The organism is Streptomyces sp. NPDC056128 (assembly GCF_042263835.1).
Classification (GTDB): Bacteria; Actinomycetota; Actinomycetes; order Streptomycetales; family Streptomycetaceae; genus Streptomyces.
Window position 1 is genome coordinate 57,056 of the sequence record NZ_JBHJVQ010000021.1, and the last position, 56,038, is coordinate 113,093.

At 69.3% G+C, this 56,038-nt stretch carries 50 protein-coding genes and 3 pseudogenes (2 of these 53 cut by a window edge); 25 read left to right on the forward strand and 28 right to left on the reverse strand.

Annotation, left to right across the window (positions count from 1 at the left end; all coding sequences use genetic code 11):
* Positions 1–193 (forward strand): annotated as a pseudogene (locus tag ACFC1X_RS29095) (transposase) (its annotated part extends 122 nt beyond the left edge of the window); the annotation flags it as partial.
* An 11-nt stretch (positions 194–204) separates the two neighbouring features.
* Here ACFC1X_RS29095 and ACFC1X_RS29100 read toward each other — a convergent pair.
* Positions 205–1,104 carry an aminoglycoside phosphotransferase family protein gene (locus ACFC1X_RS29100; protein WP_376358903.1) on the reverse strand — a complete coding sequence of 300 codons (900 nt, stop codon included), beginning with the start codon at positions 1,102–1,104 and terminating at the stop codon, positions 205–207.
* 141 nt (positions 1,105–1,245) lie between these two features.
* The gene (locus tag ACFC1X_RS29105) at positions 1,246–2,088 is read right to left on the reverse strand and encodes a MerR family transcriptional regulator (protein WP_376358906.1); all 843 of its coding nucleotides are present in this window, start codon (positions 2,086–2,088) and stop codon (positions 1,246–1,248) included.
* Between the two features lie 465 nt (positions 2,089–2,553).
* Between ACFC1X_RS29105 and ACFC1X_RS29110 the strand changes: the two genes are divergently transcribed.
* Entirely contained in the window at positions 2,554–2,922 is a 369-nt protein-coding gene (locus tag ACFC1X_RS29110) for a hypothetical protein (protein ID WP_376358909.1), read from the forward strand.
* An 88-nt stretch (positions 2,923–3,010) separates the two neighbouring features.
* Here ACFC1X_RS29110 and ACFC1X_RS29115 read toward each other — a convergent pair whose 3' ends face one another.
* The gene (locus ACFC1X_RS29115; RefSeq protein ID WP_376358912.1) at positions 3,011–3,577 is read right to left on the reverse strand and encodes a TetR/AcrR family transcriptional regulator; all 567 of its coding nucleotides are present in this window, start codon (positions 3,575–3,577) and stop codon (positions 3,011–3,013) included.
* Between the two features lie 100 nt (positions 3,578–3,677).
* Here ACFC1X_RS29115 and ACFC1X_RS29120 point away from each other — a divergent pair, with 100 nt between their 5' ends.
* The 6 genes from ACFC1X_RS29120 (at position 3,678) to ACFC1X_RS29145 (ending at position 11,633) form a co-directional block, all read left to right on the forward strand.
* The gene (locus ACFC1X_RS29120; protein WP_376358915.1) at positions 3,678–5,417 is read left to right on the forward strand and encodes a CocE/NonD family hydrolase; all 1,740 of its coding nucleotides are present in this window, start codon (positions 3,678–3,680) and stop codon (positions 5,415–5,417) included.
* On the forward strand, positions 5,414–6,361 hold the full coding sequence (locus tag ACFC1X_RS29125; RefSeq protein ID WP_376358918.1) for an ABC transporter permease: 948 nt from the start codon (positions 5,414–5,416) through the stop codon (positions 6,359–6,361). Before ACFC1X_RS29120 ends, ACFC1X_RS29125 begins: the two co-directional genes overlap by 4 nt.
* Positions 6,361–7,218 carry an ABC transporter permease gene (locus ACFC1X_RS29130; RefSeq protein ID WP_376358921.1) on the forward strand — a complete coding sequence of 286 codons (858 nt, stop codon included), beginning with the start codon at positions 6,361–6,363 and terminating at the stop codon, positions 7,216–7,218. The genes ACFC1X_RS29125 and ACFC1X_RS29130 overlap by 1 nt, the downstream gene beginning before the upstream one ends.
* Entirely contained in the window at positions 7,215–8,210 is a 996-nt protein-coding gene (locus tag ACFC1X_RS29135) for an ABC transporter ATP-binding protein (protein ID WP_376358924.1), read from the forward strand. Before ACFC1X_RS29130 ends, ACFC1X_RS29135 begins: the two co-directional genes overlap by 4 nt.
* Positions 8,203–8,991, forward strand: a complete 789-nt coding sequence (locus ACFC1X_RS29140; protein ID WP_376358927.1) for an ABC transporter ATP-binding protein — start codon at positions 8,203–8,205, stop codon at positions 8,989–8,991. Before ACFC1X_RS29135 ends, ACFC1X_RS29140 begins: the two co-directional genes overlap by 8 nt.
* 158 nt (positions 8,992–9,149) lie before the next feature.
* A complete protein-coding gene (locus ACFC1X_RS29145; RefSeq protein ID WP_376358930.1) occupies positions 9,150–11,633 on the forward strand; it encodes a SpoIIE family protein phosphatase in 2,484 nt (827 codons plus the stop codon).
* A 12-nt stretch (positions 11,634–11,645) separates the two neighbouring features.
* On the opposite strand, the gene ACFC1X_RS29150 is transcribed toward ACFC1X_RS29145, so the two are convergent.
* From ACFC1X_RS29150 to ACFC1X_RS29165, 4 genes are all read right to left on the reverse strand, one after another.
* The gene (locus tag ACFC1X_RS29150) at positions 11,646–13,244 is read right to left on the reverse strand and encodes a cation acetate symporter (RefSeq protein ID WP_376358932.1); all 1,599 of its coding nucleotides are present in this window, start codon (positions 13,242–13,244) and stop codon (positions 11,646–11,648) included.
* Positions 13,241–13,591: a hypothetical protein gene (locus ACFC1X_RS29155; protein ID WP_376358934.1), complete on the reverse strand. Its 351-nt coding sequence runs from the start codon at positions 13,589–13,591 to the stop codon at positions 13,241–13,243. The genes ACFC1X_RS29150 and ACFC1X_RS29155 overlap by 4 nt, the downstream gene beginning before the upstream one ends.
* A gap of 106 nt (positions 13,592–13,697) precedes the next feature.
* Positions 13,698–15,146, reverse strand: a complete 1,449-nt coding sequence (locus tag ACFC1X_RS29160; RefSeq protein WP_376358936.1) for an amidase — start codon at positions 15,144–15,146, stop codon at positions 13,698–13,700.
* Between the two features lie 29 nt (positions 15,147–15,175).
* Positions 15,176–16,822 carry an ABC transporter substrate-binding protein gene (locus tag ACFC1X_RS29165; RefSeq protein ID WP_376358938.1) on the reverse strand — a complete coding sequence of 549 codons (1,647 nt, stop codon included), beginning with the start codon at positions 16,820–16,822 and terminating at the stop codon, positions 15,176–15,178.
* 288 nt (positions 16,823–17,110) lie between these two features.
* Between ACFC1X_RS29165 and ACFC1X_RS29170 the strand changes: the two genes are divergently transcribed.
* Positions 17,111–17,572 carry a DUF3237 domain-containing protein gene (locus ACFC1X_RS29170; protein WP_376358941.1) on the forward strand — a complete coding sequence of 154 codons (462 nt, stop codon included), beginning with the start codon at positions 17,111–17,113 and terminating at the stop codon, positions 17,570–17,572.
* 59 nt (positions 17,573–17,631) lie between these two features.
* Here ACFC1X_RS29170 and ACFC1X_RS29175 read toward each other — a convergent pair whose 3' ends face one another.
* Positions 17,632–18,045 (reverse strand): MarR family winged helix-turn-helix transcriptional regulator, encoded by a 414-nt coding sequence (locus ACFC1X_RS29175; protein ID WP_376358944.1) that lies wholly within the window; start codon positions 18,043–18,045, stop codon positions 17,632–17,634.
* Between the two features lie 210 nt (positions 18,046–18,255).
* Between ACFC1X_RS29175 and ACFC1X_RS29180 the strand changes: the two genes are divergently transcribed.
* The 4 genes from ACFC1X_RS29180 to ACFC1X_RS29195 all read left to right on the forward strand — a co-directional run bounded on the left by ACFC1X_RS29180 (position 18,256) and on the right by ACFC1X_RS29195 (position 22,138).
* Positions 18,256–19,167: an SDR family oxidoreductase gene (locus ACFC1X_RS29180; protein WP_376358947.1), complete on the forward strand. Its 912-nt coding sequence runs from the start codon at positions 18,256–18,258 to the stop codon at positions 19,165–19,167.
* Position 19,168: 1 nt separating this feature from the next.
* A complete protein-coding gene (locus ACFC1X_RS29185; RefSeq protein ID WP_376358950.1) occupies positions 19,169–20,056 on the forward strand; it encodes an amidohydrolase family protein in 888 nt (295 codons plus the stop codon).
* Between the two features lie 10 nt (positions 20,057–20,066).
* Positions 20,067–21,611 carry a long-chain fatty acid--CoA ligase gene (locus ACFC1X_RS29190; RefSeq protein ID WP_376358953.1) on the forward strand — a complete coding sequence of 515 codons (1,545 nt, stop codon included), beginning with the start codon at positions 20,067–20,069 and terminating at the stop codon, positions 21,609–21,611.
* Positions 21,612–21,679: 68 nt separating this feature from the next.
* Entirely contained in the window at positions 21,680–22,138 is a 459-nt protein-coding gene (locus ACFC1X_RS29195) for a MaoC family dehydratase (RefSeq protein WP_376358956.1), read from the forward strand.
* Positions 22,139–22,174: 36 nt separating this feature from the next.
* Here the strand turns inward: ACFC1X_RS29195 and ACFC1X_RS29200 are convergent, their stop codons facing one another.
* Positions 22,175–22,405: an NPP1 family protein gene (locus ACFC1X_RS29200; protein WP_376359044.1), complete on the reverse strand. Its 231-nt coding sequence runs from the start codon at positions 22,403–22,405 to the stop codon at positions 22,175–22,177.
* A gap of 450 nt (positions 22,406–22,855) precedes the next feature.
* Positions 22,856–23,053, reverse strand: coding sequence for a hypothetical protein (locus ACFC1X_RS29205; protein WP_376358958.1), 198 nt, complete (start codon positions 23,051–23,053; stop codon positions 22,856–22,858).
* 36 nt (positions 23,054–23,089) lie between these two features.
* On the opposite strand from ACFC1X_RS29205, the gene ACFC1X_RS29210 reads away from it, so the two are divergent.
* The 3 genes from ACFC1X_RS29210 (at position 23,090) to ACFC1X_RS29220 (ending at position 24,324) form a co-directional block, all read left to right on the forward strand.
* Entirely contained in the window at positions 23,090–23,563 is a 474-nt protein-coding gene (locus tag ACFC1X_RS29210; RefSeq protein WP_376358961.1) for a WD40 repeat domain-containing protein, read from the forward strand.
* A gap of 18 nt (positions 23,564–23,581) precedes the next feature.
* Positions 23,582–23,968 carry a hypothetical protein gene (locus ACFC1X_RS29215; RefSeq protein WP_376358964.1) on the forward strand — a complete coding sequence of 129 codons (387 nt, stop codon included), beginning with the start codon at positions 23,582–23,584 and terminating at the stop codon, positions 23,966–23,968.
* 116 nt (positions 23,969–24,084) lie between these two features.
* Positions 24,085–24,324 (forward strand): hypothetical protein, encoded by a 240-nt coding sequence (locus ACFC1X_RS29220; RefSeq protein WP_376359047.1) that lies wholly within the window; start codon positions 24,085–24,087, stop codon positions 24,322–24,324.
* Positions 24,325–24,387: 63 nt separating this feature from the next.
* Here the strand turns inward: ACFC1X_RS29220 and ACFC1X_RS29225 are convergent, their stop codons facing one another.
* The gene (locus ACFC1X_RS29225; protein ID WP_376359050.1) at positions 24,388–25,293 is read right to left on the reverse strand and encodes a LysR family transcriptional regulator; all 906 of its coding nucleotides are present in this window, start codon (positions 25,291–25,293) and stop codon (positions 24,388–24,390) included.
* 136 nt (positions 25,294–25,429) lie between these two features.
* Here ACFC1X_RS29225 and ACFC1X_RS29230 point away from each other — a divergent pair, with 136 nt between their 5' ends.
* Together ACFC1X_RS29230 and ACFC1X_RS29235 are read left to right on the forward strand one after the other, a co-directional pair.
* Positions 25,430–26,248 carry an inositol monophosphatase family protein gene (locus ACFC1X_RS29230; protein WP_376358967.1) on the forward strand — a complete coding sequence of 273 codons (819 nt, stop codon included), beginning with the start codon at positions 25,430–25,432 and terminating at the stop codon, positions 26,246–26,248.
* A gap of 41 nt (positions 26,249–26,289) precedes the next feature.
* Positions 26,290–26,886 carry an NADPH-dependent F420 reductase gene (locus ACFC1X_RS29235; protein ID WP_376358969.1) on the forward strand — a complete coding sequence of 199 codons (597 nt, stop codon included), beginning with the start codon at positions 26,290–26,292 and terminating at the stop codon, positions 26,884–26,886.
* 195 nt (positions 26,887–27,081) lie between these two features.
* On the opposite strand, the gene ACFC1X_RS29240 is transcribed toward ACFC1X_RS29235, so the two are convergent.
* From ACFC1X_RS29240 to ACFC1X_RS29260, 5 genes are all read right to left on the reverse strand, one after another.
* Positions 27,082–29,481: a ricin-type beta-trefoil lectin domain protein gene (locus ACFC1X_RS29240; RefSeq protein ID WP_376358972.1), complete on the reverse strand. Its 2,400-nt coding sequence runs from the start codon at positions 29,479–29,481 to the stop codon at positions 27,082–27,084.
* A gap of 180 nt (positions 29,482–29,661) precedes the next feature.
* Positions 29,662–31,413 carry a ThuA domain-containing protein gene (locus ACFC1X_RS29245; protein WP_376358974.1) on the reverse strand — a complete coding sequence of 584 codons (1,752 nt, stop codon included), beginning with the start codon at positions 31,411–31,413 and terminating at the stop codon, positions 29,662–29,664.
* A gap of 684 nt (positions 31,414–32,097) precedes the next feature.
* On the reverse strand, positions 32,098–33,717 hold the full coding sequence (locus tag ACFC1X_RS29250) for a caspase family protein (RefSeq protein ID WP_376358977.1): 1,620 nt from the start codon (positions 33,715–33,717) through the stop codon (positions 32,098–32,100).
* Positions 33,718–34,232: 515 nt separating this feature from the next.
* Complete coding sequence (locus ACFC1X_RS29255; RefSeq protein ID WP_376358979.1) at positions 34,233–35,582, reverse strand: flavin monoamine oxidase family protein; 1,350 nt, start codon at positions 35,580–35,582, stop codon at positions 34,233–34,235.
* Between the two features lie 73 nt (positions 35,583–35,655).
* Positions 35,656–37,092, reverse strand: coding sequence for an aldehyde dehydrogenase family protein (locus ACFC1X_RS29260; RefSeq protein WP_376358982.1), 1,437 nt, complete (start codon positions 37,090–37,092; stop codon positions 35,656–35,658).
* A 97-nt stretch (positions 37,093–37,189) separates the two neighbouring features.
* On the opposite strand from ACFC1X_RS29260, the gene ACFC1X_RS29265 reads away from it, so the two are divergent.
* Positions 37,190–37,837, forward strand: a complete 648-nt coding sequence (locus ACFC1X_RS29265; protein ID WP_376358984.1) for a TetR/AcrR family transcriptional regulator — start codon at positions 37,190–37,192, stop codon at positions 37,835–37,837.
* A 107-nt stretch (positions 37,838–37,944) separates the two neighbouring features.
* Here the strand turns inward: ACFC1X_RS29265 and ACFC1X_RS29270 are convergent, their stop codons facing one another.
* Complete coding sequence (locus ACFC1X_RS29270) at positions 37,945–42,240, reverse strand: S8 family serine peptidase (RefSeq protein ID WP_376358986.1); 4,296 nt, start codon at positions 42,238–42,240, stop codon at positions 37,945–37,947.
* Between the two features lie 93 nt (positions 42,241–42,333).
* Here ACFC1X_RS29270 and ACFC1X_RS29275 point away from each other — a divergent pair, with 93 nt between their 5' ends.
* Complete coding sequence (locus tag ACFC1X_RS29275; RefSeq protein ID WP_376358989.1) at positions 42,334–43,287, forward strand: helix-turn-helix domain-containing protein; 954 nt, start codon at positions 42,334–42,336, stop codon at positions 43,285–43,287.
* Positions 43,288–43,321: 34 nt separating this feature from the next.
* Here ACFC1X_RS29275 and ACFC1X_RS29280 read toward each other — a convergent pair whose 3' ends face one another.
* Positions 43,322–44,098: a MerR family transcriptional regulator gene (locus ACFC1X_RS29280; RefSeq protein ID WP_376358992.1), complete on the reverse strand. Its 777-nt coding sequence runs from the start codon at positions 44,096–44,098 to the stop codon at positions 43,322–43,324.
* 220 nt (positions 44,099–44,318) lie between these two features.
* Between ACFC1X_RS29280 and ACFC1X_RS29285 the strand changes: the two genes are divergently transcribed.
* The gene (locus ACFC1X_RS29285) at positions 44,319–45,545 is read left to right on the forward strand and encodes a serine hydrolase domain-containing protein (RefSeq protein ID WP_376358995.1); all 1,227 of its coding nucleotides are present in this window, start codon (positions 44,319–44,321) and stop codon (positions 45,543–45,545) included.
* An 88-nt stretch (positions 45,546–45,633) separates the two neighbouring features.
* Here ACFC1X_RS29285 and ACFC1X_RS29290 read toward each other — a convergent pair whose 3' ends face one another.
* Positions 45,634–46,149 carry a cupin domain-containing protein gene (locus tag ACFC1X_RS29290; protein WP_376358998.1) on the reverse strand — a complete coding sequence of 172 codons (516 nt, stop codon included), beginning with the start codon at positions 46,147–46,149 and terminating at the stop codon, positions 45,634–45,636.
* Between the two features lie 55 nt (positions 46,150–46,204).
* Entirely contained in the window at positions 46,205–46,987 is a 783-nt protein-coding gene (locus ACFC1X_RS29295; RefSeq protein ID WP_376359000.1) for an alpha/beta fold hydrolase, read from the reverse strand.
* A gap of 118 nt (positions 46,988–47,105) precedes the next feature.
* Between ACFC1X_RS29295 and ACFC1X_RS29300 the strand changes: the two genes are divergently transcribed.
* From ACFC1X_RS29300 to ACFC1X_RS29310, 3 genes and pseudogenes are all read left to right on the forward strand, one after another.
* Positions 47,106–47,606 (forward strand): MarR family winged helix-turn-helix transcriptional regulator, encoded by a 501-nt coding sequence (locus ACFC1X_RS29300; protein ID WP_376359003.1) that lies wholly within the window; start codon positions 47,106–47,108, stop codon positions 47,604–47,606.
* Positions 47,607–47,869: 263 nt separating this feature from the next.
* Positions 47,870–48,109 (forward strand): annotated as a pseudogene (locus ACFC1X_RS29305) (ANTAR domain-containing protein); the annotation flags it as partial.
* Positions 48,110–48,333: 224 nt separating this feature from the next.
* Positions 48,334–48,969: a chloramphenicol phosphotransferase CPT family protein gene (locus ACFC1X_RS29310; protein ID WP_376359006.1), complete on the forward strand. Its 636-nt coding sequence runs from the start codon at positions 48,334–48,336 to the stop codon at positions 48,967–48,969.
* 651 nt (positions 48,970–49,620) lie between these two features.
* On the opposite strand, the gene ACFC1X_RS29315 is transcribed toward ACFC1X_RS29310, so the two are convergent.
* The gene (locus tag ACFC1X_RS29315; protein WP_376359009.1) at positions 49,621–50,067 is read right to left on the reverse strand and encodes a hypothetical protein; all 447 of its coding nucleotides are present in this window, start codon (positions 50,065–50,067) and stop codon (positions 49,621–49,623) included.
* A 735-nt stretch (positions 50,068–50,802) separates the two neighbouring features.
* Between ACFC1X_RS29315 and ACFC1X_RS29320 the strand changes: the two genes are divergently transcribed.
* Positions 50,803–50,991: a hypothetical protein gene (locus ACFC1X_RS29320; RefSeq protein WP_376359011.1), complete on the forward strand. Its 189-nt coding sequence runs from the start codon at positions 50,803–50,805 to the stop codon at positions 50,989–50,991.
* Between the two features lie 94 nt (positions 50,992–51,085).
* On the opposite strand, the gene ACFC1X_RS29325 is transcribed toward ACFC1X_RS29320, so the two are convergent.
* The 7 genes and pseudogenes from ACFC1X_RS29325 to fdhD form a co-directional block, all read right to left on the reverse strand.
* On the reverse strand, positions 51,086–51,370 hold the full coding sequence (locus ACFC1X_RS29325) for an MGMT family protein (RefSeq protein WP_376359012.1): 285 nt from the start codon (positions 51,368–51,370) through the stop codon (positions 51,086–51,088).
* Positions 51,367–51,905: pseudogene (locus ACFC1X_RS29330) on the reverse strand (DUF488 family protein). The gene ACFC1X_RS29325 and the pseudogene ACFC1X_RS29330 overlap by 4 nt, the downstream one beginning before the upstream one ends.
* Positions 51,906–51,911: 6 nt before the next feature.
* Complete coding sequence (locus tag ACFC1X_RS29335) at positions 51,912–52,121, reverse strand: DUF2945 domain-containing protein (RefSeq protein WP_376359015.1); 210 nt, start codon at positions 52,119–52,121, stop codon at positions 51,912–51,914.
* Between the two features lie 113 nt (positions 52,122–52,234).
* Entirely contained in the window at positions 52,235–53,161 is a 927-nt protein-coding gene (locus ACFC1X_RS29340; RefSeq protein ID WP_376359018.1) for a LysR family transcriptional regulator, read from the reverse strand.
* A 42-nt stretch (positions 53,162–53,203) separates the two neighbouring features.
* The gene (locus ACFC1X_RS29345) at positions 53,204–54,964 is read right to left on the reverse strand and encodes an FUSC family protein (RefSeq protein ID WP_376359020.1); all 1,761 of its coding nucleotides are present in this window, start codon (positions 54,962–54,964) and stop codon (positions 53,204–53,206) included.
* 130 nt (positions 54,965–55,094) lie between these two features.
* Positions 55,095–55,754: a hypothetical protein gene (locus ACFC1X_RS29350; RefSeq protein ID WP_376359023.1), complete on the reverse strand. Its 660-nt coding sequence runs from the start codon at positions 55,752–55,754 to the stop codon at positions 55,095–55,097.
* Positions 55,755–55,835: 81 nt separating this feature from the next.
* Positions 55,836–56,038, reverse strand: the 3' end of a protein-coding gene (gene fdhD / locus ACFC1X_RS29355; RefSeq protein ID WP_376359026.1) for a formate dehydrogenase accessory sulfurtransferase FdhD. It continues 643 nt past the right edge of the window; only the last 203 of its 846 coding nucleotides appear in the window; its start codon lies off the right edge, out of view; its stop codon occupies positions 55,836–55,838.

A 56,038-nucleotide genomic window follows, 5' to 3' on the forward strand; every position in this document is an offset into this window, starting at 1 on the left:
CTCGCTGTTCGCCGATCGCGGCTGCGACCACGACATCTACCGCGACCAGGTGCGCGATCGAGGCTTCGTGCCCGCGATCGCCCCCCGCGGCACGCGACACGGCACCGGCCTGGGTACCTGCCGCTGGGTGATCGAGCGGAGCTTCGCGAAACTTGCTTGCTGTCTGATCGCCCACCGGCAGCTCCGTTCATTGCGTTGCCGTTGTCAGCCGATGAGGGCTTGGGTGATCTGCCGGGTCGTCTGCGCGGCGATCCGGGGGTTGACGGCGGCGTAGTGGGTGTAGGCGTTCAGGCCGGTGGCCAGGGCCCAGCCGCGGCCCCGCATCCAGGTGGCGTCGTCCACGCCGAGCGCGTCGCGGAAGGCGGCTCGGCTGTTTGCCGACATCAAGGTGAAGGCGATCATCAGGTCGCAGGCCGGGTCGCCGATGCCGAGCCCGCCGAAGTCGATCACGGCGCTGAGGCGGCCGTCGGAGGCCAGCAGGTTGCCGGTGTGGAAGTCGCCGTGAAACCACACCGGAGAGCGGTCCCACCCGGGCGCGCTCAGCGCCGCGTTCCACAGTTCCGTCATCGCTGTTGTGTCGAACACGCCGTAGACCTTGGCGATGGCGACCCGCGTCGCGCGGTCCCGGTCGGACAACGGGCGGCCGGTGAGGTCTTCCCTGGTGCTTCCGGCGGGGATGCCCTCGGGTGCGAACCCCTGCAGGGCGGCCAGGAACTGGGCCAGTTCAACCGCGGCTCTGGAGGAGTCGCCCAGTGCTTCGACGGTCGCCACCTCGCCGTCCAGCCAGCGGGACACCGCCCACGGCCACGGATAGCCGAAGTCGGGGTCGCCCACTCCCACGGGTACCGGGATGGCCAGGGGAAGGTGCGGGGCGAGTTGAGGCAGCCACTGGAATTCCTTCCTGGCCTGCCCGATGGCTCCGGGGTGGCGGGGCAGCCGGACGGACAGCTCCTCACCCAACCGGTAGATCACGTGATCGGATCCAGCGGGGTTGAGCAGCTTCAGGGCCAGCCCTGCCCACTGCGGGAACTGAGTGTCGACCAGGTGCCTGACCAGTGCCTCATCGATCTGAGGGCGGCTGTCCGCAGTTCTCTCAGCTGCCAAGAGCAACTCCCGTGGCCGGCCCGCTCCGTGCGACGGGCAATCGCAGCCATCACAGTGGTTCACGGCAGGGCCTGTCGACCGATTTTGCGACGCACGGCAACCGCGTCGCACGGCAATCGCGTCGCACGGCCACACCAGCGATCAGCTGCCTGTGGAGAGGTCCCCGCCGAGGAGCTCCACCGTGAGTTCCATGCACCGCGTCCGGGCCGCGGAGAAGCCGTAGGGCATCTTGGTCACCGCTTCGAAGGCACTCATCTGTACGTCCTCCTCGCCGCTCGCCTCGACGTCGTAGATCTCGAAGAGCTTCTCCTCGTCCACGTCCAGTCCGGCCGCTTCAATGGCCTGGAGCAGGGCCTTGTGGTGGGCGCAGTGCTGGGCGGCGAGTTCCTCGACCCGCGGGTCGAGGGGGTCGACGGTGTCATCGAGGGCGGCGTCGGCCGCGTCGAGGCGGTCTGCCTCGGCCCGTAGGCCGGGATGGGTCGCCAGGGTGATGAACACGCTGGCCTGAATTGCGGCTCCCAGCGGCCCGAAGATCCGTTCCGTGACCAGCAGGGCGTCCAGGTCGGAGGGGCGCAGTGAGCCGGAAGGCAGGTGGCTGAGCCGGTCCGTGACCAGCGGGGAGAGCAAGCCCAGTGGGCTGCCCACGACCCGCAGGCGCTGAACTGCCGCGCGCTGACGCTTGATGGCGGCCTCCTGGGCGGCCAGGGTCTCCTCCAGCCGGCCCAGGACGTCCTCAACGTCCCGGGCTTCGTCGAAGGCGGCTCGCATGTCGTCCAGGCTGATGCCGGCCTCGGACATCTTGCGGATCCACAGCAGGCGGATCATGTCGTCGTAGCCGTAGCGGCGGCGCCCGTCTCCGCCTCGCTCGGGCTCCGGCAGCAGACCGATCTGGTGGTAGTGACGAATGGCGCGCGGGGTGGTTCCGGCGAAGGCGGCGGCATCGCCGATCTTGACCTCGCGGGGAGGCGTGGCGGAGGGGTACATCGCAGACAGGGCCTTTCGTGCTGTGGTGCCCTCGACGACACCACATGCCGCTACGGCATGTGCAACTACACACCACCCGGATCCCTGACGGGCTATGGGGCGGTGCCTGGCCATTGGTGTCTCGTCCCAGGGCAGGCCCGGAATGGGTGGGGAGATCCGTCGAGCAGGTCTGAAGGCACCCCGAGCAAGGGTTGGGGATTTTCGAGGAGCCGCATCAGCTTTCTGCGTGACCGTCCGATGCGGCCACGGCCAGGCAGGACCTCAGGCAAGCGTTGCCAGACGCGGGCCTGGTTCCAGTCCCGCAGCTGTGGTGCGCCTTCGGGCTGCCTGCCGCCCTGAGGCTGGCGTTCAGTTGACACTAGGCGCGTTTTACTGGTGAAGAGGCGGTATGGCGAACGTGCGCTATTCGTGGCAGGAGTTCGGCGGACTCGGAACTGTGAGCGGAGCCGCGGCGTCCGACTCGTTGTGAAGGAAGAGATCAGAGGCCTCGCCGGTTTCCTTGTAGCCGGTCTGGGCGCCGCAACGACGCTGCTGGCCTGGGCGCCGATGGCGCGGGTCAGCATAGAGGGCGGGTTTTCCGGAATCCACCGGAACCTCAGTGTGCTCTACATTGACTTGCCGCTCATCACAGCAGGGGGCGCTCTGGTGCCGCTCACCTTCTGGATGCTCACGTTGCGCCGGTTCCATCGGCCATGGCTCGCGGCGATGGTCGCCACTGCTGCGGCTGCCCTGGGAATCTGGGGTCTGACCAGTTGGTGGGTTCCCTACCAGGCGCCCGAGTTCGGCTACGAGAGAGCCCTTCATGACCTCATGAACAATTCTCCGGTCGCCTGATGGGCGTACACAGCACCGCCACCGCTGCACGCGTGAACTCCGACTCGGTGGCGGTGGCGAGAACCTCCCGGGCCGGCGCGGTCCTCCCTCAGTCGCCGATGAGGGCCTCCACCACCGCTTCGGCGACGCGGCCGGCCCGCTCCGTTGTCCAGTAGTCCGGCTCCTCCATGGTGGAGACGTAGTAGCCACGCGTGAGCAAGGAGAGGACGTCGGCCGCGAGCCCGGCGTCGGGCACTCCTGCGGCGGCGGACGCCTGGAGAAATTCGTCGCGTGATTCGCGCGGCTCCTGGCGGTCGACACCGGCGGGGTCGGCGTGCGCCGACGAGAGCATCTCGACCCAGAGTGTGCGCAGCAGCAGGTCTTCGGGTTCCGTGCTGAGGTGCCATTCCACCGTGGCCCGCAGTCGGTCCGCGCCGGTCAGGTCGGCCACGTGGGCCTCGAGGTCGGCCCGCCACCGGGACTCCGCCGCGCGCACGGCGTTGGTGATCAAGGCCATCCGCGTAGGAACGTAGTTCGTGACCATCGCCGTGGACCCGCCGAGTTCCTTGGCCACGGCACGGATGGTGATGGAACGTGCGCCCTCGCGGGTGGCGACAGCGAGGGTCGCCTCGGCGATCGCCTTGAGGCGCTGGACTTCGTCGACGTCGATCGGCATGGCAGCAACCTAGCTCAGAGGGGGTTGACGTTGAACAGATTCAGATGCAACGCTGTTGTATCACGTTGTTTTCTGAAGGCTTGCTTCTGTGGAGAGCTTCATGAGCCTTGCCGTCCAGCGCGTCACCCCGGAGCCCGTACCTCCGCACGCACAGCAGCACATGGTGCGCGTGCGTGACGGAGTTCTGCTGGCCACCGATGTGTACGCCGCCGACCCGGGGGAGCCGGCACCGACCGTGCTCGCCCGCCTCCCCTATGACAAGAACAGTCGGTACGTCTTCTTCGACAAGATCGCGGAGAGGTTCACATCACGCGGCTACGTCGTGGTGGTCCAGGACGTCCGTGGCAAATTCCGCTCGCAGGGGCAGACGCTGGGCTGGACCGGAGAGGTGGACGACGGGTACGACACCCTCGAGTGGATCGTCCGCCAGCCGTGGTCCAATGGGATCGTGGGAATGTTCGGCGACTCGTACTACGGATTCACCCAGTGGTCGGCGGTCGCCAGTCAGCATCCCGCGCTCCGTGCGATCGTCCCCCGGGTGACCTGCACGAACAACGGTCCCGGCATCGCGAGTTACGACACCGGCTCCGGACCTCAGCCCCCGTGGCTCGAGGCGACGACCTATCAGGCGCAGGTCTGGACGGACAACGACACCTACGAGTTCGACGTCGACCTCACCCGCCGCCCCCTGCTCTCAGCGTACGAGGAGGCGTTCACCGCGATGGGCAAACGCTCGCCCGGCTTCGACCTCATCGTCGGCGGCATCCCCCTCGCCCCCTACAACGGGCCCCACCCCTACGACGCCCGGCCGGTGCCCGTCCTGCACTGTGTGGGCTGGTTCGACAACCTCGGCATCGCCCACATGCGCGACTACACCGAGCTGGCCCGGCGCCCCGGTTGGGCTGCCGTGCAGTACTTGATCGCCGACGCGATCGACCACGAGAACTACTTCCTGGAGAACGCTCCGGTCCCGCCCGACGCCGACCATCTGCTCGACGCCGCCGCCCTCGACCGCATGCTCGACTCCTACGTCGGCCCCGCTCTCGAGTTCTTCGACGCCTTCCTCAAGGGCGCCACCCAGCCCGAGTCACTTCCCCGGGTCCGCTGGAAGCTCGGCCACGTTGGCTGGCGCACCTCCACCACATGGCCGCCGCCGCAGGTCACGCACACAGAGCTGTACCTCACGGAGCCGGCCTCGGCGGCGGGCACATGCCCCGGCGGCACTCTCACCCCCCGTCCGGCCGACGGCACCGAATCGACGGAGTGGCGATACGACCCCGACGACCTTGTGCCGTCCGCCGCGGCCGACACCTTCATGCAGCTGCGGGACCATGCCGACGAGCGTGCCACACTCGACCGGGACGATGTCCTCGTCTTCGCCGGCCCCGCCTCGAACGCGCCGCTCGACCTCGCCGGTCCCGTGCGCACGCTGCTGCATGTGGAGAGCACAGCGCCGACGTTCGACGTGTTCGTCCGCCTCCTCGACCTGGCGCCGGATGGCGCGGCACGCCTGATCGTGCGCGGCTGCGTCCAGGCCGACGGGCCCGGCGAGGTGGAGATCGCCCTGGGGCACACCGGTTACCGGGTGCGCCCCGGCCACCGTCTCGCGCTGATGATCGCCGGCAGCGACTTCCCGAACCATCTGCCCAACTCCGGTTCGCTGGACAGCCCGTGGCTGACGACGGCCCCCAAGGCGAGTCTGCAGACGCTGCTGACGGGAACCGCCCACCCCTCTCGCCTGTGCTTGACCGTCCTGCCCGGCTCGCCGCCGACAACCGGTACGGATGGCCACCGTCACCCTGCCCAACCACGGCGCGGCAGAGGAGGTGACCCGAGATGACACTCCGCTTCGTCGCCACCCGCCTGGGCACGCTCGTCGTGACGTTCCTCGTGTCCAGTCTGGCCATCTACGGCGCGATGTTCCTCACGCCCGGAGACCCCGCCACCTTGCTCGTCGGCGGCAGCCGCAACCCCGACCCGGCCGTGCTGGCGCAGATCCACCGCGAGTACCACCTGGACGACCCGTTCATCCAGGGCTACTGGCACTGGCTCGGCAACTGCCTGCAGGGCGACTTCGGCAAGTCCCTCGTCTACCGCGATTCCGTCGCCGGCCTGATCGGCGAACGGGCCGGCGACACCTTCGCGCTCGTCGGCTACGCCTCCGTCCTCGTCCTGATCGCCGGCACCGTGATCGGCACGGTCGCCGCGCTGCGCGGCGGCCGGACGGAAACGCTGGCCACGACGCTCACGGCGGGTGCCATGGCGGTACCGACCTTCGTCATGGCGGTCCTGCTCATCTGGCTCTTCGCCGTCCAGCTCCCGTGGTTCCCCGTCTACGGCTCCGGCGCGGGCTTCACCGGCACCCTCTCGCACCTGACACTGCCGGCCCTCGCGCTGGCGCTGACCTGGATCGGTTACGTCGCCCAGGTGACCCGGACCGCTGTCCGCGCGGAGCTGCGCTCGGAGCACGTGGAGACCGCCCGCAGCCGCGGTGTGCCCGAAGGGACGGTGATCAGGCGGCACGTGCTGCACAACGCCTCCGGCCCCGTCTTCGCCGTCTCCGGCGTCGGCATCGCCGGCATCATCGCCACCGCGGCCGTCGCCGAGCAGGCGTTCGGCACCGGAGGGCTCGGAGCCCTCATGATCGAGGCCGCGTCCAAGCAGGACATGGCCGTCGTACAGGCCGTGTCGCTGATCTTCGTGGTCGTGTTCGTCCTCGTGAACACCACCGTCGACCTGGTCAGCGCCGCCCTCGACCCCCGTACCGCGCAGAAGGGGGCCTGATGACCACCGCCCTGTTCACCCGCACCGCCGCCAAGCCGCGAACCGGACGCCCGCGCGACCACCTGACGTTCGGCGCGGCATGTGTGGTCGCCCTGTTCATCCTGCTGGCCGTGTTCGGGCCGCTGATCGCCCCGCACGATCCGAACGCCGTCGACCCACTGAACGTCAACGCCGGCCCCTCGGCCGCTCACCTCCTCGGGACGGACGACACCGGACGCGACCTCCTGTCCCGGCTGATCAGCGGTACCCGCGTCAGCCTGGCCACCCCCGCCGTGGTGATCGCCGTCTCCACGACCCTCGGTACCCTCCTCGCCCTGACAGCGGCCTGGTTCGGCGGATGGCTCGACCGGCTCGTCTCCGGAGCACTGGACATCGTGTTCGGCTTCCCCGGGCTGATCATGGCCGTGCTCGTCGCGGCCGTCTTCGGGGCGGGGCTCACCGCACCCATCGTGGCCCTGTCCATCGCCTATCTGCCCCTGATCACCCGAGTCGTACGATCGGCCGCGACCAAGGAACGCAACCTGCCCTACGTGTCGGCGCTCCAACTCCTCGGCGCCCCCACCGCCCGCATCTGGCTGCGGCACCTGCTGCCGAACCTGCTGCCGCTGGTCCTGGTCCAGGCCACCATCGGCTTCGGATACGCGCTGCTCGACGTGGCCGCCATCTCCTTCCTGGGCCTCGGCAGCCAGCCGCCGGACCCGGAATGGGGCCTGATGGTGTCCAACGGGGCCCCCTCGATCCTCGCCGGCAGCCCACAGCAGTCGCTGTACGCGGGCCTTGCCGTCCTGATCGTGGTCGTCGCGTTCAACCTGCTGGGGACGGGACTGTCCCGACGTCTGCTCGGAGAGAACGCATGACCTCATCACCGCTGCTCCAGATCAGCGCGCTGGGCATCGACCTGCCTCTCGACGGAGAACTGCGCACCGTCGTTCACCGTGCCGACGTGAGCATCCCCGAGGGAGCAGCCGTCGCCCTGGTCGGCGAGTCGGGATCGGGCAAGTCCCTGACGGCACGCTCCGTCCTGGGCCTGCTGCCCAACGGGGCCCGGATCAGCGGAGACCTGATGTTCGCCGGGGAATCCGTCCCGGCGATGAAGCCCGAGCGCTTGCGCGCCTTCCGTGCCTCCGACGTCGCCATGGTGTTCCAGGACCCCCGGGCCCACATCAACCCCGCGCGCGGCATCGGCGACTTCCTCGTCGAGGGCTTGACCACCGCACGCGGAGTCCCGGTCGCCGAGGCCACCAGGAAGGTCACCGGAATCCTGCGGGAAGTGGGCATCCCCGATGCCGACCGGCGTATGCGGCAACGCCCCCACGAACTGTCGGGCGGCTTGCTCCAACGCGTCATGATCGCCGCCGCGCTGGCCGCCGAACCACGGCTGCTGCTCGCCGACGAGCCGACCACCGCACTCGACGTGACGACCCAGGAAGAAGTGATGGCCATCATCGCAGAGGCCCGCGCGGCCCGCGGGCTCGCCATGCTGTTCATCACCCACGACCTGGAACTGGCGGGCGCCGTGTGCGACAAGGTCGCCGTGATGTACGCGGGATCGACTGTGGAAGAGCTGCCCGCGGAGCAACTGCGCAGCCGCGCCGCCCACCCGTACACGCGTGCCCTGCTCGCCTCCCGTCCGACACTCGACGACATCGACGCGGAGCTGTGTTCCATCGCCGGCAGGCCCCTGTCCGGATTCGAGGTGCCGCGAGGGTGCGCCTTCAGCGGCCGGTGTCCGCACGCGCAGGACCGGTGCCGCAGCGAGCGGCCCCGGACCCGATCGGCCGGCGACGGTACGGCGGCCTGTCACTTCCCCCACACGTTCTCGCCCGAGGAGGCCGGCAGGCATGCTTGAAGTACGTGACCTGCGCAAGGAGTTCGGCGACTTCGTCGCGGTGGACGGGGTGAGCCTCTCACTCCCTGAACGTGGGTCCCTGGCGATCGTCGGCGAGTCGGGATCCGGTAAGACGACCACCGCCCGCATGATCGCCGGACTCGAGGCGCCCAGCAGTGGGCACATCGTCGTCGCCGGTGAAGAGCGGCGTCCGGGGCGGTTCCGATCACGCGAGCGGGTAACTCGCGGCCGGCAGATCCAGATGGTCTTCCAGGACCCGTACTCGTCCCTCGACCGGCGCCAGCGCGTGTGCGACGCCGTCGCCGAGGCGGTTCTGCTGCACCGGAGCCTTCCCGCAGACCAACTCCGGGCCCGTGTAACCGAGTTGTTCGACATGGTGGGCCTGGACGACCGGCAGGCCCGGTCCCTGCCGAAGGCGCTCTCGGGAGGGCAGCGCCAGCGCGTCGCCATCGCCCGCGCTCTGGCCGCCGAACCGCAGGTACTGATCCTGGACGAGGCGATCGCGGCCCTCGACGTATCCATCCAGGCGCAGATACTGGGCCTGCTCGCGCGCATCCGAGCGGACACCGGGACCGCGCTGCTGTTCATCACACACGACCTCGGAGCGATCCGGCACATCAGCGACGACGTGCTGGTGATGCAGGCGGGAAAGGTCGTCGAACACGGCCCGGTCGCGACCGTCCTCAGCCACCCGCGGAACCCCTACACGCAGCGCCTCATCGAGTCCGTCCCGAAGCCGGGCTGGCGACCGCGGAGAAGGACGCGGGGAGCTGCCGTCTGACGTCCGGTCGGCGCATCAGCCTACGTACAGGGACGTCACCGCACGACCCCGCGGAGCCCCGACCCGGCGGCCTGAGCAGCGGCCTCTCCGCATCGTGGCTATCGTTGACACATAAGGCTGCTGCCTCAGGCTGTCCAACGGATGGATGGAGAGTCCCGGTGAGCGGGCGCACTGACCTGTTCGACGTGGAGCGCGTGTCCGGGGGCCGGATCGTGCTGTTCCTGGACGGTGGCGGACGCGTGGCGATGTGCCAGGGGCAGCTACGGACGGTGACCGACCGCCGGGCCGAGGACGTGTGCGGTGGGCACGTGAGCGAACTGCCTGTCGATTTCGACGGCTGGGACACGGCGTCCGCCCCGCTTCCGCCGGAGGACCGCAGCGGCTGGGGGACCGTGCGGCAACAGGACGGCTCGAAGGAGCGGGTGTGGTGGGCGGCGCATCTTGCGCAGTGGACCGACGGAAGGGGTTGTCTCGTCGAGATCGTTCCGGCCCCCGTGGCGGCGCGCCGCGAGGAGAACACGGCATTGGTGCGGGCGTTGTTCCAACAGACGAAGGTCGGCCTCGCCATCCATGACCTCGACCTTTCCACGACGCGGCTGAACCTCACACCCGAGTCGCTCGGCCCGCCGTCGGCTGCGGGGACGGCAGTCGACCCCCTGGGGAAGGGGGTCGAGGAGGTCGTACTGCCCGCGGACGCCGCCGCGGTGAACGAGCAGCTGCGAGTCGTGGCGGACACCGGTGAACCCCTGGTGGACTGGGTGCATCGGGCCCGGCGTCGCGACGCGCCCGAGCTTGAACGGGTGGTGTCACTGTCGGCCTTTCGGCTCGAAGACGCCGACGCCCGTCCGATCGGCGTGGCGGCGATCTTCACGGAGGTGACCGACCAGTACGTCGCCCGGCAGCGGATGGGTCTGCTCCAGTCGGTGGCGGAGCGCATCAGCGGCGACCTGGACATGCGCCGCATCGCGGAGGAACTGGCGGACTGCCTGGTGAGTCAGGGGTTCGCGGACCTGGCGGCTGTGGACCTGACGGAGGCCGTCCTGCTGGGAGAGGAGCCCAGCGACTTCCGAATGGGAGCCGCTCTGCGGCGTGTCGCGGTATCGGCTCACGACGGGCAGTGGCCGACCGAGGTGTATGCCCGTGAGGCGACCTTCCGACTACGGCGACGCGAGAGCGACAACCTGAATCTCGGACTCCCCATGCTCGAATCGGAACTGAGCGAGTGGCGGGACCGGCTGGCCGACGATCCCGCCCGTGCACGGTTGTTGTTGCCGGACGCGGCGACGTCCTTTCTCGTCGCCCCGTTGACCGCACGGGGGCATGTACTGGGTGCCGTGCCCCTGTGGCGAACGGGCCGACAGCCTCCGTTTGGGCAGGCCGACGCCGAACTCGCCCAGGAGATCGCCTCCCGAGCCGCTCTGGGCCTGGACAACGCACGCCGCTACACCCGGGAGCAGCGCACCGCCGAATCGCTGCAGCGCAGTCTGCTGCCGCCGGCGGCCAGTGAGAGCAGCGCGGTGCAGACGGCCGGGCGGTACGTGCCGGCGGCCACGACGGCGGGAATGGGCGGAACGTGGTTCGACGTCATTCCGCTGTCCTCGGCCCGGGTGGCGATGGTCGTCGGAGAGGTCGCCGGACACGGGCTGGAGGCGTCGGCGACGATGGGCCGTCTGCGGACGGCCGTGCAGACGCTCGCCGATCTGGAGCTGCCGCCCAGCGAGCTGCTCACGCATCTGAATGATCTGGCGGTCAGGCTCGGCGAGGCGGAGCCGGGACCGGACGGCGGCGAACCGCCGCCCAAAGCCGGACCCGTACGGCCGGTGGGTCCCACCGGCCCGCTGGCGACCGGAGCCACCTGCCTGTACTGCGTGTACGACGCCGTCGAGGGACGGTGCGAGATGGCCAGTGCCGGGCACCCTGTTCCGCTGCTCGTCGCGCCGGGCGGGGATGTGCGGGACCTCGACGTGAAGTCCGGACCGGCACTCGGTGTCGGGGGGAACCCGTTCGAGTCGCTCACCGTCTCGCTGCCGAGAGACAGCATGCTCGCGTTCTTCACCGACTCCCTCCTTGCCGGCGACGAGGACGGCCTGCGTCGGCAGGGGTTCACCAGGATGCTGCGGACGGCGGTCGAGCAGCAGGACACGGCCTCCGAAGCCGTACACCGGGTGGCCGAAGAAGTCCTGCCCGTCCCCCCGGACGAGGACGTGTCCCTCCTCGTCGCCCGGACCCGTCGCCTGGCCTCGGACAGGGTCGCCTCCTTCGAGTTCGGCGCCGATCCCGCGGTCGTCGCCCAGGCGCGGAAGTTCGTGGACCGTCGCCTTGAGGCATGGAACCTGAGCCATCTGACGTTCAGTGTCGAACTGATCATCAGCGAGCTCGTCACCAACGCCATTCGCTACGGCGGGGAAGGGCCGTTTCGGCTGCGGCTGATCCTGGACACGGTGCTGACGTGCGAGGTGTCCGACACCAATGAGACACAGCCGCGCCTGCGCCGGGCTCGCCCGACTGACGAGGGCGGCCGGGGACTGTTCCTCGTCGCGCAGCTCTCGCACCGCTGGGGAAGTCGTTACACGGAGCGGGGCAAGACGTTGTGGACCGAACAACTCCTGACCGAGACCGTCGAGTTCGACTTCGGACTGTGAAGGGCGTCGAGTTCAGTCGAGGCCCGCGAGCATCCTGGCCTCCGCCTGCGCGTCTCGGGAGCGCTCTGTCGATGTCCGCGGTCTGACGCGGCTGCCCAGCCAGCCCAGGAGGAAGCCCACAGGAACGGATGCCAGAGCGATGTTCTGCAGCGGGAACCAGTGGAAGTCGTGCGTCGGCAGGAGCGAATGGCTGTGCCCGGACACGGTCGGGCCGAAGACCTGGAGCAGGAGGCAGCAGGCCAGGGAGCCGTAGAGCGTCCACAGCAGTCCGAGCCGGGTGAAGCCTTTCCAGAAGAGCGTGTAGACCAGGGCGGGCAGGATCACCGACGCGGCCACCGCGGCGGCGAACGACGCCAGGAAGAGAAAGCTCCATGCGTGCAGCAGGACCGCCAGGAACACGCTCCCCACTCCGATCGCCACCACCGCCCATCGCGCCACCGTCACCTCCTGCTTGTCCGTCACGGCACCGCGCCGCAGGGTCCAGGCGTAGACGTCGTGCGACACCGACGCCGCGGCGGCGAGGGTGAGTCCGGCGACCGTGGCGAGGGCGGCCACGAAGACGGCGCAGGCGACCATCGTGAACAACGTCCTTCCGCCGTCCCCCTGCGCGAGGTCGTCGGTGAGCAGGAACAGCGCGGAACTGCCCCGCGGGTCGTCGGCGACGATCGCCGCAGGGCCCGTGACCGCGGCCGCGGCCAGGCCGAGCAGGACCATGGCGCCGTAGAACAGCGTGACCATGATGACCGCATGGCGCGAGGCACGCCGAGCGGACCGGCCATCCACGGAGGCGCTGATACGCATGAGGATGGGAGGCACGACAGCGGATCCGAGGGACACGGTGAGGCACAGCGAGAAGAGCTCGAGCGTGCCGGTCGACGTGCTCCCGAACAGCAGCCCGGGGGCGTACAGGGCACCCGCTCGGTCCCCGCCGAGCGCGGCGGCGTCCAGCATCGCGCCGAAGTCCCAGCCGAAGCGGCCGACGGCGGCAGCCGTCAGAGCGAGGACCACACCGAAGACGAGCAACGCCTTGCCGGTCTGGATCATGCTGGTGCCTCGCATGCCACCGAAGGCCGCGAAGGAGATCATCAGCAGGCCGATCAGCACCGTGCAGGCCAGATCGGCCCCCGAAGCCTCCAGGCCGAGAACGTAGGCCGTGGCTTCGCCCGCGACGGTCAACTGGACGACGGTGAGGGGCACGCACACGACCAGCGTCAGCACCGTGCCCGCGATCCGGGTCGCGTTGCCCGCCATACGGGTCTCCAGGATCGACCCGAGGGTGAACCGTCCGGTGTTGCGCAGCGGCTGCGCCAGCACGAGCAGGATGCCCAGCGCGGCACTCGCGCTCACGGCCACCACCATGCCGTCGTACCCGCCCAGGGCGATCGTGCCGATGGGGCCGATCAGGGCGGTGGCGTGAATGTAGTCGCCGCACAGGGCGAGGCCGTTGCGCAGGGCGGGCAGGGACCGATCGGACGTGTAGAAGGCGGACGTCTGGTCGCTGTCCATGCTCGTGAGGAGACAGAGCAGGAAGCAGAGGCAGACGACGGCGAGGAACGAGGTCAGCGGAGTGACGAGCCCGAGGTCAACGGCGAGCAGGCGGTGCTCGTTCACAGCTGCTCCCGGCCGGGGCCGGCACTGTGTGTGGCCGCTCGCAATGCGTTGACGTGGGGGTCGCAGAGCGCGGCGCATGCGCGGTCGTACCACAGGGCGGAGAGCAGCAGTGTGGTCGCCTGGACGCTCAGCAGGAGCATGCCGAGTGTGTACTCGCCAAGTACCGCCCCCGTCGCACGGCCGCCCGGTGTGTAGGCGAGCAGGAAGACGAGGAGGGCAACGGAGGCGTTGACCGTCAGCAGGCGGCGTCTCAGGCGCGCCGAGGCGACGCGCAACGGCGCGTAGGAAGGGTGCTCGGCGACGACGACTCTTCGGGAGCCGTCCGATCCGGGGTCGAACAGGGACATGGCGGCGACTCCTGAAGTCCGCTGGGGGAGTGGGCGTGCAAGGGCGTGCCCCCGGCGGTCTTCGGGACTGCCGGGGGCATGTTGTTCATGGGCTCGGGAGTGTGGGTCAGCCGGTCTGGGCCCAGGACAGGGACGGGCGGGTGCGCGTGGTCCGGGTCTCGATCGCTGTGGCGACGTGGAGCAGCAGGTCTTCCTGGAAGCGGCCGCCGATCAGCTGCACACCGGAGGGCAGCCCGTCGCGGATGCCGGTCGGCACGGACATGGCCGGGAATCCGAGTACGGGAACCGCCTGCATCGGCCACTGGGCGGCCAGCAGCTCGCGCACTCGGCTGTCGCCGGCGAGGTCCGCGTCCTGCTCGAACGGCGGCTCGGCCGCGACCGGTGTCATGAGGATCCGGTCGCTGCCCAGATACCGCTGGAGGCGGCTGATGAGGGTGCCGCGACGGGCGTAGCCCTTGATGTAGGTGTCGAGGGTGGGTTGGTCGCCCCAGATCTCCGCGGCGGCAGCGAAGGAGGAGGCCAGCGAGACGCGGACCGCGTCATCACCGAAGCGTTCGATTTCGGACATCATCGTGCGCAGCTCCTGATAGAGCAGCAGCGACCACAGCCGGGCCGCCTCGCCGAGCAGGGGCAGTTCGACCTCCTCCACGTCGTGTCCGGCCTCGCTGAGCCAGCGCGCCGCGTCGTCGAGGGCGGCGTTCACCGTGGGGTGAGGCTCGGCGAGTCCCGTGTCGCGGACGATGCCGACCTTGATCCGGCTGGGCTCGCCGAGGGGCGGGCGCACCGGCAGACCGACGGGGTCGCTGAGGTCCGGTGTCACCATGGCGTGCAGTCCGCGGCGGACGTCGTCGACGGTCCAGCCGAGGGGGCCGTGGACGGCCATGGTCTGGAAGGACATGGGGCTGTCGAACTCTTCCGCCCCGCGCGGTTCAGAGCTGGAGATGAGGCCCATGGTGGGGCGCAGGCCGACCGCGCCGCAGCAGTAGGCGGGGAATCGGACCGAGCCGCCGATGTCGTTGCCCTGGGCGATCGGAGTCATTCCGGCGGCGACCGAAGCGGCGGCGCCTCCGGAGGAGCCGCCGGGGGTGTGGCCGCTGTGCCACGGGTTGAGCGTCCTGCCGTGCAGGTCGTTGCCGGTGAACCAGCGGACGGCGAAGGCGGGGCTGTTGCTGCGGCCCATCAGGGTGGCGCCGGCCTCGCGCAGGGCGGCGACGCAGACGGCGTCCTCCTCGGCGACGGCGGCCGCCCAGGCAGGTACGCCGTGCGAGCTGGCGTATCCGCGCTGCGAGGTGTTGATCTTGGTGGAGACCGGGACGCCGAGCAGCGGGGGCAGCTCCCCTCCGGCGGCGACCGCCGCGTCGGCGGCGGCGGCCCGGGCGAGCGCTTCCTGGGGCCGGAGGACCACAAGGGCGTTGAGGGCCGGGTTGGTCTCGTCGATGCGCGCGAGGAACGCCTGGGCGACCTCGGTCGCCGAGAAGGACTTGTCGCGGATTCCGGCGGCCAGTTCGGCGGCCGAACGGTCCCACAGCGGCTTGTCGCCCGTGGTGTCGGTCATCGTGTCTCCTGTGATGAGGGCGTGGTGGGTCACTTGCCGGTGCCGCCGAGGTGGGCGGCCCACGGCATGCCCATGTAGGCGAAGGATGTGGGCGCGCCGCTGACGCGCTCGTTCATGAACATTCGTTCGTGCGTGGTGGCCAGGTAGACCACCGGGGCGGTGGGCGTGAACAGGGCCTGTGCTTCCGCGTACGCCTTGGCCGACGCGGCCGGGTCGGAGGAGGTGCGGGCCTGATCCAGCAGCCGGGTGACGTCGGGGTTGTCGTAGCCCGTCCAGTTGAAGATGCCACGAGGTGTGACGCTCTCGGCCACGTAGGACACGGGGTCCGGCATGGAGACGTAGCCGAAGGTCAGGACGAGGTCGAGGCCCTTGCGGACCGACGGGTCGTAGAAGAGGGAGGACATCTCGGTGGGCTGGAGCTGCTTGATCTCGATCTCTACGCCGATCTTCTTCGCGGCGGCCTGGATGAACGTCAGCGCCTGCAGTCCGCGCTGGTCACCAGCGGGAATGGCGGCCACCAGCGGGCGGGAGGGCGGGCCGGCCTGTTCGGCGAGCTTCTTCGCCCGCGCCACGTCCGGCTTCGCAACGGCCGGCAGCGCCTTGTAGGCGGTGTCGAACCGGGCGGCGGCCTTGTCGCCTCGCCAGGTGAGCGGCGGGACGAGCGACTTCAGTGTGGTGGCGTCGCCACCGAAGACGTTCTTGATCAGTGCGTCGCGGTCGATGACCTGCGACAGCGCGTCCAGCAGCCTGCGGTCGGCGGCGGGGGATTCCGCGTTCGCGGGGATCAGCAGCACGTTCTGGGTGGACGGGCCGAGATGGATCGCGCCGTTGGCGGACTTGGCTAGCGCGGCGGCGCTGCTGGGCGGCAGCTCGTAGGTGCCGTCCACCTCGCCGGACAGAAGTGCGCTGGTCAGCGTGTTGCTGTTGGTGATGAACTCGAAGGTGATCCGGCCGGCCTTCGGCTTCAGCTTCGCGTCCCAGTAGGCGTCGTTGCGTTCGAGGGTGATGCTGCCGCCGGATTTCCAGGAACCCAGCTTGAACGGTCCCGTACACATCAGGCCGCCCTTGGCGGTGCCATAGGCGGGGCCGGCCTTCTCGGCGTACTCCTTCTGGTTGACCGCGCCGAACGATGTGGACAGCGCCTTGGGCAGGGTCTGGTCGTAGGTCTTGGTGCGCAGGGTCACCTGGTGCGGACCGGTGGCCTTGATCGACGTCACGGCGGCCAGGAAGTTCCCGTACAGCGCCTGCGTCTTCGGGTCCCGCTGCCGCTCCAGGCTGTAGATCACGTCCTGCGGCGTCATGGGTGAGCCGTCCCAGAACTCGACGTCGGAGCGCAGGTCGAGCACGAGCGTGCGGTCGTCGGTCCAGGTGGTCTTCCGGGCCAGTCCGGGGCTCAGGGAGAAATCGGCGTTCATCCGCGTCAGCGTGTCGCAGAGATTCGCCTCGACCGTCTGGGGAGAGTAGTCGCCGACCTTCGCAGGGTCCAGGGTCGTCGGCTCGCCGTAGGGAAGCGCCCAGGTCACGTTCTCCACCTCGGAGGTCCCGGGCGTCGTGGTGGTGGTGAGCCCCTTGGGTTCGGGCGTTTCGGCGCCTGTGTCCGACGTGGTGGTGCAGGCCGTGCCGGTCAGCAGGCCCAGGCTCGTGAGCACCGCCAGCACCGTTTTCTTCGCAGCCATAGCTGAAGCTCCTTGCCGAGAGCAGTGAGGAGGAAGGAGGACGCTCGCGATGGGGGGAGCGGGGCATGCCGACGAGCCGTCGTAAACGAACGTCATATAACGCTGTTGCATGTCACGCTTGCATCTGGTGAGCTAACGAGTCAAGGGCACCGCGTGACCTTCTCGTCGGGCCCCGGACTTCGCCTGTCGAGGCCAATCCGGCAGCGCGGGGTCTCCTGGACCGCACTTCATGCACCCCACGCTCGGCGCGTGGACCGTCAGCCCGCTCCACAGAACCGGAGAATCGCCATGTCCTTCACTCCCGCTCTCGACTTCGCGTTCGAGATCCGTGCCAAGGTGACCGAGACCCTGCACATCGGCCATGGCGACGGAGAAGTCGCCGAGTTCACCCCCATCGTCGGCGGCGGCGTCGACGGCCCCCGCCTGCGCGGAAAGGTCCTCTCCGGCGGAGGTGACTGGAGCAGCACCAGGGGTGAGGTCTGCGAACTCGAGGCGCGCTACCTGATCCAGGCGGACGACGGCGCCGTGATCGATATCGTCAACCGCGGCTTCTATGTGCCGAAGGCCGACAGCCCGGACCAGTTCGACGGAGATCTGCAGGTCAGTGAGGCCGGCCACTACTACCGCACATCGCCCGTCTTCCGTACGGACGCTCCCGCTCACCGCTGGCTCGCGGAGACGGTCTTCGTCGGCCTCGCCCGGCCGGAGGGTGAGGACGTGGTCGTCATTCGCATGTACGCGCTCAGGTAGAAGCCGCGTCATCGGTGACCGGCGTGCGCGACAGGCGGGTCACCGATGACGCTCCGGGCTCAGGAAAGGGACCGCCACGCGTGATTCAGGGCCTCCCGGAACCGGTCGACCTCGTCGGTGTCGAGGTCGGCGACCATGCGCTCCTCGAGGGCCCGGGCCGGCTCGGCGAACTCGGCCAGCAGCCGGCGCCCTGAGTCGGTGAGCAGGATGAGCCGCTCGCGGCGATTGGCGGGGTTGGGCTCACGGCGGATGAGGGCGCGGCTCTCCAGCGCGCGGATCATGTCGGCCATCGACTGGGCGGTGACGAAGGAGTCGCGGGCGAGCTGGGCGGCGGAGATGCCGTCGTGCCGCTCCAGCACGGTGAGGGCGGTGTACTGCAGTGCTGTGATGCCGGCGGGCTTGAGCACCTCCTCCAGGCGGGCGCGCACCGCCAGCTCCGTCCTCTTGACCAGGTAGAGCAGTGAGGGCCTCACGTTCGTCCTCCTGTGTTGACGGTTCGCGTGGGTCGGGCCATGTCGTTCCTCCCCTGGATGCCGCCGGGGCGGCGGCTCGCATCACCCTAAGTCATTGACAGGAATCCTGTTGATTGAGCAGACTGCCGTTCATCAGGAATCCTGTCGATCCCTCGACGTGTTGCCGGCGTTCTCGGCACCCCACAAACTGCTCACGAGAGGCACCCCTCTATGGATCTGCACGGGAAAGTCGCCGTCGTCACCGGTAGCGGACGCGGTCTCGGCCTCGGGTACGCCCAGGCCCTCGCCGCGGCGGGCGCCGCTGTCGTCGTCAACGACGTCGACCGGGCCGTCGTCGACGCCGCTGTCGCCGCCATCAAGGCCGAGGGCGGCAGCGCGGGCGGTGTCGTGGCCGCGGTCGGCGACAGCGCGGCGGCCCAGCATCTGGTGGACGCGGCGGTGGAGGAGTTCGGGCGGCTGGACGTGCTCGTCACCAACGCGGGAATCCTGCGCGACCGCGTGCTGTGGAAGATGACCGACGAGGACTTCGACGCCGTCGTCCGCGTCCACCTCCGGGGCACCTTCACCTGCGCCCGGGCGGCGGCCGTCCGCATGCGGGAGCAGGGCACCGGCGGCCGGCTGGTCCTGATCTCCTCGCCGGCCGGACAGCGCGGCAACTTCGGCCAGACCAACTACGCCGCCGCCAAGGCGGGCATCGTCGCCATGGCCCGGACCTGGGCCATGGAACTGGGCCGCGCCGGCATCACCGTCAACGCCGTGGTGCCCGTCGCCGCCACCGAGATGACCAAGACCATCCCGGCGTTCGCGCCCGTCATCGAGGAGTCCGAGCGCACCGGCAAGCCGCTGCCGGACTGGCTGCGCAAGGACGAGGGCCTCGGCACCGTCGAGGACGTCGCCGCGCTGATCACCTTCCTGGCCTCGGACGCCTCCAAGGACGTCACCGGGCAGGCCATCGGCATCGGCGGGGACCGTCTGGCCCTGTGGGCCCACCCCAAGGAGAAGGCCGTCGCCCTCGCCGACGGCGGCTGGAGCGCCGGTGAGATCGCCGCGCAGTGGACGGGCGGCGTCGGGGCCGAGCTCGAGACCTACGGCATTCCGGCGCCCCAAGCCCCGGAGGCGTGACATGGGCGACCTCGCGCTCGACCTCGACCGGCTGACCGCCATCGACATGCACACGCACGCGGAGGTCTCCAAGGACGGCCACGGAGCCCTGAGTCCGGAGCTGTTCGGCGCCTCCGAGGAGTACTTCAAGGCCCATGGCCACCGCAAGCCGACCATCGAGGAGATGGCGGACCACTACCGCGAGCGCCGCATGGCGGCAGTGGTGTTCACCGTGGACGCCGAGCACGCCACGGGGCACCCGCGGATCTCGAACGAGGAGATCGCGGAGAGTTGTGCCGCCCACGCCGATGTGCTGATCCCGTTCGCCAGCGTCGACCCGCACAGAGGCCGCGCGGGCGTGCGGGAGGCACGGCGGCTGGTGGAGGAGCACGGCGTCCGCGGCTTCAAGTTCCACCCCAGCATCCAGGCGTTCTCCCCGAACGACCCGCTCGCCTACCCGCTGTACGAGGCCATCGAGGAACTCGGCGTGCCCGCCCTGTTCCACACCGGCCAGACGGGTATCGGCGCCGGCGTCCCGGGCGGCGGCGGCATCCGGCTGAAGTACTCCAACCCCATGCTGGTGGACGACGTCGCCGTGGACTTCCCGCAACTGCGCGTCATCCTCGCCCACCCGTCCTTCCCCTGGCAGGACGAGGCGCTGGCGGTGGCCACCCACAAGCCGTACGTGTACATCGACCTGTCCGGATGGTCCCCGAAGTACTTCCCGCCGCAGCTCGTGCGCTACGCGAACACGCTGCTCAAGGACAAGGTGCTCTTCGGCTCCGACTACCCCGTCATCACCCCCGACCGGTGGCTCGCCGACTTCGAGAAACTCGACATCAAGCCCGAGGTCCGGCCGAAGATCCTCAAGGAGAACGCGGCCCGCCTGCTCGGTCTGCTCACGGATTGAAGGAGGCGTCGTGCTGAACCAAGGCATCGGCTCCTGGCCGTCGCGCCGGGCCCGTAAGACCCCCGACCGGATCGCCGTCGTCCACGGGGAACGCACCTGGACCTACCGCGACCTGAACGAGCGCGTCCTGCGCCTCGCCCATGCCCTGCGCGCCCTGGGCGCGGGACGCGGTGACCGTGTCGCCTACCTGGGCCCCAACCATCCGGCCTTCCTGGAGACGCTGTTCGCCGCCGGGACGCTGGGGGCGGTCTTCGTCCCCCTCAACACCCGTCTCACGACGCCGGAACTGGCGTACAACCTGTCCGACTCGGGCACCACCGTGCTCGTCCACGCGCCCGAGCATGCCGAACCGGCCCGCGCCGCGGCGGCCGAGGCCGGGGTGCGGCACCGGATCTCGCTCGCCGGGCCCGACGACGGTGGTCTCGGCTACGAGGAACTCCTCTCCGACGCCGGAACCGGACCCCTGGACGAACCCGTGGCCCCGGACGACCCGTGCATGATCATGTACACCTCCGGGACCACCGGCCGCCCCAAGGGCGCCGTCCTCTCCCACGCCAACATCACCTGGAACAGCGTCAACGTCCTCGTCGACACCGACCTCCGCAGCGACGAGGTGACCCTCGTCGTGGCACCGCTGTTCCACACCGCCGGGCTCAACATGACCTGCCTGCCGACCCTGCTCAAGGGTGGCCGGGTGGTGCTGCTGGGTGCCTTCGACGCCGAACACGTCCTGGAGGTCATCGCAGCTCGGCGGGTGACGCACATGTTCGGCGTGCCCACGATGTACGACGCCATGGCCGCGCGGTCCCGCTGGGAGACCACGGACCTGTCCAGTCTGCGCACCCTCAACTGCGGCGGTGCTCCCGTCCCCTCGCGCACCATCGCCACCTACCTCGCCCGCGGTCTGGCCTTCAGCCAGGGGTACGGCATGACCGAGGCATCACCCGGAGTCCTCTACCTGGACAAGGAGCAGACCACCGCCAAGGCGGGCTCCGCCGGCGTGCCGCACTTCTTCACCGACACCCGCGTGGTCCTGCCCGACGGCCGCGACGCCGGCCCCGGCGAGCGCGGGGAGATCCTCGTCCAGGGGCCCAATGTGATGACCGGTTACTGGGGCCGGCCCGAGGACACCGAGGCCGCCTTCGGCGACGGCCGCTGGCTGCGCACCGGGGACGTCGCCCGCACCGACGCCGACGGCTACGCCTACATCGTCGACCGGGTCAAGGACATGTTCGTCTCGGGCGGCGAGAACGTCTACCCGGCCGAGGTCGAGGACGTGCTCCTGACCCACCCCGCCGTCGCCGAGTGCGCGGTCGTCGGCGTGCCCGACCCGGTCTGGGGCGAGGTCGGCCGCGCCGTCGTCGTCCTCCACCCCGACGCCCGCGCCGGCGCGGACGACGTCCTCGGCCATCTGCAGGGCCGGCTGGCCAAGTACAAGATCCCCAAGTCCCTCGTCGTAACGGAAGCCCTGCCCCGTACGGCCTCCGGGAAGATCATCAAGTCCGCCGTGCGCGACCTCTACGCGAACGGTCGCACCGGGCGCCCCCGCCCGTAGCAGACCTCCGAGCAACGCCCTCTCACCGGCAGCGCCCACTGCTGCCCGTGCTATCGAAAGGATCCTCCATGCCCTCGATCGCCAACGGCCTCGACGGACTCAAGGCCCTCACCGGAGCCGACCTCGGCCGCACCGAATGGACCGAGATGGCCCAGGACCGGGTGAACACCTTCGCCGACGCCACCGACGACCACCAGTGGATCCACACGGACCCGGAGAAGGCCAAGGACGGCCCTTTCGGCGGCCCCATCGCCCACGGCTACCTGACCCTCTCCCTCATCATCCCGCTCTTCGGCGAGCTGCTCACCATCAACGGCGTCAAGATGAGCGTGAACTACGGCCTGGACAAGGTCCGTTTCCCCAGCCCCGTCCCCGTCGGCGCGAGGATCCGCCTCCACGGTGTCGTCGGCACCGTGGAGGAGGTCAAGGGCAACGGTGTGCAGATGCCGCTGACCTTCACCGTCGAGGTCGACGGCAGCGACAAGCCGGCCTGCGTCGCCCAGGCCGTCTACCGCCATTACGCATGACAGCGGGGGGCGTCCTGGCCGCCTCCAGGCATCGCGTCAGCCCCAGGGATTGAACGGGATGTTCGGCTTGGCCTTGTTGAGTGTGTCGTTGAACTTGGCATCCTGGATCGGGAGGTTGGCCTTGCCCCAGCTGGACTGGTTCAGCCGGCGCTGGAGGTTGACGACGCTGTTGCTTCGCGGGAAGTGGTCCCAGCTGACCAGGGCGGGGTGGTCCCAGCCGCCGTCTCCCCAGGCTTCCGCGCGCTCGCCCCACTTCGCGAAGCGCAGGGCGTGCGTACTCGGGCCGGACGGCCGTACCTACGCCACCGCCGAACTGTCCGGCACCCGCTATGTCTTCCAGCTCCGCAGCACCCGCGACGGCCGCGTCCTGCGCACCTTGGCACCCGTACCTCTACCCGTCTCCCGCGACCCCGCCGAACCGGTCGTGCCGCAGGAGACCCTGTCCCTGATGGCGTTCAGTCCCGACAGCACCGCCTTCGCATACGGCGTCTCCGCGCCAGGGCGGAGCGCCGCTCCCCAGCGGCTCTCGGTACAGGACCTGACCCGCGACCGCGTCCGGACCACGCTGGACCTGGCGACTGCCGCGACCGCCGCGGCGGTGGTCTCCATCGCCCTCGGGCCCGGCGGAGGCACCCTGTACACCACCCGTACGCCGGCCATCGGCGAGCTGAGCAACGAGGTCTGGGACACCCACCATCACCGCAGAACCGCGGTCCTTCACGGCATGGACAGCAGCAACCTGGCCATACGCCCCGACGGTGGGCTGCTCGTGGGCGACAGCCGCACCGCCCGCCTGCGGGGCGCGTCGGCGAGCACGATCTCGTCCAGGGCGACCAGGTCGGCGCCCTGGCGTTCAACGCCGATGGCACCGTCCTCGCGGTCGGCGACCAGACAGGCCGGGTCGCGCTGTGGCACGGCACCTTGCGCCACCGCGCCGGCATACTGCGGAACGTGTTCCCCGCCCCGCACGGCGGCACTTCCGAAGCCGTCGAGGCGCTCGCTCTCAGCCCCGACGGTCGCACCCTGGCTGTCGGCGGCGCCGCCGGCACCCTCCAACTCTGGGACACCGCCACGCAACGGCCCCTCGGCGGACCGTTGACCACGTCCGGCGAGGCCATCGACTCAGTGGCCTTCAGCCCGGACGGTGCGACCCTCTACGCGGGCAGCGCCCACGTCCCGCTCCAGCGATACACCGTCGCTCCCGAGCGGGTTGTCGCCCAAGTCTGTGCCCGCGCCGGAACGGAACTGACACGGGCCCAGTGGCGGGCGAGTATCCCGGACTTGCCCTATCGGCGGGTCTGCCGCTCCGTGGCACCCACCAGTCGAGGCGACCGGTCAGGCGCCCTCGAACCACCTCATCTCAGTACGCCCTATGTCCTTCGGGGCGGTGGATCGAAGCGATACGCTGCGGGACCTTGCGGTTGAAGAGTTTGGAGAACTGGTATGACCGTCACCGTTTCCGCCTCCGCGCCGCTTGCGTTGCAGCGGTACTACCGAGTCCTCAGCGGCGGCATCGATGCCTACGGGCGAGGAGAGGACCTGCGCCCGCTGCTGACTGAGCATCTCGACTTCACGGGGTCAGTGGCCGGCCACCATCCCGACGCCACCGACACCTTCCTCGTAGGAGTGGCCGGTTTCATCGCGACGGTGCAGCACATCCGGATCGTGCAGGAGGTGCATGATCACGCCGGGTCCGCAGTGCTTTACGACGCCACCATGCCGGGCGGTCCCGTCCGCCTCGCGGAGTTCTTCCGTTTCCAAGACGGCCTCATCAGCACGCTCAACCTTCACTACGACGGCCAGGACTACCTCGCCAAGGGCGGCCGCTGAGCATGCGGAGCGATCCCTCGGCGCAACGTCCGCAAGACGTTCTCGCAGACCGACTCCGTGTGCTCCTGTCCGGCCTCGACGTACGCGAAGTCAACATGTTCGGCGGTATCGCGTTCATGGTCGACGGCAGACTGGCTCTTTCCGCTGGGCGCGAGGGCGACCTGCTCGTCCGTGTCGATCCGAAACAGCACGCTGCCCTTCTCGACAACCCCGGGGTACGCGAGCCCCTTATGGGCGACCGCTCCATGGGGCAGGGGTGGCTGCTCGTTGAGGGGGCACACCTCAACGGCGAGGGCGTGCTTGAATCCTGGGTCGACCGAAGTCTCGACAGCCATGCCGGGCCCGGTAGGGGGTGATCAGGGGTGGGCCGCGACCCGCCTTACGCCTCGTAGGAAGAGCCCCTCGTCTGCCGCGCCGCCCTACGACGCACCGCACCTGGCCAGCGCGGTTCGCGCCAGCCCGCGCAGCCAGGCGTGGGCGTGGTCGGTGTCGTAGCGCTGATGCCATGACAGGTATACAGGTGCCGACGGCAGTTCGAGTGGGAGGGGGAGCACGACCAGGCCGAGGTCGGCGACCGCGGAGCGCGTGGTGGCTTCGGGGACGCTGATCAGGAGATCGGAGCCTCGCGCGAACTCCAACGCGGCCGCTTCCGTGGGCGCGGCCGCCACCACACGGCGGGTGAGGCCGAGCCGGGCGAGGGCATCGTCGAGGGCATTGCTGAGGTTTCCGCGTCGCGAGACGGTGACGTGCTCAGCGGCGGCGTACCGCTTCGCGGTGACGGTCCTGACGCGGGTGAGGGGGTGGCCCTGCCTCACCACGATGACGAGAGGGGTCTCGCCCACGCTCTCGGCACGGATGTCTGGTGCGCTCGGGCGGTTGGCATTCGCTTCCAGGTCGACCTCGCCGCGCCGCAACTCGGGGGTGTCGATGCCCGATTCCGCGACGAAGCGCAATCGCACGCCCGGCGCCTGTGCGCGCACGGCCGCGAGCAGTGCGGGGCCGCTCAGGGCGACCAGGGAATCGTGCCAGCGGAGTGTGAACGTGCGCTCCAACGTGGCCAGATCGAGTTCACGGCTCGGTGCCAGCACCCCCTGGACCTGTTGCAGCAGCTCGTGCACCTGTTCCCGCACAGCGATCGCATACGGCGTCGGCGTCATCGTGCGGCCGGTGCGCACCAGGATCTGATCCCCTGTCGTGCGCCGGATCCGGCCCAGACTCCGGCTCATCGCGGGGGCGGTGACATGCAGGCGCGCAGCCGCCCCGGCCACGCTTCCCTCCTCCAGCAGGGCGTCGAGCGCGGCGAGCAGATTCAAATCCAATTGCATGTGAGTAATCCTAGATGTGCTTGACATGCATTTGAAGTTAATCATCGTGCTCTATACCTTCGAGACAAGAGCGCAAGACGGTACGCGCAGTTGGCGCGACCGGCCCCATCACCCCTCCTCACACGGGAGTACCACCATGTCCGAAACGCTTCAGGCCACTGACGTCGCCGCCTCCGACGCCGACCTGCTCGGCCAGACCGCGATCGCCGTGCGCGCGGCCGGTTCGGCGCTGCGCGAGCGCTTCGGCGAGGTCGTCCGCTACCAGTCCCGCGAAGAGCTGATGCACGTGCTCGCCGCCAACGACGACACGGCCCTCGACATCCTGCGCCCCCGCCTCACGCGTCTGCGCCCGGACGCCGACTGGGTGGAGGACGAGTTGGACGGCGGGGCGCTGCCACCCGGCGAATGGTGGGTCGTGGATCCTGCCGAGGGCAACATCAACCACTTGCACGCCCTGCCGGATTGGGCGGTGACCGCCACCCTCGTGCGCGAGAACCAGCCGGTGCTCACCGCGGTCCACCTGCCGTTGAGCGGCGAGACCTACACCGCGCTCTCCGGCGCGGGCGCCCACCTCGACGGCCGGCCGCTGCACGTCTCCCAGACCGCGGATCTCGGCCTGAGTATCGTGGCCACCAGCCAGGCCCGCCCGGACGAGGACGAGAAGGTCGTGCGGCGCACCGGCTCCTCGATCACCGCCATGCTCTTCGACGCGCTCGTCGTCCGCACCTCCGTGCCCGCGACCCTGCACCTGCTGAACGTGGCCGCCGGCCGGATCGACGCCTTCTGGCAGTTCGCCGGCGCCCGCGCGGACCTGCTGCCCGGGGCGCTGCTCGTCACCGAGGCCGGCGGACAGCTCTCCGACGCCGAGGGCCGCCCCTGGACCCCGCAGAGCGAGAGCTTCCTGGCCGCCGCTCCCGGCGTCCACGCCGAGGCCGTCGCCACGCTCTCCCGCTGACCGCGTGCCACAACCCGTACGCACGGAAGGACCAGATCATCATGACCACGATCGCAGTTCTCGGAACTGGCCGCGTCGGCGGCAACCTGGCCACAGCCCTCACCCGGGCAGGGCACGAGGTGACCACGGCGGACCGCACGCCGGGGGCCGCCGCCGACGCCGCACGGACAGCCCAGATCGTCATCAACGCCACCCCGGGCGCCGGCTCCCTGGACCGGCTCGCCGCCCTGCGCGAGGAACTGCGAGGCAAGATCCTCGTCGACGTCTCCAACGCCACCGTCGACGGACCGGACGGACTGCCCGCCGACCTGATCTACCCCGGCTCGAGCCTCGCCGAGCAACTCCAGGAAGCGCTCCCCGAAACGCGCGTCGTCAAGACACTCAACACCATGCTCTTCCCGGTGATGACCGCGCCGGCCACGCTCGGCCAAGCGCCCGAAGTCTTCCTCTCCGGCGAAGACTCGCAGGCCAAGCAGACCGTCCGCGAACTGCTCAGCAACCTCGGATGGCGCGCCGAGTGGATCACCGATCTCGGCGGAATCCAGACCGCCCGTGCCACGGAGGCCGCGATACTGTTCGTGCCGCACGTGATTCGGTCCAGCGGATTCGCGCCCTTCGCGATCTCGATCGCCCGCTGATCCGCACACCGCACTCCCCTCGGTGATCGACACCGCGTCGGCCCACGCAATGATCCAGACACGACCACGGCCTTCGCGCTGATCCCTCTGTGCGGAGCACGGGATCAGGCGAAGGCCGCCTTCACGTCCGCCGAGCTACGAAACGCCGATCAAGTGAGAGTCGCCGCGTTCAACGCCGGACGTTGAACCTCAAGGTCAGGGCAGGGTCCATTTCTGGTTGGGGCCGGTGTGGCAGGTCCACAGGTGGACCGGGGTTCCGTCGTTCCAGGTTCCGCCGGAGGCGTCGAGGCACTTGCCGGACTGTGGGTTGCGTATCGTGCCGTCGGCCTGCGGCTGCCAGGACTGGGCGCCGGAACCGTTGCAGGTCCAGAGCTGGACGCGCGTGCCGTCCGCGCTGCCGCCGTTGGAGACGTCGAGGCACTTGCCCAGGGCCTTCACCGTGCCGTCTCCGGGCAGCGTCCATTTCTGCGCGGCCGTGCCGTTGCAGGTCCACAACTGGACCTTCGTACCGTCCGCGGTCTGCGAGTTGTCGATGTCCAGGCACTTGCCGTTCACGCCCTTCACCTCACCCGTGCCGGAGATCGCGCCCGGCATCTTGTTGAGCGTGTACCACGCCTCGGTGCTCCACAGGGAGTCGCCTCCCGCCGAGCTGAAGGGACGCGGTGAGCGGACATGGACCACCCGGTCGGCCTTGAGGCCGGGAATGGCCAGGGTGACCGTCTTGCCGTCGGCGGAGAGGGTGGCCGACTGCGCGGTGAGGGTCTCCTGGTCGACCTTGGGGCCGCCGTAGTCGGCGGTCGGGACGTAGCGCCACTGCTTGATCTTGTAGCGTCCGGCCAGGCCGGCCGCCGTCTCCTGGGAGAGCGGCTGGGTGTACTCCAGCTCGAAACCGCCGGGCACAGCGCGCATGGCGCGGATGTCGAAGGCGTCGGTGCCGTTCGGCGTCAGCTTCTGGAGGCCGTGGCTCAGTTTGCCCTCCTGGCCCCAGTTGCCGCCCGCGCCCAGGCCGCCCGCGTAGAGCGCTCCGTCCGGACCGATGCTGATCCGTGTGACGCCCGCCTCCAGGCCCTGGGTGAGGCGGAAGACGGCACCCTGGTACTCACCGCCGACCTTCTCCAGGTAGCCGCGCTGGACGCCGCCGTAGGTGACGTCGCCGAAGAGCATCTGCCCGGCGAACGGTCCTTCGGTCAACTGCAGTGGTGTGCTGGGGGAGTTGCCGATCTCGTTCTGCGGCAGCCACAGCACCGGCTTGGTCACCGGCTGGTTGTCGAAGGGGCCGTCCGGGTTGGTGTAGTGGTTGAAGAAGCGGTCCTGCTTGATGTGGACCAGCTTCGACGAGGGCAGCCACCCGCCCTGGTTGTCGGTGACGAAGATGCCGCCCTCGGGGCCCCATCCGATGCCGTTCGGTGTCCGCAGGCCGCCGGCGATGTAGTCGACCTTCCCGGTCTCCTTGTTCACCTTGATGGTGGTGCCGCGGTTCTGGGCGGGCTGCGGGTCGGTCGTCGCGCCGCCGTAGTTGATGGAGACGGAGAGGTTCAGGTAGAAGGAGCCGTCCTTGTAGAGCAGGCCGAAGGCGAACTCGTGGAAGTTGCCGCCGAAGGGCCAGGTCGCGACCCGGCGGTAGTTGTCGGTGACCTCGTCGCCGTTGGTGTCGTTCAGTTCGGTCAGCTCGTGTTTCTGGGAGACGTAGAGCTTTCCGTCGACGTACTTGATACCCATCGGCTCCTTCAGGCCCGAGGCCACCTTCTTCGCCGTCACCTTGTCCGGGCCGGTGCTCCCGGTGACGTTGTCCAGGAGGTAGACCTCTCCCGCGGTGTTGTTGCTGCCGCCCCAGGTGGTGATGGCCAGGCGGCCGTCCGGCAGCCAGTCCATCGCGGAGACCTGCGGCTCGAAACCCGCGGGCCGCAGGTCGGTGAGGGTGTAGTTCGGATGCACTCCGGTCAGGGGCAGGCCGTCTCCCGGCGAGTCCGTGCCGCCTTCGCACTCCTTCTGGCCGGGCGCGGTGACGCGGACGACGTCGGCGTCCGTGCTGAGCGCCGAGTTCGGTACGACGGAGAAGCCGGAGGCGCCCGGCGGCTTCCAGGCCAGGGTCAACTGCTGGCCGCCGTCACGCTCGAAGTGCTCGATGCGCAGTGAGTGGTACCCGGCCGTCAGCTCTGCGGTGCCGTCCTTCGGCTCCGGACCGTGCAGGCCGTCGTGATCGATGACCAGTTGGTTGTCGATCCAGAGGCGGGAACCGTCGTCGCTCGTGAGGCGGAAGGTGTAACTGCCCGCGCCCGGGGCGTTGAGGTTGCCGAGGGCGTGGGTGACGAAGCCGCTGTCCAGGCCGAAGTCGTCGACCGAGGACCAGTCGATCACCGGCATCAGCTTGTCGATGTTGGGCGTCTGGCCGGCCTTGAGGGTGCAGATCCCGCTCAACGGGGTCTGCACGTCGAAGACGCGCATGGTGACGCCCGGTTCCTGCGGGGGCAGATCGGCGGCGGCCGCGTCCTGCGCCGGAGCGGGAGACGACGACAGTCCGACGGCCAGCAGGGAGGCGACGAAGGCGCCGGCCAGGCGTCTGCCGAGGCGGCGGGGGTACAGGCGTGGATACACGTGACCTCCTGACGGTCCCCCGGGGCGGGGGGACTCGGTCGGATGGGTGGGAGATCCACCGCGGCCGGGACGCGCCGTCGTCCCGGACTCGGCAGGGTGCGGACGGGGACTGGAGCCGCCCCCGCGTCGGGCTCGGTGAGGTGTCTCAGGACGGTGCGGTCTCCGTCGGGGACGGGTCCGTCAGGGCAGGGCCCATTTCTGGTTGGGGCCGGTGTGGCAGGTCCACAGGTGGACCGGGGTTCCGTCGTTCCAGGCTCCGCCGGAGGCGTCGAGGCACTTGCCGGACTGCGGATTGCGGACCGTGCCGTCGGCCTGCGGCTGCCAGGACTGCGCGCCCGTACCGTTGCAGGTCCAGAGCTGGACGCGCGTACCATCCGCGCTGCCACCGCCGGAGACGTCCAGGCACTTGCCCAGGGCCTTCACCGTGCCGTCTCCCTGCACCGTCCACTTCTGCGCGGCCGTGCCGTTGCACGTCCACAACTGGACCTTCGTGCCGTCCGCGGTCTGCGAGTTGTCGACGTCCAGGCACTTGCCGTTCACGCCCTTCACCTCACCCGCGGACGGCCCGGCGTTCAGTACCTTGGCCCGGATGTTGCGGAACGACACCCTGTCGCCGTCACCGTGGTTCTGGATGCCGATGTGTCCCTGGCGGAGGCTGCGGGCGGGGTCGGTGTTGGTGAAGTCGTTGATCTTGCGGCCGTTGAGGAAGATCTCCAGCCGTTCGCCGGTGACCCGGAGTTCGTAGGTGTTCCACTCGCCGGGCGGGTTGAGCGCGGCGTCCCGCGCGGCGATGTCCGCCGCCTGGAACCCGTACACGGAGCCCGTGGTGCGGTCCGGGGAGTCGGTGGCGTCGATCTGAATCTCGTAGCCGTTGTTGACCGCGGACCAGGGGTCGTTGGAGGCGGGAAAGCCGAGGAAGACACCGGAGTTGGAGTCGTCGTCCATCTTCCAGTCCAGCTTCACGGAGTAGTCGCCGGTGAACTCCTTGGCGGTGTACCACATCATGCCGAGGCCGCCGTACGACGTCAGCGAGTCGTCGGCGAGTGTGAAACCGCCGGGGCCCGCCTGACTCCATCCGTTGGTGCCGGAGCCGTCGAAGAGGCTGGTGTAGCCGGTCTCCGGGCGGCAGTCCGACTCGGTCATGCCGGCGGCCCACCGGACACCGCCCAGCAGGTGGCGGCGGAACTCGGCCTCTCCGTAGGACTCGTCGGTGTGGCCGCCACCGGTGTAGAAGGCGCGGCCGCCTTCGTAGTCCTTGCACCAGGCGATCGGATGGTCGCCGGACATGGAACCGCCGGAGTAGCTCGACTCGTCCAGCGAGGCCAGGACGCGGGCGGAGGCGCGCGGGTTGGTGCGGTAGTTGTACCACTCGTCGGTGCGCTGCCAGGTCCGGTCGAGGTGGGCGGTGGCGTCGTGGGCCCGGTCCTCGACCTGGACGGTGGCGGACTGGACGGCGGGATGGGACTGGAAGAGGGCGCCCGCCAGCCCCTCGTAGAACGGCCAGTCGTACTCGGTGTCCGCCGCCGCGTGCACGCCGACGTAGCCGCCGCCGTTGCTGATGTACTGCTCGAAGGCCGTCTGCTGGGCGTCGTTCAGCACGTCACCCGTGGTCGAGAGGAAGACCACCGCCTCGTAGGGCGCCAGCCCGGCGGTCGTGAAATCTCCCGCGTCCTCGGTGGCGTCGACGGTGAAGTTGTTGGCCGTTCCCAGTTCGCGCAGGGCCGCCAGTCCGTCGTCGATCGACGAGTGGCGGAACCCGGCCGTCTTGGAGAAGACCAGGACCTCGTAGTGGGGGTCGGCGGCTGGCTGTGCCGCCTGAGCGGCGGGCGCCGACGGTGGGGACGGTCTCTCGGGCGCTGCCGCGGCGTACGGCGTGGCACTCAGCGCTGCCGCCGCGATCAGGGCGAGGGTACCGATCAGTTTTCTGTGCAAGACGGCGTCATCTCCTTCATTGAGAGGGGACGGATTGCGGAGTTGCGAGGTCCGGGAGGTGCGGGAGGTGCCGTCGGATGGCGTGTCGGACACCGGTCCCGTCGCACCGCGGACGAGGGCAGTGCGGGGTTCAGCGGGCATGCTGGGGCGAGTCGCCCGGGCATTCCGAACGGGATGATGGGCGGGCGAGTTGCCCCGGCGAAGCTCACATCGCGGAGATTGGGCGCGGGACGGGACCGTGAGTTCCCATCGTCAGGCCTCGAAGTCCGGGCATGCGGTGCCGCGATGGGAGATGCACGACGTGGGAGTATCCGTGGACGCCGACGGCCAGAAGCGATCGCGTTGCCGGCTGTGGGCGCTGCCGGGGCCGAGAAGGGGTCGTTTCGTGCGCACAGGTGTCTCCCGAAGCTGTGAGGGGTTGAGGCATGCATGCCCGTCAGGTGGCATGTGTTGGGAGTACTGGCGCGCGCCGTCGCGCCGATGTGCGGGCTGCCATGAGTCATGACATGGCCGCAACAATGAAGCTAGCGGTCATCGGGTGAGTGCGTAAGACCTTCAGCACGAAACACGGCTACTTTTCCCTTGATCGGGACAAAGCGGCCTCTGAAGGCGTTCGAGAGCGGGCCTCTTCGGCGGGAGAGCCACACGTCTCACCGTCGCCCTCCGTGCGAGATGCTCACGGGGTCAATGTGAATCGGTGATCCGCGCGAGTCCCACCTCGGCGTCCTGAACCATGTCACTGTGGTGGATTCGGGCGCCGATCTCCAAAGCGCGCGCGTAGTGCTCGCCCGCCTGTGTGAAATCCCCGGAGCGTTCCCCGCACCTGGCGGCATGAATGAGGCTCCAGCCTGCCAGAACGTCGTCGTGGGAAGCCAAGCCGAAGCGCACAGCGGCCGCGTAGTGCTCCCGCTCCTGGCTGACGTCTCCCTCGGCGTGTGCCAACTCGGCCATCATGTGGTGCGTCCAGCCCGCGGCCGCGGGGCACCGATGGGTCTCCGCCACTGCCAGGGCCTGTTCGAAGAAGTTCTTGGCCGCCGACAGTTCACGACGTGCATGCCGGTATACGCCAAAGTTGTAAAGGCTCCACGCCTTTAGGTGTGCGTCGTCTGTCTCGTCGGCGAGACGATCGGCCCGGATGAAGAACTTCAGCGCCATCTCGGGGTCACGATCTCGCCAGCGACATGAGCCGAGGCCGTCCCAAGCCCAGCCTTCCTTGCGCCGGGCGCGGTGCTGTATGGCCAGGTCGAGAGCCGACCGGTAGTGGTCTTCGGCTTGTTCGAGCGCGCCTGCGTCACGCTCTTCAGCCGCTTGGTCGAGCAGGTTGTCAATGTCTGCCAGCCCGGCACCGCTCGTGGGAGGGCTGTCGCCGACTTCTTCTATGGAGGCTGCCGCGGCGGACACGCTGCGGCTGTCGTCGTCCATGAGCAGCCTGAGTTGTTCCGCCGCGTGTGCTCGGACCGTCTCGTGCCCCATGCGGTACAGGTGAGAGAGTTGCCGCACGCCGCCGAGCCGATCCGTCGCGAGCGGGCTGCGGAGGGCGTGCTGAAGGTGTTCAGGCAGCGCCCAGTTGACGTTTCTGGCGATGACAATGCGGCCCGCTACGTTCTCCTGCTTCTTGGGCTGCTGCTGCGGCATCTCCGTGACGACCTTGTCGTGGACATAGGAGTACAGCTCGTCGAGAGTGATGTCGCCGTCGCCGTCGAGATCGGCACTGCCGTCGCGCAGCCCTTGCACCAGGTGTCCGGTGAAGACCGACCGGGGCGCGCTGCCGTGTCGTCGGTCGCCCTCGAAGGAGTACTGGGCGGCGTCGGACGCGGTCAGCACGGTACGGCCGCGGCCTTTGAACCGCTCCAGCGTGTGGACGTCGGTGTCGCCTTTGGCGAGCATGCCGGCAGGGAAGGCACCGCTGTAGCAGCAATCGAGGATCAGCACCTGTTGCCGCGACGCGCACTCGCTCATCGCTCGGTCGATCTGCTCCGCGGACAGTGAGGTGAACATGAGGTTGGTGCGGCGGGTGTCGGCCATGGCGAAGTGGAGCCGGCCCTCGTTGTCCTTCAGCCCGTGCCCCGTGAAGTACAGCAGGGTGAGGTCGTCGTGGCGGCGGTCGCGTAAGAACTCGCCGAGTGTGGCGCCCACCCGGTCATGCGGTTCGTTGATCAGTGTGGTGACATCGAACCCGGCGATGTCTGGCGCGCGTAGTACGTCGGCCAGTGCCTCCGCGTCGTGGCCAGGCGCGGTCAGCTGCCGCAGTTCTTGGTCCTCGTACGTATACGTAGCGATCAGCAGGGCTAGCCGCCGGCCCACGACTACTGCCCACCCGCTCCGTGACGGTGCACGAATGCTGCGATCAGTTGCCGTCGTTCCTCGGGGGTCGCCCGTTCCAGCTCCAACGTGTCACCGTCAATGGTGAGCGAGACACGGTGTCGAGCAGACTGCCGGCCGAGCCAGTCCTGCAACAACCCGACCAGCGAGGTGAGGACCCACTGGGAGCGCTCAGTGCCAGGACGACGGCGCCCGCAGTAACCGGATCGACCGCCTTGGCGCCCTCGGGCGGGGCACCGTCAGCAAGCGTATGTAGCGTGTCGATAGCGAGCCCGCGCAACTCGGCGCGAAGTCGGATCGTCAGCTGCTCGCTCTCCTCCGCGTCCGCCGCGCCGTCAGGCGTCAAGCCCAGCAGAACGTTCATGATGCGCCCCCTGTCGGCCACGGAACCGCTGTTCCACGACATGGCTCCAGTGTCGTGAATGGAACGGCTCCGCGGGGAGTTTTCAGGAAGCCGGCGCCCGCCGTGGTCCGAGGTCTGTGCCCTGCTCTCGCTGTCAGGGCGTCTCGGACCGTGGCAGTGCGTCGGCGACCTCCCGGGCGGCACGCCGGCCTGATTCGATGGCGCCTTCCAGGTATCCCGCATGCTCACTGGCCGTTTCCGAGCCGGCCCAGTGGATGTTGCCGATCGGCGTGTGAGGCACGGGGATGATTCCTTCGGTGGTGCCGGGTTGCGGCAGCATGATGTATCCGCCGCCCGCGTGTTCGTCGAGGTGCCACGCCTTCTCGTGCCAGCCCGCGGGTTTGGCGACGTCGGGTCCGAGGTGCGGGGCCAAGGGGCCGAGCAGCGCTTGGCGGCGGGCGTCGGTATCCATGTCGTCCAGCGCGCGGGCCTCGGGGCCGGCCACGAGCGTGCACAGGTGACCGGGGCCGTCTGGCGCGGTGGTGTCGAACACCGCCCGGCCGGGGGAGTCGAGGATCATGAACTCGGCCCGCCCGCGGTCCCGCCAGAACGGTCGTTCGAAGACGGCGATGGCCTTGTACACGGAGCCCATGTAGGTGTTGGTCTCCAGTGCCGTCCGGATGGCCGGCAGGGTCGGGGTGTGCTGGATGCGCGCGGCAACCGGTGGCGGTGCGGTGATGATGACCTTCGCCGCCCGGAAGGCGCCGGACGCGGTCTGCACGGTGGCGCCCGCGTCGTCCCGGATGATCGAGGTGACCTGGTGTCCGGTGTGCACGCGCGGGCCGAGGTCGGCGGCCAGGCGGTCGGTGAGCGTCCCCACGCCCTCAGCGAGGAGGGAGTCCTGGGCCCCGCCCCTGGTGGACAGGACGGTCCGCAGGCCGCCCTGCTGCCGGAGCATCTGGGTCATCGCGTGTACGGAGTACCGGTCGAGGTCGGCCGTCCACGAGATCGACGCGATCACTTCCAGCAGTCTGCGCGAGGTGCGTCCGGGTACGTGGCGCAGCCAGGCGTCGATCGTCGAGTCGTTCCACCGGTGGGGGGTTCCGGTCCGGGTGAGCACCTCGAGGCCGGCCAGGGCCAGCACTGCCGGTAGCACGGCCGGGTCCGCCGTCGAGAGTTTGCGGCCCTGGTCGATTACCTGGGGCAGAGTTCCCGTGTGCATCGGGTACTGGGTCGCACCCATCTCGGTGGCCAGGGCCATGACCCGATGGTGATCGTGGCCGATCCACTGCCCGCCGAGATCGATCCGGGAACCCAGCTCCGTCGTCTCGGCCATGGCGCGTCCGCCGATTCGGTCGGCGGCCTCCAGCACGATCACGCCGATGCCCCGACGGTGCAGATCGCGGGCGGCGGTCAGTCCGGACAGCCCGGCGCCCACCACGACCACCGTCGCATCCCGCGCGGCAGCACGCCCTGCTGTCTGGATCGGCTCCCGGTTCGGCATGCGTCTGTCTCCTTGCTCGAAAGAGGGTCGGTCAACGAGGGTCGGTTCTCGATGGCGTACAGGAACGATTGACTCAGCCGTGTCGCATCAGTCGCTTGACGAAGCGCAGTCCGAGGTCGGTGAAGGCCGGTTGCGCCAGGCGCAGTGTGTCCGGCCTGAGCGGCTTGCGCAGGACGGGCTTGAGGTGGGAGAAGGCGCGCCAGGAGTGGGCGCCGTGGTAGGCACCCATACCGCTGGCGCCGACTCCGCCGAACGGCAGTCCGGTCGCGGCGACATGGATCAGCCCCGCGTCGTGGACCACCGCGCCGGAGGAGGTGTTCTGCTCGAACAGGCGACGGGTGCGGGCGGAGGGAGTGAAGACGTACAGGGCGAGCGGCTTGTCCCAGCCGTTGACGACCTCGACCGCCTGCCGGGCCGACTCGACCGCGACGATGGGCAGGACCGGGCCGAAGATCTCCTCCCGCAGTACCGGGTGAGCCGCTTCCTGCCCGACGGCGGTACGACCTCCGGCTGCGGGGACGGTGACGACCGTAGGCGCGATGTAGCGTTCCGCCCGGTCGTGCTCGCCGCCGATGACCACGTCAACGTCATCCAGCAGGGAGACGATGCGGTCGAACTGCCGCTCGTCGACGATGCGGCCGTAGTCCCGGCCGGCCCGGGGATCGGTGCCCCACATGTCCGCGATCGCGGACTTGAGCGCGTCCACGAGCGCCGGAACGCGGTCGGGGGTGGTCATCACGTAGTCGGGGGCGACACACGTCTGGCCTGCGTTGGTGTACTTGGCCCAGGCCAGGCGCCGCGCCGCCTGGTGCAGATTGGCGTCGTCGTCGAACCAGACCGGCGATTTGCCGCCCAGCTCCAGCGTCACCGGCGTCAGGTGCTCGGCCGCGGCACGCATCACGATCCGGCCCACCGTTCCGCTGCCGGTGAAGACGATGTGGTCGAACCGCTGGGCCAGGAGTTCGGTGGTCTCCGGGACGCCTCCCTCAACGGCGCGAACGGCGCCGTCGGGGAAGTAGCGGGGCACGAGTCGTGCGATGAGCGCCGAGGTCGCCGGTGCGAGCTCGCTCGGCTTGAGGACGGCCGTGTTCCCCGCAGCGAGCACGCCGACCAGCGGGTCGAGCAGGAGCTGCACCGGATAGTTCCATGGGGCAATCACCAGCACCACACCGAGCGGCTCGGGCACCAGCCGGGCCCGCGCGGGCCACAGCGCGGGCGGCACCGGACCACGCCTGGGCCGGGCCCACCTGCGCAGGTGGCGCAGTGTGTGGTTGATCTCCGCCAGGACCACGCTGATCTCAGTCAACTGCGCTTCACCCGCGCTCTTGTGCAGGTCGCTCCACAAGGCGGACTCGAGGTCGGTCTGGTTCTCGGTGAGCATCGCGCGGAGCGCCTTGAGGCGGGCGGCGCGTGCGGACAGGGGGCGGGTCGCACCGGCATCGAAGAGGCTGCGCGTGTCGGACACGGCCGCAGGGATCCCGGACAGGCTCTCGGAGGTCGACGTGGGCATGGGGCCACCGTACCTCATTACGAAACGGATCCTTTTCGTTTCTCCCTGGTTAGACTGAGCACGTGCACACACGTCCACGACAGGAGAGAACCCGGGTATGACGACGAAGCCCGACACCGTGCCGCAGGGGCGGCCGAAGGACCCGCGCGTCGACACGGCGCTGATCGAAGCGGCGATCGAGGTCCTGAGCGAATCGGGATGGGCCGCGTTCACCACCACAGCCGTCGCCCGCCGCGCCGGCGCCTCCACCGCGTCCCTCTACCGCCGCTGGCCCTCCAAGCAGGCCCTCGCCGGAGCCGTAGCACGGCACATCGCCCTCACCGAACTGAGCGGCATTGACACCGGCCGCCTCGAAAGCGACGTCCGCGAACTCCTTGCGCGCAAGCGGCGGATCCTGGAATCCGCGACCGGCCCCGCACTTCTCTCGCTCATGGGCCACGCTGCACACGACCCGGAGCTGCGGCAGATCCTCCACGACGACGTCTACCTGGCGGTCCGCGAACAGCTTGAAGCCCTCATCTCCCAGGCTCTCCACCGTGAGGAACTGCACGAGGCCATCGACACCGCACAGGTGGACGTCCTGACGCTGGTAGTGATCGGATCGACTCTGGCCCGCTCGGTTTTCTTCGCGCCGACGAACACGGACGAGGGGCCGGGGGCCGACCCCGTCGACCTTGCCGAGGTCGAACTTCAGCTGCTCCTCTCCGTGCTCGCCCGCGCGGGCGCTTCAGTCACGGCAGCCTGATCGGGCAACCGGGCGAGCGCCTCTAGGAAAGAGACGCGGCGAGCTCACCATGCGAACCGGGACGGCTGCCGTGACGGCCGTCCCGGTTCGTGTCCGCGTCCCCGCGATCAGCGGTCGAGTTCCAGGCGGTACACACCTCCCTGCTCGGTGCCGACGAACAGGTCGTCGCCGTCCCGGGTGGCGGCCAGGCTCAGGACGTCCTTGTTCGGCATGGAGCGGGAGATGTTCTCCCAGGAGCGTCCGCCGTCCGTCGAGCGCAGTACGCCGCGTCCCGCGTGGGGCGTGAAGTCCCTCCAGCGTGTCGTGGTGCCCGCGTAGAGGGTGCCGTCGACGGCGAGGAGGTCCGAGACCTGGATGCGCAGGTCACCGGTGTCCGCCTTGGTGAAGGTCTTGCCGCCGTCCGTGCTGTGGCGGATGGCCGTACCGCCGGTGATCATCTTCTTGCCGCGGAACACGATGGAGTCGACCTCGTAGTCGGCGACCTGGGTCACGGTGACGCCCATGTCGTCCGAGTAGGCAAGACCCCAGTAGCCGGCGAGCCAGATACGGCCCTTGACGTTCGGGTCGACGACCATCTCTTGGTAGGAGCGGCCGTGCGGGACCGTCTTCCAGGTCTTTCCGCCGTCGGTGGTGCTGTGGACTCCAGCGCCGTCCTGCCGCGCGTACGAGACGACCATGCGGTCGGGGTCGGCCGGGTCGACGAGGAAGGAGGTGGCTCCGCCTTCCAGGGCACTGATCTCCTGCCAGGTGCGGCCGGCGTCCGAGGACTTCTCGACGTGGCTGCCCATGAGGTCGCCGCGCACCCGCCACACCTGCTTCGGGTCCTTGAGCGGCGCGACCAGACCGGTGATCGACCCGCCGATCGTGCCCTCGCCCCGCGCGTCCCATTCGGGGCTGCGGACGGGCAGGTCGGTGCGGTATTCGCCGGCGAGCAGGACGTCGCCCGCGGCGGTCAGCTCGGGCACGCTGCCGCCCTGCACGCCGAGGCGCCGGTAGCCGCCGTCGTCGGTGGAGCGGTAGAGACCGGTGACGTCTCCGATGGTGTAAGAGCCGTCGCTCCAGCGGTCGTAGTCGGTGACGACCGTGCCCTGTACCGGCTGCTCGGTCTCCGTCCACGTGCGGCCGCCGTCGCGGCTGACTGCGCCGGTGCCGGACAGGTCGTCGTGGTAGATCCCGCCGCCCTGGACGTCGAAGAGCCCGCTGAAGCTGCGGCTGGACTTCTCGACCGTGCGCCCGCCGTCCCGGCTGATCCACAGGCCGTTCTTCTTGCCCTGGGCCTTGATCGCGAGGAGCTCGCCGTCGACGTCGAACCCGCCGAGGTGGGTCTCGCCGGTCTTGCCCTCGAACACCTTCTCCGCCTGCGCGTCATGCCCGGTGGCGAAGTCGCGGATCACCCAGATCACCTGGCCCGCCCACAGGTACAGGTCGTCGCCCCCGAAGCGGGTGTCGGCGACCCGGCCCTCGATTCCGTGCTCGGCGAGGTCGATCCGCTGCCATGAAGTGCCGCGGTCCGTGCTGACGTAGCGGTCCTCGGTCGCCGCCTCGGCGAGCAGTGTCTTCGCCTCGGGATCGGCGCTCAGCTCGGTCCAGGGCAGTTGCGGGGCGTTCATCCGCTGCCAGGTCTTGCCGCGGTCCTTGGTCTCCAGGAGTGCGCCGCCGGCCGGGAACGCGGACGGGTGGTCGCTGCGCACGGCCTGCCACCAGTGCTCGGGGTCGTCCGGGTCGATGACCAGGGACGGTTCGCGCTTGAGGTTGCTGACCGGGGTGTTGTGCATCGGCTGCCAGGTCTTGCCGCTGTCCGTGGTCAGCCAGGCGCCGCCGCCGCGGGTGCCCTGCGTCATGACGGCCTGCCCGGGCTTGCCCGGCACGAGCTGAGTGGTGCCTGCCGTGCTGTTGGGGCCGATGGGCTGCCACTTCTTCTTGCCGCCCGCCTGCTTCGAGGTGACCTCGAACGCGCCGCTACCGTGCTGGCGGATGCCCGCGGCGGTGGTGGTGTCCACCGTCATGGTGTGGACGCCGTCCCGCAGGCCGGTCAGGTCGGCCTGGTAGTAGTACGGGTTGCTGGTGGCCCGCGTGGCGACGGTGAAGTCCCGGCCGCGCGGCGGGTCGACCTTGAGCTTCGGCGCGGTGTTCAGGCTGGTGGGCGAGTAGACGTAGACCGTGGTGTCGCCGTCCGTGGTCGGGTCGACGGCCGCGTCCACGCGCAGCGGGAGCGCCGCCATCAGATACGGAACGGTGATCTTCCCGCCCTTGTCGGGCGTCACGGTGACCCGGCCGCTCAGGTACGACGACGACGCGTCCGTGATGTCGGGCCGCTCCCGCTCGACCGTGAGCCGGATCTCCGCCGTGCCGCCTGCCGGGAGGGTGACCTTCTTCGGCGAGACGGTGGCCGGACCGCTGACGCTCACCTTGCCGGTGACCGCCTTGTTGCCGGCGTTGTGCACGGTGACCGTACGGGTGCCCTCGACCTTCTCGCCGTCCATGTGCGGCAGCCGGAAGGACACCGTGGGCGGGGAGGCGGACAGGTCGGTGGCGGCCGCCGCGGCGGTGTCCAGCCGGCCGCTGCCCTGAGCCTGCGTGTCGGGGCCGCTCAACGGGTCCACCGAGCCGATGAGCTGCGCGCCGATCTGGGCCGGGGTGCGCCGGGGGTAGAGCTGGTGCAGCAGGGCGGCGGAACCCGCGGCCAGCGGGGACGCCATGGAGGTGCCGGACTGACGCAGCACGCCACCGGGCACGATGCTCTCGGGCACAGTGGAGCGGATCTCCACGCCGGGTGCGACGATCTCCGGCTTGAGGTCGAGTTCCCGGTCGGGGCCGCGGGAGGAGAACGAGGCCATCTGGTCGGTGGCGTCGGTGCTGCCGACCACGAGCTCGGCCCCGGTCTCGGCGAGCTGGGCGAGCTGGCGGCCCTGCTCCATGCCGACGCCGATGATCGGCAGCTTGTCCATACGAAGCGAGTCGCCGGACTCGGCGGGCGCCACGGTGGGTGCTGCGGCGTTCGCCCCGGCCAGGAACTCGCCCCGGCGCTCGCCGCTCTGGCGGCCTTCCGCCTCCGGCTGTTCGTCGAGCGGGTTGGTGCGCGTGCGCCCGTTCATGGCGACCGGACCGCCGCTGGTGGAGACGCCTCCGATGACCGCGACCGCGCCCTGCTTCTCCGCCTCGCGCCAGATGGCCAGCTCCTCGGCCCACACATCGTACGGATCGACCGCGGGCGGGATCGCGATCAGCACCACCTTGCCCTTGACATCACCCACGCGCTCCCAGTCCTCGGGAGCCCCCAGGCCGAGGTTGACCATCGGTGCGGTCACCGGCTCGGTGGGCGGGTTGGCGGAGCGACCGCCGCGGTAGGCGATCAGCTGCTCGCCGCCGTCGACCTTGACCACGGGCTGGCGGATGCCGCTGGTGGACGCGCCGACGGCGATCACGCCGGGGGCGGCGGCCGGGGAGCCGACGCTGTAGTAGCCGGGTCCGGTGTTGCCGGCCGAGGTGAAGACGAGCGCGCCTGCCTCGACGGCCTTGGCGGCGGCCCGGGCCACCGGGTCGTCACCGTGGCCCAGCGGATTGCCCAGGCTCATGTTGATGATGTCGGCACGGTGCGGATTGGCCGGGTCCACCGCGGCTTCGAGCGCCGCGATGATGTCCGTGTCCTCACCGCTGCCGTCGGCTCCGAGCACCTTGTACGCCAGCAGTTGGGCGTCCGGTGCGGCGCCGGTGACGCCGCCTTCGCCCGCCGCCTTGGCGGCGACGATCCCCGCGACATGTGTCCCGTGGCTGTGGTCGTCCATGGGGTCCTCGTCGTCGTTGACGAAGTCGTATCCGCCGACGACCTTGTGGCCTTCGCCGAAACCGCCGCCGAGATCGGGATGGGTGTAGTCGACGCCGGAGTCGAGGACCGCGACGGTGACTCCCTTGCCGGTCGCCTTGGTACCGGTGGGGTCCTTCCGTTCCCACACCTTCGGCACTCCGACGACCTCTTGGGCGTCCACGTCCTGGGCGCGGAATACTCCGGCGGGTGTCACGGACCGCACCCCCGGCAGCTTTGCGAGCGCCGCGGCATCGGACGGATCGACGGTCATGGAGACGGCGTTCAGCAGCAGATCGTGCTTGCGGACGGACTTGGCCTCGACGCCGGCGTTCTTCGCGTCGGTGAGGAAGTCGCCCTGCTGGTCGGAGACGGCCTTGCGTTCCGCGGCGACATCGGCGGGCTTGGCACTCCTGGCGGAGCCGGGAGCCGCCTCCAGGGCGCCGGCGCCGTCGAGTTCGACGATGACGCGTTGCGGGCGGCCGGGGGAGCGTGACGCGGAGGCGTCGTCGGCCGCGGCGCCGGGGACCGCGGTGAGCAGTCCGCCCAGCACCGCCGCCGTCAGTCCTATGTGGACAGATCTTCGGGGGGAGTTTGGCATGTGCAGAATTAGTAGTCGTAAGTACCGACGGGGAACAATGGCCTGGGGGTGGCCCATTGCGGCCGTTGGCACCCTTGGGCCACCATCGCGGTCATGGCCCACGAACTCGCCGCCGTCGGTGTCGACGCCTTTGACGAAGACGTCTACCGAGCGCTTCTGTCCCGCCAGGCGGCCGCCCCCGGTGAACTCGCCGCCCAACTGGACACCTCAGCAGCACGCGTGGCCCGTGCGCTTGGCCGGCTCCACGACCGCGGACTGGTCGGCCGCCTCTCCGGGCACCGGCTGCGCTACGCCGCCATCGACCCCCACCACGCGGTGGATGCCCTGATCCGCTCCCGGAACGCCGAACTCGACCGCGTGCGCAGTGCCGCGAACCACCTGGCCCGCCTGTTCGAAGCCGCCCAGCACGGCGACGCCGACGAGGTCGAGATCGTGCAGGGTAGCGAGGCCCTCGGCCGCTGGTTCGTGCGACTGCAACAGGAAGCGCGCGACGAGGTCTGCACCCTTGACCGTCCGCCGTACGCCCTGACCACCGCCAACCCGGTGGAGAAGACCGCCATGGAGAAAGGCGTGGTCTACCGGGCCGTCTACGCCCCGGAGGCCCTGGAGTGGCCCGGCGTCCTCGACGACATCAAGCACCTGGTGGACCAGGGCGAACAAGCCCGGGTACTGCCCGGACTACGGGTGAAACTCGCCCTCGTGGACCGCCGCGCCGCCCTCATGCCACTGTCCCTGGACCTGACCGACGTACGCGCGGCGGTCATCCGCCCCTCCGCACTGCTCGACGCGCTCGTCGACTACTGGCAGCAGTGCTGGCACCGAGCGACACCACTGCACGCCCAGGACGGCGCGGCGGACGAACCGGCCGAAGAAGACCGGATGTTGCTCTCCCTCCTGGTCAGCGGACTCAAGGACGAAGCGATAGCACGGCAGTTGGGCTGGTCGCTACGGACCATGCGCCGCCGCATGAGCCGACTGCACCAGCAACTGGGCGCCACCAACCGCTTCCAGGCCGGCGTCATCGCAGCCCGACGACAGTGGCTGTGACAACCGGTGCGGCGACGGCTCTGCCGGGCGGCCGTCACCGACTTGGCACGGTGACGCCTGCGGCGCGCAGCTTCGCCTCGATCAGCGAGTTCAAGCGGGCGATGGACGGTGACTCGTCTTCCCGGTGGTGGTTGACCATGGCGTACCGGGAGGCGGCGTCCGGCTGGTTCTGAAACCCGGTCGGGATCGCCAGCAGGGCGCGGTCGGCCAGCAGCTTGTCGGCCAGCGCGGAAGCCAGCTCCTCGATCCGTGGGTCGGCCGGATCCCAGGCCTTCGCGTCCCAGCCGCGCTTGGCCAGATCGACGGACTCGGGATCGTCCAGCGAGTGTTCAAGCCGGGTCAGGAAGCTGTCGAAGATCTCCGGGACCAGCGCCCGGGCCAGCACCAGAGCCTCGCGTTGACTTGCCACATAGTCGGGGCTGAAGTCGAGTTCGACGAGCCGGTCCAGGACCGCGCAGGCCCGGTCGGGCAGCAGGGCCCGGTCGCCATGGTCGAGACGGTGCAGCCTGTCGCGGCGCGCGGTCAGGTCTTCGATCCGTTCGGTGAGCTGGTGATGGATGGAGTCCAGGGTGGCGGCGAACGTCTTGGGATCGGCGTCGAGCAGGTCACCGATCTCGGCCAGCGGCACGCCGGATGCGGCCAGGGTCCGGACCTGGACCAGCCGGAACAGCTCGCTCGATCGGTAACGGCGGTAGCCGGACCCGTCGCGATCCGGCTCGTCGACCAGGCCGAGCCGGTGATAGTGCCGCACCGTCTTGATCGTGATACCGACGAATGCCGCCGCCTGACCGATCGTGAGTCCGTCTGCCATCGGCCCAGCACACCTCCAGATCGTGGACGGCCGCGGTCCCGCGGACCCCGTCGGCGACGGCCGGGAGTCCGGACGATCACTGAGGCGAGGATAGCGCGCACCGGATCGGGTTGACCTTGCCCTTGGGTCAAGGCCGCAGGCTCTTCACAGGGCAGCTCGAAGGGCCAGGAAGCCACCAGGGCAGCCGTGACAACCAACACTTTGAACAGGGAGATTCATCATGGGGACGAGCACCAGCGGCTTCTCCGACAGTGGACTGCGCCGACTGCACGAGGTGCTGGCAGGGCATGTCGAGTCCAAGAAGATTCCCGGCCTGGTCGCGCTGGTCAGCCGCGGCGGCCAGACGCACGTCGAAGCGATCGGGACGATGCGTCATGACGGTGGCGCGCCCATGCGCCGGGACACGATCTTCCGGATGGCGTCCGCGTCCAAGCCGGTCACGATGGCGGCGGCGATGGTCCTGCTCGACGAGTGCCGGCTGCGGCTGGACGACCCGGTGGATCCGTGGCTGCCCGAACTCGCCGACCGGCAGGTGTTGCAGCGGCCCGACGGACCGCTGGACGACACCGTGCCCGCGCAGCGGCCGATCACCGTTCGGGACCTGCTCACCTCTACCTTCGGGCTCGGAGTGGACTTCGAGTCGATGGCGTCCCCGATCAGGGCAGCGACCTTCGAGCGTCTCGACTACAGCGTGGCGTCCGCGCCGGCACCGGAGCCGGACGAGTGGATGCGCCGCCTCGGCGAGCTGCCGCTGCAGTACCAGCCCGGAGTGCGGTGGCAGTACGACCTCAGCAACGAGGTCGTCGGTGTGCTCGTCTCCAGGGTCGCGGGGGTGTCGTTGGAGACGTTCCTGCGCGAGCGCATCCTCGACCCGCTGGGGATGAAGGACACCGCCTTCCACGTCCCCGCCGGCAAGATCGACCGGCTGCCGCCCCTGTACGGGCCCGACCCACAGACCGGCGAGTTCGTCGTGTGGGACGAGGCGGCAGGGGGGCGGTCCAGTACGCCTCCCGCGTTCCAGGGCGCCGGCGGGGGTCTGGTCTCCACCGCCGACGACTACCACGCCTACTTTCAGATGCTGCTGAACCACGGGATGCACGGGAGTGAGCGGATCCTGTCCCGGGCCGCCGTCGAGCTGATGACCACCAACCGTCTGTCTCCCGAGCAACGTGCCGCCCGGGACACCATGTTCAGCAACGTCGCCCACCTGTCGTCCGGCCAGGGAGCCACCGGCGGCTGGGGCTTCGGGATGGCGGTGCGCACCGTTCGCAGCGACTACGCGCCCGCCGGCCAGTTCGGCTGGTTCGGCGGTACCGGAACCACCGCCTACGCGGATCCGGCCAATCAGCTCACCGGGGTCCTGCTCACCCAAGTCGGACTGTCCACCCCGGATTCACCGCGTGCCATGAACGACTTCTGGACCACGGTGTACCAGGCCATCGACTGACACCGAACTCGACGATTGCGCTGCCGACCAGCAACATGACGGCGCCCAGCGCGGCGATGCGGTCGGGTGGCGGTGGTGGTGAGGGCGACTACACGAAGAAGCTGTCGTGGCGCACGAAGAACTCCGCGCGCTCCTCTTCGCTGAGGCCGTCGAGCCGGGTGACGCCTTCGAAGTAGTCCTCGCGGGGCGCGCCCGGGGCGAAGAGCATGAGCATGGAGGCGGGTTCTCCGGACTCGTTACGGAAGGCGTGCAGCCCGCCGACCGGCACGTACAGGTAGTCGCCGGAGGTGGCGTCGATCCAGCGCCGCCCGTCGAAGAGCCGCATGGTGCCGGACAGGATGAAGAACGACTCGGACATGGCCTTGTGGAAGTGCGTGCTGGGCCCGCCGAACTCCGGACCCATGTCCACCCGGTACAGGCCGTACTCCCCGCCGGTGGAGACGGTGGTGGACAGGTAGTGGTAGGCGGTGCCCCGGGAGACGTTGGGGCCGTCGGTGGCGACGGGCTGGGAGACGAAGTCGGGCGGGGCCGTCGCGGGGCGGAAGTCGGCGTTGATCTCGCCGTGTTCACCGAAGTAGCGGGGGTCGGGGTAGGACACGGTCACTCCTTGGGCGTACGAGATGGAAGGGAAGGGCGAGAAGGGGGCGGCGGGCGCCGGGTCAGCCGTCGAGGAAGTCGTGGGTGAGCTTGATGAGTTGGGTGGGGTCGGCGAACCAGTCCATGTGGCCCGCGTCCGGGATCTCCACCAGCCGGCTGCCGGCGATGCCCTCGTGCAGCTGCCGGGAGCCCTCGACGGGGATCATGGCGTCGCCGCCGAAGCCGACGACCAGGGTGGGCGCGGTGACCGCGGGGAGCAGGTGCCTGATGTCCAGCTGTCCGGCAAGGTCGATCTGGCGGACTATGCCGGCCGGCGGCCAGGGGTCGGCCAGCGACTGGGCCAATCCGTCGTGGCCGAACAGGTCCAGCGTCGCGGCGCTGAAGCCGGTCAGCGCCGAGAACCGCTTGAGCAGTTCGCGGTCGGTGGCGAGCACCTTGCGCCAGGTCTCGAAGTAGTAGCGGTCGCGTGGTCCGCCGGAGTGCGTCCAGCCGCCGACCAGGACGAGCCGACGCACCAGGCCGGGGTGGGCGGCGGCGACTGCGGCGGCGGCGACCGCGCCGAGGGAGAAGCCGAGCAGGTCGACGGGGCCGTCGGAGGCGTCGCGTACCGCGGCCGTGACCTGGTCGGCGATCAGGTCGACGGTCAGCTCCGCACCGTCGTCCTCGGTCCGGCCGCTGCCGCTGAGGTTGGGCCGGACGACGGTACGGGTGTCGGCGAAGTGGCCCACGACGTTGCCGAAGACCTTCTCGGCGTCGCCACCGACACCGTGCACCAGGGCGAGTCCGGGGCCTTGGCCATCGACCTCGTAGTGGACGCGGGAGTTGCGGGCAGGGGTGAACGGCATGACCGTCTCCTTCGTTGAGCGCCGATTAAGTGAGTGCTAAGGTAAACGAGACTTGAGTGAGCGTCAATTAAATGAGCGCTCAGCTATCTATGGCGGCGACGGCAGGACTGGAGGACCCATGGCGGACGCAGTGGAGTCAGTGCTGGAGCAGTGGCAACGGGAGCGCCCCGACCTCGACTTCACGCCGATCGGCGTCGTCGGGCGGGTCATGCGGCTGTCCCGACTGTGGGACAAGGAGATCAAGGACTTTCTGGCCGGACACGGCCTCGAACCGGGCGAGTTCGACATCCTGTCCACGCTGCGCCGCTCCGGGGAGCCCTACGAACTGACTGCGAAGACCTTCCTCAGGGCCTCGCTCGTCACCACCGGGGCGATCACCCTGCGGGTCGACCGCATGGCCGCCAAGGACCTGGTCACCCGCGTGCCCGACGCCACCGACCGACGCTCCGTCAAGATCCGCCTCACCCCGAACGGCCTGACGGTGATCGACCGGGTCCTCCCTCTCCACCTGGCCAACGAGGCCCGCCTGCTGCAGGGCCTCGCCCCCGAGGACCGCCAACGCCTCGCCACCACACTCGCCGCGGTGCTCGAGTCTCACGGCGACACTCCCGCCCGCTGATGCCGAGCGCCGTGTACGCCGGAACCGGGAGCCGCACCCCTGGACGCCGACTTGCTTGCCGCCAGGCGGGACGAGATCGGCGGCCACCCCGACGGGATCACCGCGCGGTTCGAGGGCGTCTACGGCGCCTTCACACGCGAGGTCTGGACCGACTCTGCCCCACGTCGCGCGGTTGCGCGCGGCCGCGTTCCACACACGTCGGGCGGTCCCCGGATGCCTTGCTGTGAGGGTAGCTCTCAGTGCGGAGTGATGGCCGCAGACCGCTGCTCCACACCGACGAGGAAGAACTCGGCGCCCTCAACGCCTACTCTCACAGACCCGGCCTGTTCACCGAGTCCGACTGACTGCTCGCCTCCCACGCCGCCGTCGCCCTCACAAGCGCCCCTACCCAGGCCCGGATGGAACAGGCCGTCGCTACCCGACACCTGATCGGCGAAGACATGGGCATCCTCATGGGCAGCCGTCACCTCACCGAGGACCAGGCCGTCGACGTGCTGCGCCGCTTATTCGCAGGTGAGCATCGGGTTCCCGGGTTCCCTCCACACGGCCTTCAGTACTTCCACGGCCCAGCTGTTCCCCCAGATGCGCTCACTCGTCACCCCCGGATGGTCGTCTGCCACATGAGTGCGCAGAGGGGAAGGCTGGCGCCGAGGCAGGCATCTGCCGTGGACCTCGTTCAAGGGACATGATGATCAGACGTCGTTGGCAGCAGCGAAGGAGAGCCCCGATGCCCGGATTCGATGATGACAGCGTGCCTGAGTCGGCTGCGGCCAGCGCCAGTGCTGCTCAGGCCCGAGGCGGGCGGATCATCTTCCTGAACGGGACGTCCAGTTCAGGGAAGTCCAGTATCGCGAAGGAATTGCTGCAGGTCCTGAACGGGGGGCCGTACTTCCACATGCCGGTGGATGCCTTCCACGCGATGCGAGCGCGCCGTGAGGTCTCCTCTGACGAGTTGCCCCACCTTCTTCGACGCACCTGGATGGGCTTCCATCGTGCTGTCGCCGGTATGGCCGCAGCCGGAAATGACGTGGTGGTGGATCACGTACTGAGTGAGGACTGGCGGCTGCTGGACTGTCTCAGGCTCTTCACGGCCAGGGATGTGGTCCTGGTAGGGGTGCACTGCTCGCTGGAGGAACTGGAACGGCGCGAGCGAGAGCGCGGCGACCGCCCGACGGGCCTCGCGGCCCGCCAATTCCATCACGTACACGCGCACGGTCTGTACGACATCGAGTGCGATACGACCACGGCCAGTGCCGTGGACTGTGCCCGGCAGATCAGCGACTTCCTGCCGCAACGACCGGTGCCAACCGCGTTCGAGCAGCTCACAGCGAAGCTGCGCCCCGATCTAGCGGCCGCTGACTGATGCGCCGCCGCGCTTTCATCTGGCGCTTGAGCATCTTGGTGCGGTTGCACATGTCCTTCGAAAACGCCGCGGTTCCAGGGCAGGATGAGGCTGGCGATGACGGCGTCGCGTTCGCGGTCGATGCCTGCGGCGAGGGTGGTGTGGAGGCCGGGAAGGTTGTCGTCGCGGACGGTATCGAGACTCTCGGGGAGCTTCTGGCCTTGTCGCTGGGTGAGTGTCTGAACGAAGGAGCGGACGTGTCCGACGGTGCGGGGTGTGGGGCGGGGATGCGGGAAATTCGGTCGATGGCTTGCACGGCACAGTCAGTTTCCCGGGTGGTGGCTACGGGGCGGCCAGCCCGTAACCGGTTCAGGTCCGCTCCATGGTCTGCGGCCCACACCATGACCCCGCTGCCCCGATCTTCCGCCCCTCATGTCGCAGACCTGGGGCCGGGTTCCGTTGTCTGCCCGTCCGACAGGCGCGCCCTCCGCAGCCGTCGTCCGGGCGGCAGGGGGCTGGTCGGCCAGATAGCGGGGAGCATGGCCGCACGATCTACGCGATCCATCGAAGACGCCGCTAACCGCATCGAAAAGATCGAAAAAGGTCCACAATCCCTCTCCAAGTTCTATGCCGGACTAGAGAGCCACTGGGTGGTGATCCCGCCGGCGGTCTTCATGCCTTGCCCTGGGAGGACGCGGCGCCGCAGTCGTAGTCGTTCACGGCGTCGAAGGCGGGACGGTTGCGCTCGCCGTACACGGGATCCACGACATCACGCGCCGTGGCGCCCGACTTCAGATTGCTTGCCGAGGTATCGATCGCCTTGAGTACCGTACGGAAGTGCTTGGCCACGTCCGGCGGCGCGCTCGCCTGCATCGTCTCACCCATGTTGGCGATCAAGGCGGCCTTCCTCCGCAGCTCTTTGAAGTCCAGCGGCTCCCCTTCGATCGCCGCACCCACTTCGGCGCTGTAGGCGATGACGCCGACCTGGAAGGTCGACAGATCAAGGCAGAAGGCCGAGGTTGCCGTGGCGCTTGGCCGTGTGGTCGGCGTGCTGGACGAGGCCGGGGCTGATGCCGGGGGCGCGGACTCCGGGGAGCTCGAACAGCCTGCCATCGTCATTGCGGCGGCGATCGCGAGGATCCATCTGCGTGGAGCTGCCTTGGGCGGAGAACAGCCAACGGAATCCGGGAGGAGGCCCAGAGTTGAAGCCTCATGCTTTGTGAACCAGCATTCATCAGACACGGGCAGATACCCTTCGGTGCCGCCTAAAGGCGGCATCATCATGACGTAAACAGGCAGCGATTATTGATAGAGGGCAGGAAGGCCCTGCCCGCACATTTTCTCGGCGGTCTTTTGCGCACCGTCCCGTCGCTCTTCCGTGGGCCCGAAGTCGATGACGAGGCCGCCCGAGGCTTCTGCTCGGCGATGTAACGCGCTACCGCAGTGCTGGCGGTCGCCCACTTCGTCAGTGACACCGAGGGAGGCAGCTTCCGTCGCCGGAGAACTGGCAGGAGGCGAGGCGGTTGTCCGCGGTGCTCCCTCCTGTCCGCGTCCGTCGGGGGACTGGTGGGAGCAACTGGTCAGGGCGAGCGCCAACACCGCCAGCGCGGAGATCGCCGCCGTGAACGGCTCACGCATGGATCTCCTCCGCCGTCATTGGTGGTCTGTGCTCCCAGGAGTACAACGCGGTCGGCAATTGTTCAGCAGCACGACCAACTGCGTGAACAACTCCCGATGGGCCCGTCCCTGCTGGCGTCCGTACCATCCGACTCATGACAGTGGGGAGGGTTCGGCCAGCAGCTGCAGGACCTACCGGTAGGCGGCCGCCTCCGGGAGGCGGTCGGGGCTGCGCACATGCATCAGGGCCCAGCCCTCGGCGTCGCCGTCATTGGCAACGTCTTCTTCTCCCACGCCGACGAGGGCCTCACCGACGCCCTCACCCACGCAGGCACTTGGGCGGCAGCCGCCTACATCTTCTGCGCGGTCCTGTGCCTGTCCCTGGCCCGCAGGGCCATCGGCAACCAGACCGAACCGTCCCGCTGACGCACCTCAACGGACCGGTGCCACGGCGAAGCTCTCACATGCACACAACGTAGGAACACCCGTGGACCCCGGCCGACGGAGGCGCCCGTGCGTGTCACGGCGGCCAGTGGTGACGCGCACGCGCCATGTCAACCCGCGCCCCGCGCATCGGCGTTCCCTCGTCATGGAGAAGGGCCGGCGCACGCCCACCGTGGCAGGAGGGCGGCGTTCCGTCCGCGTACACGACACGCCACCACGGCACGTTCTCGTCGAGAAGGCTCATGGCTCGCCCCACCTGGCGTGCACCGACACCGACCCTTTGACCGACATCGCCATAGGAGGCCACGGCACCCGTGGGGATCGAGCGCACCGCTTCCCGAACGTCGTCGACGAAGGTCACGGCACCTCCGGGTCGGGGGGCGGGTAGGTCAGGTGGCCGTCGCGGAACCGTGCGTTCTCGTTCAGGACGGCCGGCTTCGTGGCCGTCCTCGACATGATGTGCACGACCTCCACTCCGGCGACCAGCAGCGCATCAGTGATCAGCCGGCGGTGGCAGCGCCACGGCACCGCCTCGCTGCACATGATCGCAGGCCGCTCACGCTGCGCCAGGCGGATCAACTCGTGCAGGCCCTCTGCGAATTCGTCCCCCGCCATGTAATCGGCGTAGTCACGGAACGCCTTTACTCGCCACGCGCCATTTTCACTGTGGACGTCCTTGGGTGTGTATCGCCGCCCCCGAGCTGAGGAATCCAGCGGTAGGTGATGGTTGGCGGCAAATTCTTGACGACGGCCGACTGATTCCACTGGGGGTACTTCCTCGAAGAGGGGTAGGAGCGGACATCCGCCAGACAAGTGATGTCATGGGCGCGCAACATCTCCAGCACCTCGTCGAATGTGCGCGTCGAATGGCCGATCGTGTATACCCGGCTGGGCATCAGTCGCTACACCTTCGTCAGCGCATCTCCCTTGTGCATGGCGATATGGTCGGTCTTGTCGCTCTTTATTTCATATTGCGGGTCGTGCTCGGAGCAGTGACGGGTATAACCTTTGAATTCCACATCATGTGTATGCTTCTTAACGATGACGCCTTCGACGTGGCCGGCCTCGGAATTCCAGCGCACGTGGTCTCCCACGGTAAATTCGCTCGCCATTTCGGTCCCTCCGTCACGCGCCTCGGCTCTTCACGAATGCCAGAATCTCACGGGGGCAGGGCGACGGCTATCCGGCGAGTCAGTCGCCGAGGCGTGGAGCCAGGAGCCGGGAACTACTCGGCCGCCGGGTTGCCGGGCAGGCGCTCCAGCGCGGACGCCACGTCCGTGTGGCGGGCGACCTCCAACAGGGCGCGAGCCATGGTCGAACCCGGTTCCCGGGCGCTGACCACGAGACCCACCGGCACCGTCCCCGCCGGTTCGACCAGCGGCACCGCACGCATTCCCTGTGGGATTCCAAAGACGTGCAGCCATGTGTGTGGCACGATGCTGGCCCACCGGGCAGTCCGGACGTGGGCGAACAGTGTGGCCACCGAGTCGGTTTCGATCCGGGGCGAGGGACGCAGCCCGATCTCGGCGAACAGCCCGTCGATCACGCGCCGCCCCTGCATGGACCCGTTGAGCAGGCAGAGCGGCAACCGGGAGGCTTCCTCCCAGGTCGCGGTCGCTCGCTGCGCAAGGCCGTCGGCGACGTGTGTGAGCAGTACGTGGCGCTCCTCGTAGAGCGGGGCTGCGCGGAACTCGTCGGGTAGGTCCTGAAGGTAGGTGATGCCCGCCTCGATCTCGAAGTTGAGCAGTTGCCGGAGAATGTCTTCGGACTGCAGGTCGGCTCGAACCTGCACGTTCACCAGCGGGTGCATGGCGCAAAAAGGGGCGGTGAGGAGCGAAACCACACCCGATGCGGTAGGTACTGAGCCGATGCGCAGGGTGCCGCTCAGCCCGGTCCGAAGAGCGCCGACCTCATCCCTGAGTGCGTCACGGTCGGCCAGAATGCGCTGGGCCCAGACGACGATGCGCTCACCCTCGGGGGTGAGTCCCTCGTACTTGCGGGTGCGCCGGACCAGTGGAACGTCCAGTTCCTCCTCCAGCTTCCGGATCGCCTCGGACAGAGCGGGCTGGGAGACATGGCACGCCTGCGCGGCATGCGCGAAGTGGCGTTCCCGCGAAAGGGCGACCAGGTACTCGAGCTGACGAAATAGCACGCTGTGGGTCTACCCGACCAGTCGCTGAAAAGCGAACCGGCGTCACGTCCAGGGCCGGCTGTGCAGCTTTTCCAGCAGGTCGTACGCGTTCTCTTCGGCGGCGGCGACCTCGGCGGGGTCCAGTCCGGCGGGCCACAGTTCTCCGGCGGCCGCGTCGTCGGCTTCCCGTAGCTCGACCACGGCCGTGGCCAGGTCCGCCTGGACGGTGGGCGACGGCTTCGACGCAGCTTTGAGCGCCGACTCGCCACGTTGGGCAGACCTCCGGCACGCGGCGAGGGCGCGTTCGGTCCGTAGGGCGGCGTGGTCGTGGACGACCACCATCGCGCAGAGCAAGCCGACGACGATCCCCAGGAGGCTGCCCAGCAGCCGGTCGTAGACCAGCTCTCCAGCCGGTGCTGGTTCGGCGAGATCGCTGAGCAGGAGCGCGATGGGGGTGATGAACACGACCCCCAGGCCGTAGTTGCGCACCACGATGTACTCCAGCAGGAACTCCAACAGCACGATGACGAGGGCGAGCGCCACGGGGGTGGGGTGCACCGCCAGGACGGCGAGGGCGAGCAGTACTCCGAAGACCGTTCCGACCGTGCGCTGCACTGCTCGCTGGGCGGTGGTCCTCAGGTTGACGGAGTGCAGTACGGCGGCCGCCGAGATGGCCGCCCAGTATCCGTGCTGCAGGTTCAGGAGCACCGCCAGCCCGCCGGCCGCCGCGGTGCCCAGTGCCATGCGCAGCGCGGGAATGGCAAGGACGGCGACACGATCCGGAATGCCGAGGCGCCGTAGGCCCAGCAGCTCGGCCGCACGCTGTGCGACGGGATCGACCGGTGGCGTCCGGTCGGAGACCGTCGCTGACGTACCACGACCTCGGTCTCCCGGCGCCGAAGGCCCCGACGGCCCTGAAGACCCCGGGGGCCTGGAAGGTTCCGGAGGCCACGGCAGCTCGGGCAGCAGCAGGGGAGGCCTGCGACGTCGGTCCGTGAGAAGGCGAGCCTGCCGGCACAGGAGGACTGCGGTTCCCGCCGGGTCGGCGAGCCCATGGCGTGCCGAGCCGACCAGCAATGACCAGGACAGGTGGCTGAGCCGCACGAAGGCCGAGGTGTGGTTCTGCCGCAGCGACTCCGTGGCCGGTACGAGCCCGAGTGAGCGGTAGGCGTTGAGTACGGCATGGGTCGCCACGTGCCGAGCCCGGCCCGCAGCAGCCCCGGACGGCGCGACCAGCAGATCGGCCACGGCCCGCAGAGCCGCGGCCACGGCCAGTCGCTGCGGGCGGTCGGGGTGGATGAGCCAGCCTGACAGGCCGAGGGCCCAGGCCGCCACCGCTCCCGCGGCGGCCAGTGCGGTCTGGGGGAGGACATCGGCCCAGGGCGATGGGTCGTTGGCCGCCACGGCGAACGAGAACAGCAGCATGACCGCCCCCAGCCCGCTCAGTTGTGTCGCATCACAGGCCAGCTTCGCCAACCCGGCGACGACCGCCGTCGCCGCAACCACGACCGCAGCGCCGGCCCCGCCCTCCCACGGCCGGGCCCAGACACCCAGCACCGAACCGCAGCCCACGCATGCCGTCATGGCGACGGCGACGAGGGCGAGGGCGTGAGCGCGCCGTGCGTACGGCAGGTTGCGGCCGAACGTGGTCGTGAAGCCGCCCAGCATGGCGTACACCGCGAGGTCGGGGTGGCCCGCCAGGGTGAGGGGCAGGGCGAGCCAGCCCATGGCCAGTGCCGAGCGCGCTGCGAAGAGAAGGGCACCGTCTGCCGTGTGCAGGGCGAAGACACCGTGGGGCGCGAGTGTGCGGACCGCGTCGGCCATGAAGCGTCTGAAGCCGTGCCGGGAAATCGTCCGAAGGACGCGACGAGGGGAGAGCATGCTCGGCGGGTCACCTGTCGAACAACGGGGGTCGGGTGGTGGGGGAGGAACGAGGAGCCTGACCTTCAGCTCTTCAGCTTTCGGCGGCCGCCTCCTGGAGGTCCTGGTGCGTGTGGTCCATGACCTCACCCAGGTCGTCCAACGCGGGATCGAGTTCCTCCGCACGCGGCGCCACCCGCTGCAGGCAGTCGGTCGTCGCCAGGGCCAGATCGACCGCCTTGCCCTGCTGACCGTCGCTCAGCAACTCCTCGATGGTGAAGGAGAGACCGGCCAACGTCTCGTCGTTGGTCTGGGGTACCAGGTAGCCCTTGAGGCCCGCCGGGTACGGCTCCCGCTCCCGGTACTCGCGCAGAGCGGTGACGACGGCCGGGTTCTCGCTGTACTGGTCGAGGAGGCCCATCAGGACGTACAGCCGTGCCACCAACCGCGGCAGACCGGGGTACTCGTCCAGCCAGGCGATGAGCTCGCGCTGACCGCCGAGGTCGTCGATGAACCGGGACATGGCCTCGGCGAGCGTGTTCGGCTGGGACCAGTGAGCCGGCAGCTGCCGTGCCACCTGCTGCGCCAGTTCCTGCTGACCGGCTGGGGAGAGTGTCCCGGCCCCGAAAGCAGTGATCAGTTCCTGATCCACGCCGAAACCGGCGGGTGCGGAGCTGCCCTCGACGGCACGCGACACGTCACGTCGGATGCGCAGCAGTTCATCGCCGATCTTGCTGAACGGCTTCTCCCTCATGGAACCCTCCCGGTCCAGAGCGTGCATCCAACATCCTGGCGCCCGGCTCGGTCGGACGCGCGCCGGTGGCGACCATGTGGGTTAGGAGACGTGCGCACGGTGCCCCGGCCGCACACGTTCGGCGCCGGTGTAGACGTTCATCGAAGTGCCGCGCAGGAACCCGACCAGGGTCAGCCCGTTCTCCGCGGCCAGGTCCACCGCGAGCGAGGAGGGGGCGGAGACGGCCGCGAGCATGGGGATCCCAGCCATGAGCGCCTTCTGCACCAGCTCGAACGAAGCCCGGC

Bases quoted from the DNA above. Each gene is read 5' to 3' on its own strand.
- ACFC1X_RS29160 (WP_376358936.1), bottom strand. From the start codon at position 15,146: ATGACCGACACCACGGGCGACAAGCCGCTGTGGGACCGTTCGGCCGCC.
- ACFC1X_RS29235 (WP_376358969.1), top strand. From the start codon at position 26,290: ATGACCACGATCGCAGTTCTCGGAACTGGCCGCGTCGGCGGCAACCTG.
- ACFC1X_RS29130 (WP_376358921.1), top strand. From the start codon at position 6,361: ATGACCACCGCCCTGTTCACCCGCACCGCCGCCAAGCCGCGAACCGGA.
- ACFC1X_RS29120 (WP_376358915.1), top strand. From the start codon at position 3,678: ATGAGCCTTGCCGTCCAGCGCGTCACCCCGGAGCCCGTACCTCCGCAC.
- ACFC1X_RS29180 (WP_376358947.1), top strand. From the start codon at position 18,256: ATGGATCTGCACGGGAAAGTCGCCGTCGTCACCGGTAGCGGACGCGGT.
- ACFC1X_RS29195 (WP_376358956.1), top strand. From the start codon at position 21,680: ATGCCCTCGATCGCCAACGGCCTCGACGGACTCAAGGCCCTCACCGGA.
- ACFC1X_RS29320 (WP_376359011.1), top strand. From the start codon at position 50,803: ATGCATCAGGGCCCAGCCCTCGGCGTCGCCGTCATTGGCAACGTCTTC.
- ACFC1X_RS29125 (WP_376358918.1), top strand. From the start codon at position 5,414: ATGACACTCCGCTTCGTCGCCACCCGCCTGGGCACGCTCGTCGTGACG.
- ACFC1X_RS29155 (WP_376358934.1), bottom strand. From the start codon at position 13,591: ATGTCCCTGTTCGACCCCGGATCGGACGGCTCCCGAAGAGTCGTCGTC.
- ACFC1X_RS29260 (WP_376358982.1), bottom strand. From the start codon at position 37,092: ATGCCCACGTCGACCTCCGAGAGCCTGTCCGGGATCCCTGCGGCCGTG.
- ACFC1X_RS29310 (WP_376359006.1), top strand. From the start codon at position 48,334: ATGCCCGGATTCGATGATGACAGCGTGCCTGAGTCGGCTGCGGCCAGC.
- ACFC1X_RS29135 (WP_376358924.1), top strand. From the start codon at position 7,215: ATGACCTCATCACCGCTGCTCCAGATCAGCGCGCTGGGCATCGACCTG.
- ACFC1X_RS29225 (WP_376359050.1), bottom strand. From the start codon at position 25,293: ATGCAATTGGATTTGAATCTGCTCGCCGCGCTCGACGCCCTGCTGGAG.
- ACFC1X_RS29300 (WP_376359003.1), top strand. From the start codon at position 47,106: ATGGCGGACGCAGTGGAGTCAGTGCTGGAGCAGTGGCAACGGGAGCGC.
- ACFC1X_RS29275 (WP_376358989.1), top strand. From the start codon at position 42,334: ATGGCCCACGAACTCGCCGCCGTCGGTGTCGACGCCTTTGACGAAGAC.
- ACFC1X_RS29265 (WP_376358984.1), top strand. From the start codon at position 37,190: ATGACGACGAAGCCCGACACCGTGCCGCAGGGGCGGCCGAAGGACCCG.
- ACFC1X_RS29270 (WP_376358986.1), bottom strand. From the start codon at position 42,240: ATGCCAAACTCCCCCCGAAGATCTGTCCACATAGGACTGACGGCGGCG.
- ACFC1X_RS29140 (WP_376358927.1), top strand. From the start codon at position 8,203: ATGCTTGAAGTACGTGACCTGCGCAAGGAGTTCGGCGACTTCGTCGCG.
- ACFC1X_RS29220 (WP_376359047.1), top strand. From the start codon at position 24,085: ATGGTCGACGGCAGACTGGCTCTTTCCGCTGGGCGCGAGGGCGACCTG.
- ACFC1X_RS29230 (WP_376358967.1), top strand. From the start codon at position 25,430: ATGTCCGAAACGCTTCAGGCCACTGACGTCGCCGCCTCCGACGCCGAC.
- ACFC1X_RS29105 (WP_376358906.1), bottom strand. From the start codon at position 2,088: ATGTACCCCTCCGCCACGCCTCCCCGCGAGGTCAAGATCGGCGATGCC.
- ACFC1X_RS29115 (WP_376358912.1), bottom strand. From the start codon at position 3,577: ATGCCGATCGACGTCGACGAAGTCCAGCGCCTCAAGGCGATCGCCGAG.
- ACFC1X_RS29170 (WP_376358941.1), top strand. From the start codon at position 17,111: ATGTCCTTCACTCCCGCTCTCGACTTCGCGTTCGAGATCCGTGCCAAG.
- ACFC1X_RS29255 (WP_376358979.1), bottom strand. From the start codon at position 35,582: ATGCCGAACCGGGAGCCGATCCAGACAGCAGGGCGTGCTGCCGCGCGG.
- ACFC1X_RS29345 (WP_376359020.1), bottom strand. From the start codon at position 54,964: ATGGCCGACGCGGTCCGCACACTCGCGCCCCACGGTGTCTTCGCCCTG.
- ACFC1X_RS29315 (WP_376359009.1), bottom strand. From the start codon at position 50,067: ATGACGATGGCAGGCTGTTCGAGCTCCCCGGAGTCCGCGCCCCCGGCA.
- ACFC1X_RS29285 (WP_376358995.1), top strand. From the start codon at position 44,319: ATGGGGACGAGCACCAGCGGCTTCTCCGACAGTGGACTGCGCCGACTG.
- ACFC1X_RS29280 (WP_376358992.1), bottom strand. From the start codon at position 44,098: ATGGCAGACGGACTCACGATCGGTCAGGCGGCGGCATTCGTCGGTATC.
- ACFC1X_RS29215 (WP_376358964.1), top strand. From the start codon at position 23,582: ATGACCGTCACCGTTTCCGCCTCCGCGCCGCTTGCGTTGCAGCGGTAC.
- ACFC1X_RS29335 (WP_376359015.1), bottom strand. From the start codon at position 52,121: ATGGCGAGCGAATTTACCGTGGGAGACCACGTGCGCTGGAATTCCGAG.
- ACFC1X_RS29295 (WP_376359000.1), bottom strand. From the start codon at position 46,987: ATGCCGTTCACCCCTGCCCGCAACTCCCGCGTCCACTACGAGGTCGAT.
- ACFC1X_RS29165 (WP_376358938.1), bottom strand. From the start codon at position 16,822: ATGGCTGCGAAGAAAACGGTGCTGGCGGTGCTCACGAGCCTGGGCCTG.
- ACFC1X_RS29185 (WP_376358950.1), top strand. From the start codon at position 19,169: ATGGGCGACCTCGCGCTCGACCTCGACCGGCTGACCGCCATCGACATG.
- ACFC1X_RS29350 (WP_376359023.1), bottom strand. From the start codon at position 55,754: ATGAGGGAGAAGCCGTTCAGCAAGATCGGCGATGAACTGCTGCGCATC.